40 protein-coding genes (1 of these 40 cut by a window edge) are annotated in these 50860 nt (G+C 71.7%); 25 read left to right on the forward strand and 15 right to left on the reverse strand.

Features of this window, described 5'->3' with window-relative positions:
- The 3 genes in view from ACFYPN_RS21720 to ACFYPN_RS21730 are tightly spaced (at most 41 nt apart) and all read right to left on the reverse strand, a layout consistent with a single transcriptional unit that may run on beyond the window.
- Nucleotides 1–737 carry the 5' portion of an aminoglycoside phosphotransferase family protein gene (locus ACFYPN_RS21720; protein WP_358756737.1) on the reverse strand. 181 nt of this gene lie to the left of the window's left edge, so 737 of the gene's 918 nt are visible here — the first part of the coding sequence; the start codon lies at nt 735–737; the stop codon falls past the left edge of the window.
- 41 nt (nt 738–778) lie between these two features.
- Complete coding sequence (locus ACFYPN_RS21725; protein ID WP_358756739.1) at nt 779–1261, reverse strand: ferritin-like domain-containing protein; 483 nt, start codon at nt 1259–1261, stop codon at nt 779–781.
- Nucleotides 1258–1863 carry a hypothetical protein gene (locus ACFYPN_RS21730; protein WP_358756741.1) on the reverse strand — a complete coding sequence of 202 codons (606 nt, stop codon included), beginning with the start codon at nt 1861–1863 and terminating at the stop codon, nt 1258–1260. Before ACFYPN_RS21730 ends, ACFYPN_RS21725 begins: the two co-directional genes overlap by 4 nt.
- Before the next feature lie 176 nt (nt 1864–2039).
- Between ACFYPN_RS21730 and rimP the strand changes: the two genes are divergently transcribed.
- The 9 genes from rimP to ACFYPN_RS21775 all read left to right on the forward strand — a co-directional run bounded on the left by rimP (nt 2040) and on the right by ACFYPN_RS21775 (nt 14093).
- Nucleotides 2040–2546, forward strand: a complete 507-nt coding sequence (gene rimP / locus ACFYPN_RS21735) for a ribosome maturation factor RimP (protein WP_358756743.1) — start codon at nt 2040–2042, stop codon at nt 2544–2546.
- Between the two features lie 2 nt (nt 2547–2548).
- Nucleotides 2549–3589, forward strand: coding sequence for a transcription termination factor NusA (nusA, locus tag ACFYPN_RS21740; protein WP_358756745.1), 1041 nt, complete (start codon nt 2549–2551; stop codon nt 3587–3589).
- 223 nt (nt 3590–3812) lie between these two features.
- Nucleotides 3813–4100 (forward strand): YlxR family protein, encoded by a 288-nt coding sequence (locus ACFYPN_RS21745; RefSeq protein ID WP_358756747.1) that lies wholly within the window; start codon nt 3813–3815, stop codon nt 4098–4100.
- 146 nt (nt 4101–4246) lie between these two features.
- Complete coding sequence (gene infB, locus ACFYPN_RS21750) at nt 4247–7378, forward strand: translation initiation factor IF-2 (RefSeq protein WP_389300215.1); 3132 nt, start codon at nt 4247–4249, stop codon at nt 7376–7378.
- Between the two features lie 137 nt (nt 7379–7515).
- Entirely contained in the window at nt 7516–7812 is a 297-nt protein-coding gene (locus ACFYPN_RS21755) for a DUF503 domain-containing protein (protein WP_266709805.1), read from the forward strand.
- 23 nt (nt 7813–7835) lie between these two features.
- Nucleotides 7836–8279 (forward strand): 30S ribosome-binding factor RbfA, encoded by a 444-nt coding sequence (rbfA, locus tag ACFYPN_RS21760; protein WP_358756751.1) that lies wholly within the window; start codon nt 7836–7838, stop codon nt 8277–8279.
- A complete protein-coding gene (gene truB / locus ACFYPN_RS21765) occupies nt 8276–9175 on the forward strand; it encodes a tRNA pseudouridine(55) synthase TruB (protein WP_358756753.1) in 900 nt (299 codons plus the stop codon). The genes rbfA and truB overlap by 4 nt, the downstream gene beginning before the upstream one ends.
- Before the next feature lie 291 nt (nt 9176–9466).
- Nucleotides 9467–13087: a trypsin-like peptidase domain-containing protein gene (locus ACFYPN_RS21770; protein WP_389300219.1), complete on the forward strand. Its 3621-nt coding sequence runs from the start codon at nt 9467–9469 to the stop codon at nt 13085–13087.
- 43 nt (nt 13088–13130) lie between these two features.
- Nucleotides 13131–14093 carry a bifunctional riboflavin kinase/FAD synthetase gene (locus tag ACFYPN_RS21775; protein WP_358756757.1) on the forward strand — a complete coding sequence of 321 codons (963 nt, stop codon included), beginning with the start codon at nt 13131–13133 and terminating at the stop codon, nt 14091–14093.
- Nucleotides 14094–14126: 33 nt separating this feature from the next.
- Here ACFYPN_RS21775 and ACFYPN_RS21780 read toward each other — a convergent pair whose 3' ends face one another.
- From ACFYPN_RS21780 to eccE, 9 genes are all read right to left on the reverse strand, one after another.
- Nucleotides 14127–15164: an ABC transporter ATP-binding protein gene (locus ACFYPN_RS21780; protein WP_358756759.1), complete on the reverse strand. Its 1038-nt coding sequence runs from the start codon at nt 15162–15164 to the stop codon at nt 14127–14129.
- The gene (locus ACFYPN_RS21785; protein WP_389300222.1) at nt 15161–16432 is read right to left on the reverse strand and encodes an ABC transporter ATP-binding protein; all 1272 of its coding nucleotides are present in this window, start codon (nt 16430–16432) and stop codon (nt 15161–15163) included. The genes ACFYPN_RS21780 and ACFYPN_RS21785 overlap by 4 nt, the downstream gene beginning before the upstream one ends.
- Nucleotides 16321–17244, reverse strand: coding sequence for an ABC transporter permease (locus ACFYPN_RS21790; RefSeq protein ID WP_358756763.1), 924 nt, complete (start codon nt 17242–17244; stop codon nt 16321–16323). The genes ACFYPN_RS21785 and ACFYPN_RS21790 overlap by 112 nt, the downstream gene beginning before the upstream one ends.
- Entirely contained in the window at nt 17241–18332 is a 1092-nt protein-coding gene (locus tag ACFYPN_RS21795; RefSeq protein ID WP_358756765.1) for an ABC transporter permease, read from the reverse strand. Before ACFYPN_RS21795 ends, ACFYPN_RS21790 begins: the two co-directional genes overlap by 4 nt.
- A gap of 3 nt (nt 18333–18335) precedes the next feature.
- The gene (locus tag ACFYPN_RS21800) at nt 18336–20204 is read right to left on the reverse strand and encodes an ABC transporter substrate-binding protein (RefSeq protein ID WP_358756767.1); all 1869 of its coding nucleotides are present in this window, start codon (nt 20202–20204) and stop codon (nt 18336–18338) included.
- A gap of 198 nt (nt 20205–20402) precedes the next feature.
- Nucleotides 20403–23516, reverse strand: coding sequence for an SCO5717 family growth-regulating ATPase (locus tag ACFYPN_RS21805; RefSeq protein WP_389300224.1), 3114 nt, complete (start codon nt 23514–23516; stop codon nt 20403–20405).
- A gap of 332 nt (nt 23517–23848) precedes the next feature.
- On the reverse strand, nt 23849–24082 hold the full coding sequence (locus ACFYPN_RS21810; RefSeq protein ID WP_358756771.1) for a DUF397 domain-containing protein: 234 nt from the start codon (nt 24080–24082) through the stop codon (nt 23849–23851).
- 83 nt (nt 24083–24165) lie between these two features.
- Nucleotides 24166–24861 carry a hypothetical protein gene (locus ACFYPN_RS21815; RefSeq protein WP_358756817.1) on the reverse strand — a complete coding sequence of 232 codons (696 nt, stop codon included), beginning with the start codon at nt 24859–24861 and terminating at the stop codon, nt 24166–24168.
- An 8-nt stretch (nt 24862–24869) separates the two neighbouring features.
- Nucleotides 24870–26207, reverse strand: a complete 1338-nt coding sequence (eccE, locus tag ACFYPN_RS21820) for a type VII secretion protein EccE (RefSeq protein WP_358756773.1) — start codon at nt 26205–26207, stop codon at nt 24870–24872.
- 345 nt (nt 26208–26552) lie between these two features.
- Here eccE and eccB point away from each other — a divergent pair, with 345 nt between their 5' ends.
- From eccB to ACFYPN_RS21855, 7 genes are all read left to right on the forward strand, one after another.
- Nucleotides 26553–28082, forward strand: a complete 1530-nt coding sequence (gene eccB, locus ACFYPN_RS21825) for a type VII secretion protein EccB (protein ID WP_389300228.1) — start codon at nt 26553–26555, stop codon at nt 28080–28082.
- 19 nt (nt 28083–28101) lie between these two features.
- Nucleotides 28102–29370: a type VII secretion-associated serine protease mycosin gene (gene mycP, locus ACFYPN_RS21830; RefSeq protein WP_358756777.1), complete on the forward strand. Its 1269-nt coding sequence runs from the start codon at nt 28102–28104 to the stop codon at nt 29368–29370.
- Nucleotides 29371–29694: 324 nt separating this feature from the next.
- Complete coding sequence (locus ACFYPN_RS21835; protein WP_389300231.1) at nt 29695–30051, forward strand: hypothetical protein; 357 nt, start codon at nt 29695–29697, stop codon at nt 30049–30051.
- Nucleotides 30048–31730, forward strand: coding sequence for a hypothetical protein (locus tag ACFYPN_RS21840; RefSeq protein WP_389300234.1), 1683 nt, complete (start codon nt 30048–30050; stop codon nt 31728–31730). The genes ACFYPN_RS21835 and ACFYPN_RS21840 overlap by 4 nt, the downstream gene beginning before the upstream one ends.
- Nucleotides 31731–31755: 25 nt before the next feature.
- Entirely contained in the window at nt 31756–33048 is a 1293-nt protein-coding gene (locus ACFYPN_RS21845) for a S8 family serine peptidase (protein WP_389300237.1), read from the forward strand.
- Nucleotides 33049–33167: 119 nt separating this feature from the next.
- A complete protein-coding gene (locus ACFYPN_RS21850) occupies nt 33168–33530 on the forward strand; it encodes a WXG100 family type VII secretion target (protein ID WP_389300239.1) in 363 nt (120 codons plus the stop codon).
- Between the two features lie 62 nt (nt 33531–33592).
- Nucleotides 33593–33892, forward strand: coding sequence for a WXG100 family type VII secretion target (locus ACFYPN_RS21855; protein ID WP_358756786.1), 300 nt, complete (start codon nt 33593–33595; stop codon nt 33890–33892).
- Nucleotides 33893–34220: 328 nt separating this feature from the next.
- On the opposite strand, the gene eccCa is transcribed toward ACFYPN_RS21855, so the two are convergent.
- Nucleotides 34221–38192: a type VII secretion protein EccCa gene (gene eccCa / locus ACFYPN_RS21860; RefSeq protein ID WP_389300243.1), complete on the reverse strand. Its 3972-nt coding sequence runs from the start codon at nt 38190–38192 to the stop codon at nt 34221–34223.
- A gap of 272 nt (nt 38193–38464) precedes the next feature.
- Here eccCa and eccD point away from each other — a divergent pair, with 272 nt between their 5' ends.
- The 6 genes from eccD to ACFYPN_RS21890 all read left to right on the forward strand — a co-directional run bounded on the left by eccD (nt 38465) and on the right by ACFYPN_RS21890 (nt 45696).
- Complete coding sequence (gene eccD, locus ACFYPN_RS21865; RefSeq protein WP_358756819.1) at nt 38465–39973, forward strand: type VII secretion integral membrane protein EccD; 1509 nt, start codon at nt 38465–38467, stop codon at nt 39971–39973.
- Nucleotides 39974–40191: 218 nt separating this feature from the next.
- Nucleotides 40192–40482 (forward strand): 30S ribosomal protein S15, encoded by a 291-nt coding sequence (gene rpsO, locus ACFYPN_RS21870; RefSeq protein ID WP_003965855.1) that lies wholly within the window; start codon nt 40192–40194, stop codon nt 40480–40482.
- 342 nt (nt 40483–40824) lie between these two features.
- Nucleotides 40825–43035: a polyribonucleotide nucleotidyltransferase gene (locus ACFYPN_RS21875; protein ID WP_358756821.1), complete on the forward strand. Its 2211-nt coding sequence runs from the start codon at nt 40825–40827 to the stop codon at nt 43033–43035.
- Complete coding sequence (locus ACFYPN_RS21880; RefSeq protein ID WP_389300245.1) at nt 43032–44411, forward strand: M16 family metallopeptidase; 1380 nt, start codon at nt 43032–43034, stop codon at nt 44409–44411. Before ACFYPN_RS21875 ends, ACFYPN_RS21880 begins: the two co-directional genes overlap by 4 nt.
- A 65-nt stretch (nt 44412–44476) precedes the next feature.
- Entirely contained in the window at nt 44477–45229 is a 753-nt protein-coding gene (gene dapB, locus ACFYPN_RS21885; RefSeq protein WP_358756791.1) for a 4-hydroxy-tetrahydrodipicolinate reductase, read from the forward strand.
- An 11-nt stretch (nt 45230–45240) separates the two neighbouring features.
- Complete coding sequence (locus ACFYPN_RS21890) at nt 45241–45696, forward strand: hypothetical protein (protein ID WP_358756793.1); 456 nt, start codon at nt 45241–45243, stop codon at nt 45694–45696.
- A gap of 135 nt (nt 45697–45831) precedes the next feature.
- Here the strand turns inward: ACFYPN_RS21890 and ACFYPN_RS21895 are convergent, their stop codons facing one another.
- Both ACFYPN_RS21895 and ACFYPN_RS21900 read right to left on the reverse strand, forming a co-directional pair.
- Nucleotides 45832–46380, reverse strand: coding sequence for a hypothetical protein (locus ACFYPN_RS21895; protein ID WP_358756795.1), 549 nt, complete (start codon nt 46378–46380; stop codon nt 45832–45834).
- A 94-nt stretch (nt 46381–46474) separates the two neighbouring features.
- The gene (locus ACFYPN_RS21900) at nt 46475–46714 is read right to left on the reverse strand and encodes a hypothetical protein (protein ID WP_358756797.1); all 240 of its coding nucleotides are present in this window, start codon (nt 46712–46714) and stop codon (nt 46475–46477) included.
- A 187-nt stretch (nt 46715–46901) separates the two neighbouring features.
- Here ACFYPN_RS21900 and thyX point away from each other — a divergent pair, with 187 nt between their 5' ends.
- From thyX to ACFYPN_RS21915, 3 genes are all read left to right on the forward strand, one after another.
- Complete coding sequence (gene thyX / locus ACFYPN_RS21905; protein WP_389300250.1) at nt 46902–47639, forward strand: FAD-dependent thymidylate synthase; 738 nt, start codon at nt 46902–46904, stop codon at nt 47637–47639.
- 152 nt (nt 47640–47791) lie between these two features.
- A complete protein-coding gene (gene dapA, locus ACFYPN_RS21910) occupies nt 47792–48691 on the forward strand; it encodes a 4-hydroxy-tetrahydrodipicolinate synthase (RefSeq protein ID WP_358756801.1) in 900 nt (299 codons plus the stop codon).
- A 129-nt stretch (nt 48692–48820) separates the two neighbouring features.
- Nucleotides 48821–50506 (forward strand): ribonuclease J, encoded by a 1686-nt coding sequence (locus ACFYPN_RS21915; RefSeq protein WP_358756803.1) that lies wholly within the window; start codon nt 48821–48823, stop codon nt 50504–50506.
- The last annotated feature ends 354 nt before the right edge of the window (nt 50507–50860 follow it).

The raw sequence follows: 50860 nt of genomic DNA on the forward strand, positions 1-50860 counted from the left end.
GAGGCGATCAGGTCCTCCACCCGGTCGCGCACCAGCCGTGCCAGGTCGTAGGCGCGCTCGCCCACCAACGGCTCCGGCCCGACCGTCAGCCAGGGTGCCCGCTCCCCCGACAGCACCTTGCTCTGCCGGAAGTTGCCGTGCAGCAGTACCTCCTCGGCGGGGTCCGCGACCAGTTCCTCGCGGACCGTCAGCGCCGCTTCCACCAGGGGAGCCAGCTCCGGGTCCCCGGCGGCGAACGCACGCATCGCGCCGGTCCGCCGCCCGGTCCGCTCCGCGACGCTCTCGAACGCGTGCCCCTCCGGCGGCGCCACCCAGAGCCTGCGGAGCGTGCCCGCCGCCTCCAGCAGTGCCTTGGCCTCCGGCAGCGAACGCAGCGACACCTCCGGATGGAGGCGTTCCAGCAGCATTCCGCCGTCGGGCGCCGCGTCGGGCGGCGACAGCAGACGTACCGAACCCCAGCCGTTCCAGTGGGCCAGCGCGGCCCGCTCGGCCTCCGGCGCCGCCCCGGGCGGGGCGATCTTCAGTGCGGCCGGGGTGCCGTCCGCCCGGCGCACCAGCAGGACCACGCTGGTACGCCCACCCGGGGCGGCCACCCGGTCGACGGAGAGGTCCCGGCCGCCCGCGGACAGCTCCGCCTCCACCCGTGCGCCGAGGGAGCCCAGCCACGCGTCGGCCCCGGCCTTCCCGTACTGCTCGTCCAGCGCTCGCACCAGACGTTGCGGCGGTTCGAAACCCATACCTGACCTGTACCTTTCCGAGGCCGGTCCAGCGACCCGTCTCAATGCGTCCCGGCGGCGCCCGCGGCCTGTGGGGGAGAGGGGGATCCGGTCCCCGCCCGGCCTGCCCGCTCCGCGAGCCCCGGGAAGGCCGTGCCGGAGCCCAGCCAGTGGGCCGCGCGCACGGCGGCCTCCCGCAGGGCGAGCGCGGCGTCCCGCCGTGCCGTCCCCTCCGTGGCCCGTACCAGATCGGCGCAGGCGCCCGCGACGCCGTCCTCCAGGACGGCCGCCAGCCGGAGCGCCGCCGCACCGTCACGCACCGGGAACGGCAGAGCGTACGCGGCGTCCGCCGCCACCGGGACACCGCCCAGGTCCCGCACCGCCCGTGCCAGGTCGTCGCGGCGGGCCCGGTGCGCGTGGTACGCCCCGGTGGCCTGGGAGCGGCGGCTGCCGGAGACACGCGCCCCGACCACGCCGTAGCCGTACACGGCCGCGTGCTCGGCCGCCAGGGCGGCCTGCGCCGCCTTCAGTGCCTGGGCCGTCATGATGCCGGGGTCTCCTTGGCCAGTTCGGTGAGCAGATACGCGTGCACGCCGCAGGCGGCGGCGACGGAAGCCAGCAGCCGGGACAGCTCCGGTTCCGCCTCCAGCAGCGCCGCGGTGTGCGCGTCACCCGCCCGCCGTGCCGCGGCCGCCAGCTCCTTCAGCGCCGTCCGCGTGTCACCGGCCGGGGCCGTGGAGCCGGTGGGGTCCGCGGTGCTGCCGACCGCCTCCGTCGTGGCGGCGGTGCTTGCCGACGGCTGGGGCGCCGGACTCGTCGGGGCCGGCCCGGACGGGCTCGGCGACGCCGTCGCGGTGCCCTCGGCGAGCGCCTCGGTGTGCTGCCGCACGGCGGCCCGCAGCGGGGCCAGCCCGGCTGCCGTGACGGGGTGGGCGGCGGCGACCTCGTCGTACCGCGCCAGCAGAGCCGCGCTGGTCCGCGCACCGGCCGTCCGCAGTCGCTGTTCCGGGCTCAGCCGGACGCCACGGCCGGTCCCGGTCCGCCCGGCCGCCGGTTCCTCGGTGTCGCAGCCCGCCAGTACCGATCCCGCAGCGAGCGCCCCGGCGGCGGTGAGCGCCCCCCTGCGCGTCGTCCCCGTGCGCCGCACTTTTCTCCTTCGGGCTTGAACAAGTCCTGACAGGATCTGTCCTGAAGTGATCACCGCAGGCGAGCGTACCCGCGCGAGGGCGGCCCGAGGACGGCAACACCCCCCGCGACCGGATACCCTTTGTCCTGACGCACGATGATCCCCACAACAGCAGACGCGGCCGAGGAGTCACCCGGATGAGCACCAACCAGAGCGAGAGGCTGCGCGGACTGCTCGAACCGCTCGTGGCCTCGTCGCACCTCGACCTCGAAGAGATCGAGGTGTCCCGGGCCGGTCGCCGCCGCGTGCTGCGGATCGTCGTCGATTCGGACGACGGCGTCGAACTCGACACCTGCGCGGAGCTCAGCCGCTCCCTCTCCGAGAAGCTCGACGAGACCGACGCGATGGGCGAGGACGAGTACGTCCTGGAAGTGAGCTCGCCGGGCGCCGACCGCCCGTTGACCGAGCACCGCCATTACGTCCGCGCCACCGGCCGCCTGGTCAAGTTCCGGCTGTCCGCCGAGGCGGGCGCCGATGAGCTGATCGCGCGCATCCTGGAGGTCGACGACGAGGGCCTCGATCTGGAGGTTCCGGGCGTCAAGGGCCGAAAGCCCACCTCGCGCCGGATCGCCTTCGCCGAGATCGACAAGGCACGCGTGGAGATCGAATTCAACCGCAAGGACAAGAAGGAAGAGGAGGCGTAGCCGTGGACATCGATGTGAAGCTTCTGAAGGGCTTGGCGCAGGACAAGGGAATCCCGTTCGACGTGCTCGTCGGGGCGATCGAGTCGGCCCTCCTCATCGCGTACCACCGCACGGACGGCAGCTTCCGCCGGGCGCGCGTGGAGCTGGACCCCAAGGGTCACGTCACCGTCTGGGCGACGGAGGACCCGGCCGACCTGGAAGAGGGTCAGGAGGCCAAGGAGTTCGACGACACCCCGTCCGGCTTCGGCCGCATCGCGGCGACCACGGCCAAGCAGGTCATCCTGCAGCGGCTGCGCGACGCCGAGGACGACCGGACCTTCGGCGAGTACGCGGGCCACGAGGGTGACGTCGTCACCGGTGTGGTCCAGCAGGGCAAGGACCCCCGCAACGTCCTCGTCGACATCGGCAAGCTCGAAGCCATCCTGCCGGTGCAGGAGCAGGTGCCGGGCGAGGAGTACACCCACGGTCTGCGGCTGCGCACCTACGTCGTCCGGGTGGCCAAGGGTGTCCGCGGCCCGTCCGTGACGCTGTCGCGCACCCACCCCAACCTGGTGAAGAAGCTCTTCGCGCTGGAGGTCCCGGAGATCGCCGACGGTTCCGTCGAGATCTGCGCCATCGCCCGCGAGGCCGGCCACCGCACCAAGATCGCGGTCCGCTCCACCCGGTCCGGCATCAACCCCAAGGGCGCCTGCATCGGCCCGATGGGCGGCCGTGTCCGCAACGTCATGGCCGAGCTGCACGGCGAGAAGATCGACATCGTCGACTGGTCCGACGACCCGGCCGAGATGGTCGCCAACGCGCTGTCCCCCGCACGGGTGAGCAAGGTCGAGGTCGTTGACCTCGGTGCCCGCTCCGCCCGGGTGACCGTGCCCGACTACCAGCTCTCCCTGGCGATCGGCAAGGAGGGGCAGAACGCCCGTCTGGCCGCCCGCCTCACCGGCTGGCGCATCGACATCCGCCCGGACACCGAGACGGACGAGGAGCGCGACGTCGCCGACCGCGAGCGGGCCGAGCGGGCCCGGGAGCGTTCGGAGCGCGGCTGACCACCGCCCGCTCACGGCTGCCGGGAACCGTACTTCCCTCCGGGGGCCCGGCAGCCGCACCCCCGCAAGCGGTGTCGCCATCTCGGTGCGCACCCCGGGGAACCAGGGCCCGGCGGGGCCCACGAGGAATAGATCGAGGCGGGAATCCGCTGAAGATCACAACAACATCCGTTCGATTTCTGCCCCGTGGGGGTGAGGTCGGCGCGGGGAGGTAGACTTAGCCGTGTCTGGCCGGACGCAAGCCCGCGCTTGTCCCGAACGCACCTGTGTGGGATGCCGGGAGCGAGCGGCCAAGAGTGCGTTGCTGCGTATCGCGGTGGACGAGGGCGCCTGTGCGCCCGATCCACGCGGTACGCTGCCCGGCCGGGGTGCATATCTGCACCCGGCATCTGTCTGTCTCGACCTGGCGGTCCGCCGCCGGGCATTCCCCCGGGCCTTCAAGGCCAAGGGGCCGTTCGACGTCTCCGCGTTGCAGCGGTTCGTCGAGCGGGTGACACCGCAGGACAAGTGAAAGTGAACGGCACGGGTCCCCGTGCGGTCAGGTACCTCGCGAGTTGGAAGTAGGTCGAGATTGCGATGAGCACTCGATGAGTACGCGATGAGTACGCCCATGAAGTAGCGACGGTCCGGCGGTAACCCGGACCTAAAAGGAGCAATGTGGCTAAGGTCCGGGTTTACGAACTCGCCAAGGAGTTCGGCGTCGAGAGCAAGGTCGTCATGGCCAAGCTCCAAGAACTTGGTGAATTCGTCCGTTCGGCGTCCTCGACGATCGAGGCGCCGGTTGTACGCAAGCTGACTGACGCACTGCAGGGGCCCGGCGGCAACGCCGGCAAGTCCGCTGCCAAGCCGGGAGCGCCTCGCAAGGCTGCCCCCGCCAAGCCCGCGGCGCCCTCCCCGGCCGCTGCGGCACGCCCCGTCGGCCCCAAGCCCGGCGCACCGGCTCCCAAGCCGGCCGCCGCGCCCGAGGCAAGCACCCCGGCGGCTCCGGCCGCCCCGTCGGCCGGTCCCCGTCCGGGTCCGCGTCCGGCTCCCCGGCCCGCCCCGGTGACCCCGGTCCCCGTCGCCGAGTTCTCGGCGCCGGAGCCGGCCCAGCCGGCCGCGCCCCAGCAGTCCCAGGCCCCGCGTCCCGCGGGTGCCACCCCGGGTCCGCGTCCCGCCCGTCCGGCCCCGGCCGGCGGTCAGCGTGACGCCGGCCCGCGCGACAGCCGTGACGGCGGTCAGCGCGACAACCGCGGCGAGCGTGGCGGCGACCGCCCCGCGCGTCCTGCCGGTCAGGGCGCCCCGCGTCCCGGCGGCACCCGTCCGGCCGGTCCCCGTCCGGGCAACAACCCCTTCACCTCCGGCGGTACCACCGGCATGGCGCGCCCCCAGGCGCCCCGTCCGGCTGGTGCGCCGCGCCCCGGTGGTCAGGAGCGCCCCGGCGCCCCGCGCCCCCAGGGCAACACCGGTGGTCCCGGCGGCGCCCCGCGTCCGCAGGGTGCCCAGGGCGGTGCCCGTCCGAGCCCGGGCGGCATGCCCCGCCCGCAGGCTCCGCGTCCCGGCGCTCCCGCCGGTAACCGTCCGAACCCCGGCATGATGCCGCAGCGTCCCGCTGCGGGTCCGCGTCCCGGCGGTGGCCCCGGCGGTGGCCGTGGTCCCGGCACCGGCGGTGCGGGTCGTCCCGGCGGCGCCGGCGGTGCCGGTCGTCCCGGCGGCGGCGGCGGCTTCGCGGGTCGTCCCGGTGGCGGCGGCGGTGGCGGCTTCGCCGGCCGTCCGGCCGGTCCCGGTGGCGGCGGCGGTGCCGGTCGTCCCGGCGGCGGCGGCGGCTTCGGCGGTCGTCCCGGCTTCGGTGGACGTCCCGGCGGCCCCGGTGCCCGTGGTGGCACACAGGGTGCGTTCGGCCGTCCCGGCGGTCCGGCGCGTCGTGGTCGCAAGTCGAAGCGGCAGAGGCGCCAGGAGTACGAGGCCATGCAGGCCCCGTCGGTCGGCGGCGTCATGCTCCCTCGCGGCAACGGACAGGCCGTCCGTCTGTCGCGCGGTGCCTCCCTCACCGACTTCGCCGAGAAGATCGGCGCCAACCCGGCGTCGCTCGTCGGCGTGATGATGAACCTCGGCGAGATGGTCACCGCCACGCAGTCCGTCTCCGACGAGACGCTGCGACTCCTCGCGGACGAGATGAACTTCGTCCTCGAGATCGTCAGCCCCGAGGAGGAGGACCGCGAGCTGCTCGAGTCCTTCGACATCGAGTTCGGCGAGGACGAGGGTGGCGAGGAAGCACTCATCGCCCGTCCGCCGGTCGTGACCGTCATGGGTCACGTCGACCACGGTAAGACCCGACTGCTGGACGCGATCCGCAAGACGAACGTCGTTGCGGGCGAGGCCGGCGGCATCACGCAGCACATCGGTGCCTACCAGGTCTCCGCCGAGGTCAACGGCGAGGACCGGAAGATCACCTTCATCGACACCCCGGGTCACGAGGCGTTCACCGCCATGCGTGCACGTGGTGCGAAGTCGACCGACATCGCGATCCTCGTGGTGGCGGCCAACGACGGTGTGATGCCCCAGACGATCGAGGCGCTGAACCACGCCAAGGCGGCCGACGTGCCGATCGTGGTCGCGGTCAACAAGATCGACGTCGAGGGTGCCGACCCGGTCAAGGTGCGCGGTCAGCTCACCGAGTTCGGGCTGGTGGCCGAGGAGTACGGCGGCGACACCATGTTCGTCGACATCTCCGCCAAGCAGGGTCTCAACATCGAGTCGCTGCTGGAGGCCGTCGTCCTCACTGCCGACGCCTCGCTCGACCTGCGGGCCAACCCGGAGCAGGACGCGCAGGGTATTGCGATCGAGTCCCACCTCGACCGCGGTCGCGGTGCCGTCGCCACCGTCCTGGTGCAGCGAGGCACGCTGCGGGTCGGCGACACGATGGTCGTGGGCGACGCCTACGGCCGAGTCCGCGCCATGCTCGACGACAAGGGCGAGAACGTCGAGGAAGCGGGTCCCTCGACCCCCGTCCTCGTCCTCGGTCTCACCAACGTCCCGGGTGCCGGCGACAACTTCCTGGTCGTCGACGAAGACCGTACGGCCCGGCAGATCGCCGAGAAGCGTGCGGCCCGTGAGCGCAACGCCAACTTCGCCCGCAAGGGTGTCCGGTTCTCCCTGGAGAACCTCGACGAGGCGCTCAAGGCCGGTCTGGTCCAGGAACTCAACCTCATCATCAAGGGCGACGCGTCCGGTTCGGTGGAGGCTCTCGAGTCCTCGCTGCTCCAGCTCGACGTCGGCGACGAGGTCGACATCCGGATCCTGCACCGCGGTGTGGGTGCGGTCACCGAGTCGGACATCAACCTGGCGACCGGCTCCGACGCCATCGTGATCGGCTTCAACGTGCGGGCCGCAGGGCGCGCGCAGCAGATGGCCGAGCGCGAAGGCGTGGACGTCCGGTACTACTCGGTCATCTACCAGGCGATCGAAGAGATCGAAGCGGCCCTCAAGGGCATGCTCAAGCCGGAGTACGAAGAGGTCGAGCTCGGTACGGCGGAGATCCGCGAGGTCTTCCGCTCGTCCAAGCTGGGCAACATCGCCGGTGTCCTGGTCCGGTCCGGCGAGGTCAAGCGCAACACCAAGGCGCGCCTGCTCCGCGACGGCAAGGTCATTGCGGAGAGCCTCAACATCTCCGGTCTGCGCCGCTTCAAGGACGACGTCACCGAGATCCGCGAAGGCTTCGAGGGCGGTATCAACCTCGGAAACTTCAACGACATCAAGATCGACGACGTCATCGCGACGTACGAGATGCGCGAGAAGCCGCGAGGCTGACCCGTACCTCAACAGTCGGGGCCGGTCGGCGGGTGAGAATTCCCGTCGACCGGCCCCGGCCGTTCCGGTACGGTTCTGGTGTTCCTGCCGAGCGTGAGCAGGACGCGAACCCGAACCGGCGGGACATCCGGGCATCCATGTATGTGGGGACTCTGTCCTTCGATCTCCTCCTCGGCGACGTACGGTCGTTGAAGGAGAAGCGTTCCATCGTCCGGCCGATCGTCGCCGAGCTCCAGCGCAGATTCGCGGTGAGCGTGGCGGAGACGGGCGATCAAGATCTCCATCGCAGGGCCGAAATCGGCCTCGCCGTGGTCTCCGGGGAAACCCGGCACCTCACAGACGTTCTGGACCGGTGCGAGCGACTCGTCGCCGGCCGGCCGGAAGTGGAGCTGCTGTCCGTACGGCGGCGGCTGCACAGCGACGAAGACGATTGAGCAAGGCAGAAGGAGACGGACCAGTGGCCGACAACGCGCGGGCGAAGAAGCTGGCGGACCTCATCCAGCAGGTGGTCGCCGAGAAACTGCAGCGCGGGATCAAGGACCCCCGGCTGGGTACCCACGTGACGATCACGGACACCCGCGTCACCGGTGACCTGCGGGAGGCCACGGTCTTCTACACGGTCTACGGCGACGACGAGGAGCGGGCCGGCGCTGCGGCGGGCCTGGAGAGCGCCAAGGGCGTGCTCCGGTCGGCGGTAGGGGCGGCGGCGGGGACGAAGTTCACCCCCACCCTCGCCTTCGTGGCGGACGCCCTGCCGGAGAACGCCAAGGCGATCGAGGACCTCCTCGACCAGGTGCGGGCCTCGGACGCCAAGGTGCGCGAGGCGTCCTCGGGCGCCACGTACGCCGGTGGCGCCGACCCGTACCGCAAGCCGGAGGACGAGGACGACACCTCCGCATGACAGAGCAGATCAAAACGCCGGACGGCCTTGTCATCGTCGACAAGCCGTCCGGCTTCACTTCGCACGACGTCGTCGCCAAGATGCGCGGCATCGCCCGCACCCGCCGCGTCGGCCACGCCGGCACGCTGGACCCGATGGCGACCGGGGTGCTGGTGCTCGGCGTGGAGCGGGCCACCAAGCTGCTCGGCCACCTCGCGCTCACCGAGAAGGAGTACCTCGGTACGATCCGGCTCGGCCAGGACACCGTCACCGACGACGCCGAGGGCGAGATCACCTCGTCCACCGACGCCTCCGCGGTCACCCGTGAGGGCATCGACGCCGGGGTCGCCGCGCTGAGCGGACCGATCATGCAGGTCCCGTCCAAGGTCAGCGCCATCAAGATCGACGGCAAGCGGTCCTACGCGCGCGTGCGCGGCGGCGAGGAGTTCGAGATCCCGGCCCGTCCGGTGACGGTCTCCTCGTTCCGCGTCTACGACGTCCGCGAGGCGGTCGCGGAGGACGGCACCCCGGTCATGGACCTGGTCGTCTCCGTCGTCTGCTCGTCGGGGACGTACATCCGGGCCCTGGCCCGGGACCTCGGCGCCGGGCTCGGTGTCGGCGGTCACCTCACCGCGCTGCGGCGCACCCGGGTCGGCCCGTACGGCATCGACGCGGCCCGGACGCTCGACCAGCACCAGCAGGAGCTGACCGTGATGCCGGTGGCCGAGGCGGCCGCGTCGGCGTTCCCCCGCTGGGACGTGGACGAGAAGCGCGCCAAGCTGCTGCTCAACGGCGTCCGGCTGGACATGCCGGCGTACCCGCCCGGTCCGGTCGCCGTCTTCGGGCCGGACGGCACCTTCCTCGTGCTGGTGGAGGAGGAGAAGGGCAAGGCCAAGAGCCTCGCCGTCTTCGCCTGAGCGGTCTCCGCCGAGGCGTCCCCGCCGGAGCCGTCTCCGCTCCGGCCGTGCTCCCGTACGGCTCTCTTCGCGTGGCCTGTTTCCCGCCCGGTGTCCACCGGACGGGAAACAGGCCGCTGTCGTGGAGCAGGCCCCCCGCTCTCCACGAACCCCCTCCGCCGAGCACTCTGTCCATGGAGACCCCCGAACTCACCCCAATGGACGGGCGCTCGGAGTGAATCAGGGGCGCGAAGGGGCGCATTCACCCGTTCTGGCCTAGAGGTCCGGCTCGGCCCGCCTACCTTCGGAACCATGGGTAGCGGGGACCGTACGACGCTGGTGAGGATCTGCGACCAGGCCGGCCGGCCCCGGGGCACCGGGTTCCTGGCCGACGACCGGGGCACCGTGGTGACCAGTCACCAGGTCCTCGACTGCGTTCCCGGCGGCGGGCCACTCGTCCTGCACGGGCCGGGCGGTGTCACCCGCCCGGTGGATCCCGGCGACATCCTCCCGCTGCCCGCCCTCGGCCTCGCTCTGCTGCACACCGGGGACACCGTCGCGCTCGGCCTGGAACCCCTGCCCATCGCGGCGCCCGAACGCGCGGAGCCGGGAGCGTACGTCCACATCGCCGCGCACGGCATCCGTCAGGCCCGCGTACTCGGCACCACCCCGGCCACCTACACCACCCGCGACGGCCGCGGGCACCGGGTGGCCGCCGCGCTGGAGCTCGCCGTCGGCACGGACGGCCGGGACGCGCTGCGCTCCGGCGGCGCCGCGATCGGCGGCCCCGTCACCGACCCGCGCACCGGAGCGGTCCTCGGCGTTCTCTGTCCGGCGCTGCGCGCCGGACACGAGGCGGCGGGACTCGCCGTGCTGCTGCACCCCGGCGACGGCGGCCCGCTCGACGAGCTGCTGGGACGGAACACCCTCACCGTTCCCGGCTACGGCCCCGACCTCAACCTGGGGGGCGCCCTCCAGCTCACCGCCACCTCCGTCTCCGCCGCCACCTCCGTCGGCACGGTCCGTGCCGCCGAGCGGGGGCCGGCACCCGTGGAGCGCGAGGACGTCGCCGCGGAGCTCGACGCCTTCGGGAGCGGTACGGCCGCCGTTCTCGGTCTCGTCGGCGCCCCCGGCACCGGCCGCACCACCGAGCTCGCCGCCCTCGCCGCCCGCCGCGCGGAGGCGGACGTCCGCGCACCCACCCTCTGGCTGCGCGGCGCCGATCTGCGGGCCGACGACCGTTCGGTGGCCGATGCCGTCGCCCGGACACTGGACCGGGCGGCCCGCGTCGTGGGCGCGGCGGACGGGCCGGCCGTCCCGGACGGGACGGCCGCAGCCACCCCCGAACGGATCGCCGCCCTCGCCGCCTCCGCCGGGCGGCCGTTGCTCGTCCTGCTGGACGGGCCCGAGGAGATGCCGCCCGTCCTCGCCCATCGGCTCACCGCATGGACCTCCGCCACCGCCGGCTGGCTCCGCGCGCACGAGGTCCGCATGGTGGTCGCCTGCCGCCCCGAGCACTGGGAGACGGCGGGGCCACTCCACCCGCCGGGCGTCCTGCACCACCCCGCACACCCCGCCGTCGGCCTGCCTCCCGCCCTGCCGCTGACCGATCTCGACCAGGCCCGGGCAGCCCTGGCCAGGGAGCGGTACGGCATCCCGGACGGTGCTGTCGCCGCGGGCCACGACCACCACCCGCTGACCCTGCGGCTCCTCGCCGAGGTCCGTGCGGTGCTGCCGCCCGACGTACCGGGCTGCCCGGACACCGAGGACGTCTTCGCCGCCCACCTCGACCTGACCTGTGCCCGGGTGGCCTTGCGGATCGCGGCGCCCGCCGATCCGCCCATGGGCGGCACCGCCGTACGCAGGCTCGCCGCGCGGGTGGCGGGCCAGGTGCACGAGGCGGCCCGCCGGTGCCTGGGGACGGGCCAGGGGGAGCTGGACCGGGATGCCTTCGAGGAACTCTTCCCCCGGCGCACCGGCTGGGCCTCCGCCGTCCTGACCGAGGGACTCCTCGTGCCGGCCGGGCAGGGCTACCGCTTCGCCCACGAGGAGGTCGGCGACTGGGTGCAGGGCGCCCACCTCGACCTGGACGCGGCCCTCGACTTCCTGGTGCACCGCCGGCACGCCGACGACCGGCCCGCCGCCGGGGCGGCCGGCGGGTCGGCACCTTCGCCACACCTGCCCGTGCCCCGCCACCGCATCGGGCCGGTCGTCCAGGCGCTGCTGCTGGCCGGCCGGCGCCACGGCGACGCCGCGCTCGCGCACCGGATGGCCGATCTGATCGAGGCGCTGGACCGCCTCGGGGCCCGCGCCCCGGACGACGGACCCGCCCGCCCCGGCCTCATGGACGCCGCGTGGTGGGCCGCCCGCCTGCTGCGCGAGACGCTGCTCAAGGTCGTCGACGCCCGTCCGTACGCCGGGGTGCTACGGGTGCTCGCCGGGCGCATCACCCGGGCCGCCGCCCCGGGCGGAGCCGTACGCAGCGGGGCGTACGCCGCCTTCGACCCCTGGTTCTGGCAACTGCTGCGGCTGCCCGTGGAGGACCGGGTCGATCTGCTGCGGATGGTGATGCCCGCCGAAGGCACCGGGGGCCGCGACGGCCGGGAGAGCTACCTCGACGCGGTGGACCGCCTGCTGACGGACGACCCGGCGGTGGTGCGACGGCTGCTCTGCGGGTGGTTCATCGACGAGCGCCCGCTGTGCGCCGACGCCTCCGACGCCGTCGCGGACGACCCGCCGGACCGGCGGCCCACCGTCGCCACGGTCGCGCAGACGCTGCTGTTCGCGCGACGGGACCTCGCCCCGGACGACCTGCCCGAGGCCCTGGTGGACACCCCGCACCCGTGCGCCGCGGAGCTCCTCCTCGCCCTCGCCGAGGACGAGCCCGCCACGCTGAGCCGCGCCGTGGCCCGCTGGGCCCGGGACGACGAGCGGCCCGAGCGCCGGGCCGCCGCCGCGCGCTACGCCGGCGTCGTCCTCGGCCGGGCCGAGGACCCCGAGGACCGGGCGCTGCTCCGCGCCGCCGCCCTCGCCCTGCTGGGGCGGACGGAGGACACCCCGCTGCACGGCCCGGCGCTCGCACTGCTCGTGCGCGAGCCGGAGACCCGGGACCGGTGGCTGACCCAGGCACTGCGGGCCTACGCCGACGGCGCACCGGGCTTCCCGACCGCGCTCGTCGCCGAGGTGCTGCAGTGCTCCCCGCAACCCGCGCTGGCCGCCCTCCGCGACCGGCTGTCCCGACCGGGGGAGGAGGCGGGCAAGGCGCTCGCCGAGCTGGCCGCCCTGGACCTGCCGGCCCTCTCGCTGCACACCGCCGGACTCGTCCGCACCTACATCCAGCACTCCGGGGACGGCGAAGGCTCCGCCGGCGCGCGGGTCGCCGCCCTGGTGGACCGGCGGCTGGAGCAGGGCGCGGCGGCCCGCGCGCTGCTGCTCCCGCTGGTCGCCTCGCTGCTCCGGGACCCGCCCGTGCCGGCCCCGGTCCGCACGGCGCTGGTCCGGACGCTCGTCCCCGGGGGGAGCCCGGCGTCCCGGCCCGCCCGGGCCGAGCTGCTGGAGACGTTGATGGAGTACGAGCAGACCACCGGCCGTGACCCGGAGGTGCTGCTCGCCCTGCTCCGGGCGGCCGCGGCCGGTTCGGCGCGGCGCCCCGAGGCCCGTACCCGCGCCCTGGTGCACCGGACCGGGACGCTCCTCGTCCGGTCGGCCCGGGGCGCCGACCGGTTCGACCGCGAGCTGGTCGAACTCGCCACCGGTGCGCCGGGATTCGCCGCGATGGTCTGCCGTTGGCTGGCCGCCGCTCCCGAGGAGTGGGCGGCGGTCGTGGGCCCCGGGGCCCGGGCGGCCCTGGAGCACCTGACGGTCTCCCGCCGCACGATGAAGGTGCCGATGCAGTCGGCCGGGCACGAGCATGGCAGTCTTAGACCTGCGTAATCCACATACTCACGTACACAGGTTCGGGCGAGGAGCGGTCACGGTGCAGTGCTGGCGCGGCTTGGAGGACATCCCCGAGGACTGGGGACGCAGCGTCGTCACCATCGGGTCCTACGACGGGGTGCACCGAGGGCACCAGCTGATCATCGGCCGGGCGGTGGCACGCGCCCGTGAGCTGGGTGTCCCGTCCGTCGTGGTGACCTTCGACCCGCACCCCAGCGAGGTCGTCCGTCCGGGCAGCCACCCGCCGCTGCTCGCCCCGCACTTGCGCCGCGCCGAGCTGATGGCGGAGCTGGGCGTCGACGCGCTGCTCATCCTGCCGTTCACCCTGGAGTTCTCGAAGCTGGCACCGGCCGACTTCATCGTGAAGGTGCTGGTCGACCGGCTGCACGCGCGGACCGTCATCGAGGGCCCGAACTTCCGGTTCGGCCACAAGGCGGCGGGCAACGTCGAGCTCCTCGCCGAACTGGGCGCCACCTACGACTACGCCGTCGAGGTGATCGACCTGTTCGTCAGCGGAGAGGCGGGCGACGGACTGCCGTTCTCCTCCACGCTCACCCGTCGGCTGATCGCCGAGGGCGACGTCTCCGGGGCAGCCGAGATCCTCGGCCGCCCGCACCGGGTCGAGGGCATCGTGGTGCGCGGCGCGCAGCGCGGCCGCGACCTGGGCTTCCCCACCGCCAACGTCGAGACCGTCCCGCACAGCGCGATCCCCGCCGACGGCGTGTACGCGGGCTGGCTCAATGTGGCCGGCGAGTGCATGCCCGCCGCGATCTCGGTCGGCACCAACCCGCAGTTCGACGGTGTCGAGCGGACCGTGGAGGCGTACGCCATCGGCCGGATCGGGCTCGACCTGTACGGCATGCACGCGGCGGTGGACTTCCTCGCCTACGTGCGCGGAATGCTGAAGTTCGACTCCGTCGACGACCTGCTGGTGGCGATGGCCGCCGACGTCGAGCGGTGCTCCGAGCTGATCGCCGCGTACGAGGCCGAGCGCGGCGCCTGACGCCGCACCCGGCCCTCCCGCTGCCCGCCCCGACTACGCCGGAGCCGCGGCCGGCTCCTCACCGGCGGTCGCTCGGGCCCAGTGACAGGCGACCTGTCCCTCGCCCCCGCCGCCGAGCAACGGCAGATCCTCCGTCCGGCAGGCGTCCGCCACCCCCGCCCGCTCGGCCTCGCCCGAGGCGAACACCTGGCAGCGGACGTGGAACCGGCATCCCCCCGGCACGTTCGAGGGGTCCGGTGCCTCGCCGGCCAGCACCACCGGCTCGCCCGGCGCCTCCGGCAGCACCGACAGCAGCGCCTGGGTGTAGGGATGCCGGGGGGCCGTCAGGATCTGTTCGACCGCTCCGGTCTCCACGATCCGCCCCAGGTACATCACCGCCACCCGGTCCGCGATGTTCCACGCGAGCCCGAGATCGTGGGTCACGATCAGTGCCGAGAGGCCGAGTTCGTCCCTCAGCCGCAGCAGCAGCGCCAGGATCTCCCCGCGCACCGAGGCGTCCAGCGAGGCCACCGGCTCGTCGGCGACGAGGAGTTCGGGCTCCAGCACCAGCGCCCCGGCGATCACGACGCGCTGGCGCTGGCCGCCCGAGAGCTCGTGCGGATAGCGCAGGAAGAACCGCTCCGGGGGCCGCAGTCCGGCCCGGGAGAGCGCCCCGGCCACCGCCGCGGTCTCGTCGCCCCGGTGGCCGTGGATGCGCAGCCCCTCCGCCACCGCGTCGTACACCGTGTGGCGGGGGTTGAGGGAACCGCTGGGGTCCTGGAGCACCAGCTGGGCGCGCTTGCGGTACGCCTTCATGGCACGGGCGGAGAGGTCCAGCGGCCGTCCCTCGAAGGTGATCCGGCCCGAGGTCGGTGCCACCAGGCCCAGCAGCGAGCGGGCGAGCGTCGTCTTGCCGCACCCCGACTCGCCGACCAGGGCCACGATCTCGCCGGGCCGGATGTCGAGCGCCACCCCGTCCACGGCCCGCGCGGGCGCGGCGCCCCGGCGGCCGGGGAAGGTGACCTCCAGCGCTTCGGCGCTCAGCAGGGGCGTGGCCGCCGTGGGGACGGGCGTCGCCGGAGTGGTCGTCATGGGGCGCTCCTCGCTTCCTCTGCTCCTGGTTCGCTCGTGCCCGTGGCCGTACCGGTGCCCTCGGCGGGTTCCACGCGTGCCACCCCCACGTCCGGCGCTTGCGCGGCGGGTTCTTCGGCGGGGGCGGGGGCGGGGGCCGTGGCGGGTGCGGTGGCCGGGCCCACCAGGACGCAGGCGGCGCGCCGCCCAGGCCCCGCGTCCCGGAGCCACTGGTCCTCCTCGGCGCAGGAGTCGAGCGCCGCCGAGCAGCGGGGGTGGAAGGCACAGCCGGAGGGGAGCGCCGCCGGGTCCGGGGGATCGCCGGGCAGCCCGCGCGGTGCGTGGCGCGAGGCGGGGTCGCCGATGCGCGGGAAGGCGGCGGAGAGCGCGGCCCCGTACGGGTGCCGGGCGTGCCGGTACACCTCCTGGGCCGGGCCCTCCTCCACGACCCGGCCCGCGTACATCACCGCGAGCCGGTCGCAGGTGTCGGAGAGCACCGCCAGGTCGTGGCTGATCATGATGAGCCCGAGGTCCTGGTCGGCGACGAGCTGTTCGATCAGCCGGAGGATCTGGGCCTGGATCATCACGTCGAGGGCGGTGGTCGGTTCGTCCGCGACGATCAGCCGGGGGGAGCAGGCGAGCGCCATGGCGATCATGACGCGCTGCCGCTGGCCGCCGGAGAGCTCGTGCGGGTAGGCAGTCGCCCGGGTCGCCGGCAGACCCACCTGTTCCAGCAGCTCACCGGCGCGGGTACGGGCGGCGGCCGGGGTCGCCCGTTGGTGCAGCAGGATCGGTTCGGCGATCTGGTCGCCGACCCGGTGTACCGCGTTGAGGGAGTGCATCGCCCCCTGGAAGACGATGGACGCCCCCGCCCAGCGGACCGCCCGCAGCCGGCCCCACTTCATCGTCAGGACGTCCTCGCCGTCCAGCAGGATCTCGCCGCTCAGGGTGGCCGAGGCGGGCAGCAGCCGCAGCAGCGCGAGCGCCAGCGTCGACTTCCCGCACCCCGACTCCCCGGCGATGCCGAGCTTCTGCCCGGCGTCGACCCGCAGGTCCACGCCGCGTACGGCGGGCACGGCCGGCGCCCCGGAGCCGTAGGTGACACGCAGGTCGCGTACCTCCAGCAGGGGCCCGCCGGACACCGTGGCTGTCATGCTGGTCCGTTCCTCGGGGGCGCTCAACGCGGTACCCCCAGTTTGGGGTTGAGCACGGACTCGATGGTCCGGCCGCACAGGGTGAAGGCGAGCGCGACGAGCGCGATGGCGAGTCCGGGCGGGGCGAGGTACCACCAGTCGCCCGAGCTGACGGCCCCGGCCTCGCGGGCGTCCTGGAGCAGACCGCCCCAGGACACGATCGTCGGATCTCCGAGCCCCAGGAAGGCGAGTGTCGCCTCGGTGAGGATGGCGGTCGAGATCGCCAGGGTGGCCTGGGCGAGGACCATCGGCATCACGTTGGGCAGCACATGGCGGCTCATGATGTGACCGTGTCCGCCGCCGAGCGCCCGGGAGCGCTCGATGTAGGGGCGGGATTCCACCGAGAGCGTCTGGGCGCGCACCAGCCGGGCGGTGGTGGGCCAGGTCGTCACGCCGATCGCCAGCACCGTCGTCCACAGCGACCGCGACAGCACGGTGGCCAGGGCGATGGCGAGCACCAGGGTCGGCATCACCAGGAACCAGTCGGTGACCCGCATGGCCACCGCCCCGTACCAGCCCTTGAAATGACCCGCGGTGACGCCCACCAGGGTGCCGATGGCCACCGAGAGGAAGGCCGCGAGCAGTCCCACCGTGAGCGAGACCCGGGCGCCCCAGAGCAGCAGCGCCAGCAGGTTCCGGCCGAACTGGTCGGTGCCGAGGGGGAACTCCGCGCTCGGCGGTTCCATCGGCCCGCCGGGAGCCTGGGTGACGCTCTTCGAGTCGGCCCCCACCAGCAGCGGCGCGGCCACCGCCAGTACGGCGATGACCACCAGCACGGCGAGCCCCGCCATCCCGGCCCGGTGCGTCCGGTACTGCGCCCAGAAGCGGGCCGCGGCCCGCCGCCTGCGGGTCCACGCCAGTGCGCGCGGGCCGCTGCCCGGGCCCAGCGCGTCCGTCGAGGTCGTCATCGGCCCACCCGGGGATCGAAGAGCGGATAGAGCACGTCGGCGAGGGTGTTCATCAGGATCACCGCAGCGGCGAAGACGAAGAACAGCGCCTGCACCAACGGCAGGTCGGGCACGCTCAGTGCCTGGTAGAAGAGACCGCCGAGTCCCGGCCAGGAGAACACGGTCTCCACCAGGATGGCACCGGCGACGGTGTTGCCGAGGTTGACGAAGAGCAGCGTCACCGTCGGCAGCATCGCGTTCGGTACCGCGTGCCGGCGGCGGACCTGGTCGTCCCGCAGCCCCTTGGCGCGGGCCGTCGTCAGGTAGTCGCCGCCCATCTCGTCCAGCAGCGAGGACCGCATCACCAGCAGGGTGCGGGCGTACTCCACGGCCACCAGGGTGAGGACGGGCAGCACCAGGTGGTGGGCGACGTCCAGGACGTAGCCGAAGCCGGACGAGTCGCCGGACTCCATACCGCCGGTCGGGAAGAGCCCGGGGATCGGGCCGATGCCGACCGAGAGCGTGACGATCAGCAGCAGACCGAGCCAGAACGACGGCACGGAGTAGAGGGTCAGCGCGAACGCGGTGTGGAAGCGGTCCCCGAAGGAACCGTTGCGCCAGGCGGAGCGGGAGCCCAGCCAGATGCCGATCACGGTGTAGATCACGAACGCGGTGCCGGTGAGCAGCAGCGTCGCGGGGAGCGCCTCGGTGATCTTGTCGATGACCGGGGCGCGGAACTGGTACGACGTGCCGAAGTCGCCGGTGAGGGCGTTGCCGCAGTACTGCGTGAACTGCTGCCAGAGCGGCAGGTCGAGCCCGAACTCCCGCCGCATGGCGGCGATCTGCTCGGTGGTGACCTGGCGTCCGCCGGTCATCTGCTTGACCGGGTCGCCGGGGATCAGCCGGAAGAGGAAGAAGCTGGTGACGAGGACGGCGAAGAGCGAGACGGCCGCGCCGGCCAGCTTGCCCGCCGCGTAGCGGAGGTAGGCGGTGGTGGACCGGGCGTGCGGAGCGCGGACCGCCGGCCCGGCCTGAGCCGGACCGGCGGTTCCCGCACCTTCCACGCCCGCCGGACCGAAGCCCGGCAGGGGAGTGCTGTCAGTACTCATCGGTTATTCACGGTCCTCCGCGGTGGAACGGCGGCGCCGGGCGAACAGCAGTCCGCCGGCGGCCAGGACGACGGCGGCGATGCCGACGCCGACGAGCACCCCGGTGGACGAGCCCGAGTCCGAGGAGCCGCTCGCCGAGGCGGCCGGCACGGCGGACCACCAGCTCCAGTAGCCGTCCTGGCCGTAGATGTTGCCCGCGTCCGAGGGCATGGTGGTGATGGAGGCGATCTGGTCGGTGCGGTACGCCTCCACGGCGTTCGGGTACGCCATGACGTTCATGTACCCGGTGTCGTACAGCCGCGACTGCATGTCCTTGACGAGCGTCGCGCGGGCGGCGGGGTCGTACTCAGCCAGCTGCTTCGCGTAGAGGTCGTCGAACTGCGGATCGCAGATGAAGTTGTCCGTCGCGGCCGACTCCTTGGCCTTGGCGGGCAGGGCGCCGCAGGTGTGGATGGAGAGGACGAAGTCCGGGTCCGGGTTGACCGACCAGCCGTCGAAGGCGAGGTCGTACTCCCCGGCGTACCAGGGGTCCGAGACGTTGTCGAGGCAGTCGACCTTCAGCCCGACGCCCAGATCGCCCCACCACTCCTGGAGGTACTTGCCGACCGCCTTGTCGTTCGGGTCGGTGGCGTGGCACAGGATGCGCAGGTCCAGCGGCTTGCCGTCCTTGCCGACCCGGTGGCCGTCGCTGTTCTTCCGGTACCCGGCCTGGTCGAGGAGGGAGGCGGCGCGGGCGGGGTCGTAACCCAGCTGCTGCCCGGCCGCGGGCTGCCACTGGTAGGCGGAGAAGCGCGGCGGGATGTATCCCGCGCCCTCCACCGCGTGGCCCTGGAAGACCTTGTCGATGATGGTCTTCCGGTCGACCGCGAGGAAGAGCGCCTGACGGACCTTCTGGTCGAGCAGCGCGGGGTTGCCGTCGCCGAACTTCTGGCCGTCCTTGGTACGCGCCCCGGGGTTGGTGGCCAGCGCGTAGAAACGCCGGCCGGGGCCCTCGTTCACCTTGATGTCCGGGGCGGTCTTGAGCGAGGCCGCCTGAGCGGGCGTCAGGCTCGGGCTGCCCGCGACGAAGGAGACCTCACCCTTGCGCAGGGCGGCGACGGCCGCGTCCTGGTCCTTGTAGTACCGGAAGACGATCTCGTCGAACTTCGGCGCCCCGCGCCAGAAGTCCTTGTTGGCCTTGAGCTTGACGTAGCTGTCGACCTTGTAGTCGGTCAGGACGAACGGCCCGTCACCGACGATGGGGAACTTCGTGTCGTTGTTGAACTTCGAGAAGTCGGTGACGTTCTTCCAGACGTGCTCGGGGACGATCGGCACGTCGAGCGCGGCCATCGTGGCCTGCGGCTTCTTCAGGGTGATGACGAGCTTGTCGGGGCTGGGAGCGGTCACCTTGTCGAAGTTGGTGACGAAGGAACCGTTGGCGGTGGCCGCGCCCTCGTCCTTCATCATCGTGTTGAAGGTCCACGCCGCGTCCTCGGCGGTGACCTTCTCGCCGTCCGACCACTTCGCGTCGGACCGTATGGTGTACGTCCACGTCAGCTTGTCCGGGGACGGTTCCCACTTGGTGGCGAGACCCGGGACGGCGTGACTGTCCTTCGGGTCATAGTTCGTCAGGTAGTCGTACATGAGCCGCAGCACGCTGGTGCTCAGCAGTCGCTGGGCCAGGAACGGGCTCAGCGAGTCCACGCTCTGCGCGACCGCGACCGTGAGGGTCGTCCTGCCGTCGTCGGCGTGGGCGGGCGAGACGGCGAGCGGAGAGGGGGCGCCCGGTACGAGCGACCCGGCGGCGAGCGCCAGCGCGGCGGCCCCCGAGGCGGTGAGGAGGCGCAGACGATGGCCTGGCCGGGCGGAGCGGACGGGACTTCTGGTGACCATGGGACGTCGACCTCGCGTCATGACTCGCTGGTGGGGCGGCGGGTTGAGCAGTGGTTCGCCAACTGGTGAAGCGAAGGTTTATCAGCGGCGGCCAACTGGAGTCAACGGTCGCCGAAACGGCGTGTGGGCTGCGGGAATACGCAAAGGGCCCGCACCGTGACAACGGTGCGGGCCCTCATTGGTCTGAACCTCTCGGCGCTACTGGTGGGGCGGCGCGGACGGCGGTTGCTGCCACCCCGGCGCGGGCCAGGGGCCGTCCGGACCCGGCCGTCCGGGCTGTCCTGCCTGGCCAGCCTGCCCCTCCTGGGACGGCTGTCCCCCGTACGGCTGTGCGGGCGGAGGCGGTGCCTGCTGCCAGCCGCTGCCCTGCTGCGGAGGGTAGGACTGCGGCGGGTACGGCTGCTGGGGCGGCTGCTGTCCCCCGTACGGCTGCTGCCCTCCGTACGGCTGCTGGGCCGGCTGCTGTCCCCCGTACGGCTGCTGCGGATACGGCTGTTGGGGGTGCGCCTGCGGCGGGTACTGCTGGTGCCCGGGCATCGGCGGCGCGTACTGCGGCGGCGGGTTCTGGCCGTCGGAGGTCCACAGGCCCTGCTGCTGCTGGGCCCGCGCGAAGTCCTCCGCGACGAGCGCGGAGAGGTGGAAGTACGCCTCGCGGGTCTTCGGCCGCATCATGTCGAGGTCGACCTCCGCCCCCGCCGCGAGGTGCTCGTCGAACGGGACGACCACGACGCCCCGGCACCGTGTCTGGAAGTGCTGGACGATGTCGTCCACCTTGATCATCTTGCCGGTCTCGCGGACCCCGGAGATGACCGTCAGGGAACGCTGCACCAGGTCGGCGTACCCGTGCGCGGAGAGCCAGTCCAGAGTGGTGGAGGCGCTGGACGCGCCGTCCACCGAGGGCGTCGAGATGATGATCAGCTGGTCCGCGAGGTCGAGCACCCCGCGCATCGCGCTGTAGAGCAGACCGGTACCCGAGTCGGTGAGGATGATCGGGTACTGCTTGCCCAGTACCTCGATCGCCCGGCGGTAGTCCTCGTCGTTGAAGGTCGTGGAGACCGCGGGGTCCACGTCGTTGGCGATGATCTCCAGCCCGGAGGGCGCCTGCGAGGTGAAGCGGCGGATGTCCATGTAGGAGTTGAGGTACGGGATCGCCTGGACCAGGTCGCGGATGGTCGCCCCGGTCTCCCGGCGCACTCGGCGGCCGAGCGTCCCGGCGTCCGGGTTGGCGTCGATGGCGAGGATCTTGTCCTGCCGCTCGGTGGCCAGCGTCGAGCCCAGCGCCGTGGTCGTCGTGGTCTTGCCCACGCCGCCCTTGAGGCTGATCACGGCGATGCGGTAGCAGGAGAGCACGGGCGTCCGGATCAGTTCGAGCTTGCGCTGCCGGTCCGCCTCCTCCTTCTTGCCGCCCAGTTTGAAACGGGAGGCCGACGAGGGGTTGCGGCTGCTCTTCGCCTTCTGCTTGCCCCGCACCAGCCGGTCCGAGGAGAGCTCCACGGCGGCGGTGTACCCGAGCGGGGCGCCCGGCACCGAGCGCTCACGCTGGTCGTGCGTGACCGGGGTCGGCCAGGCGGTCCCACTCCGGGGATCGACCGGCTGCTGCGCGGGCCCCTGCTGCGGGAGCTCCTGCGGAGAGGGCGGCTGCGGAGCGGGGACGCCCTGCGCGGGGAACGGGGTGTGCTCCTGCGGGGACTGGGGGAGGTGCGGGGACTGCGGGAGTTGCGAGGGCTGCGGGGACCAGCCCTGCTGCTGGGGCACCTGGCCCTGCTGCGGCACGTGCCCCCGGGGCGCGTACGGCTGGTGGGGCGGCGGGGGCCCCTGCGGGTAGCCGTAGCCGGCCTGCGCGTCGGGAATCTGCGGCGGGGGGAGGGGGACCGGCGCCTGAGAGGGCAGGGGCTGCGGGGGCAGGGGCGGCTGGGGGAACCCGTAGCCGGCCTGCGGCGTTACCTGCGGGGGCAGTTGACCGCTCTGCGGCGGGTACGGCCGGTACGGCTGCTGCCCTTCCGGGAAGCCGTAACCGCCCTGCCCGTACGGCGCGTGGGGCCCAGGCGCCTGCGGCGGCTGGGGGACCGGTGGCTGGGGTGCCTGGGGCGCTTGAGGCGCCTGAGGCGCTTGGGGGGAGCCGTAGCCTCCGGCCGGACGGTCGGGGGAGGCGGGCCACTGGGGTACCGGCTCCGGGGCGCCGGGCTGAGGCCCGGCCGGGTGGAAGGCGGGCGGCAGCGGGGGCAGCGCGTTCGGCGCCTGAGCTGCCGGGAGAGCGGGAGACCAGGGCACCGGGACGGCCCGGTCCGCCGGGTTCTGCTGCTCCGGCGGGCGGGCCTCACCGGCGACCGGGGCGGCGGCGTCCCACGGGGTGGCCGACTCGTCCGCAGAGGAGGAAGCGGCGGAGATGGCCGGGGTGGCCGGAGCGCCCGCGGTCTCCGGAGCGGACACGTCCGTGGGTGCGACGTCCGAGGGGGTGGGCTCCTGGTCTTCCGGGGTGGGGTCCGTCGGGCTCCCGTCGCCGGGGCTCTCGGCCGCTTCCGAAGCGGCCACCGCGTCGGTGGCACCGGCCGCTTCGGTGGTGGCACTGGCGTCGGTGGTGTCGGTGGTGTCGGTGGCGTCGGTGGTGTCGGTGGTGTCAGCCGGGGTGCCGGCTTCCGCACGGGAGACGTCATCCGGAGCCCCGTCCGGACGGGCCGCATCGTCCCGGGCGGGTGCGTCGGCGTCGGAGGCATCGGCAGGGGAGTGCACCTCCGCATCGGGGGCGGAGCTCTCCGGCGCGAGTGCGGGTGCAGGGGGGACGGCGGGCGGTGCGGAGGCGGGCGCCTCGCCCGTACCCGTGCCCGTGCCCGTGCCCGTACCGGCGGCTGCCGCGGCCGCGGCCTCGGCGTCGCGGGCGGCGAACTCCCGCTTCAGCGCCGCCGCCGAGAAGCGCATGGTGGCCCCGCTCTCCACGTCACCGCCTCCGAACGGAGCCGCGGGCGGCCCCTGTTCGCCCTGCTGGGCCGAGTGCTGCACCGGGATCGCGGGCTGCGCGGGAATGGCGGGCGGCGCGGGCTGTACCGGCGGCGTGGGAGCCGCAGCCGTCCAGGCGCGCTCGTACCCGCCCTGGGACGGCAGTCCCGGCACCGAGAGCGGGGGCCCGTTCGGGGGCGGCGGAGTGGGAGGGGTACCGGATGCGCCCGAGGAGTCGCCCACGGCGTTCTGCGTGTACCAGGCGGGCGGGGTGTAGTCGATGGTGAACTCACCCGTCATCTCGGCGGGATCGGCGTCGGACGACTCGTCGCCGGGTGTGTTCCATCCCTCGCGCATCTCGTCCCGATCGCTGTTCACTGTGCCTCCTGGTGTGGTCGAGCACCCTGGTGCCGTGGTGGGTAGGGGCGACCGTCTCCCCGTTGTCCGATACGCCCGGCTCTCCCACCGGGCCGCGCGCCGCACGCCCGAAGGTACCGCGACACGCCCACACCCCACCCTAATCGCCATCGCCCCCCCTTCGTCAGGCCGTAGCGGGGGCAGTGGGCGGTCCGTTCCGTCACATCCGCCCGCACCGAGCCGAGTCGACCCGCGCGGGCCCGCCGGCGGCGGCCACGACGGCCGGTCCGACGTGTGCGTACGCGAAAGGGGCGGCAGTCCGGCCGGACCACCGCCCCGACCCTCCGCGAGGGCTACTTGAGGTCGAACTCCCCGTCCCGGGCGCCGAGTACGAAGGCCCGCCACTCCGCCTCGGTGTAGCGCAGCACCGTCTCCGGGTCCAGCGAGGAACGCATCGCGACCGCACCCTCCGGCAGGTGCGCGATCTCGACCCGCTCCTCCTCGTCCTCGGTACCGGGGGCGCTCAGCCACACGGCGTCCGTGATGTCGAGCGCGTAGAGCTCGTCCTTCTCCTGCTGGGTGCCCATTGCGGCGCCCCTTTCGATCGAACGGTGACGTGGGGTTCCATCGTCCACGGAACGGGCCCGCCCGGGGGCGGAACCGGACGGATTCAGTCCATCCTGCGGGCCGTGCCCAGCAGACCGGTCTCCGCGTCCGTCGCGTTCGTCATCACCCAGTGGTGCTCACGCCCCGACACCCAGAGGGTGACGCCGTCCGCCAGCGTCGGCAGCGCCTCGCTCTCGACGCGGGAGAGACCGAGGATGCGGCCGATCTGGTCCGCCTCGGCGGGCGAGACCCGCTGCACCCCCACCAGTGAGGAGGACCGCATCAACCGCGGTGCCACCGGGCTCAGATAGGGGAGCAGCGTCAGTACGGACTGCCACGGCGACGAGACGACCCGGCCGCGGGGAGGCCGCATCCCGCAGTCCCGTACGACGACCACCGGACTGCCCACCGTCGCGCCCGTGGGGGGCACCCGGCCCACCTCGTGGAGGGAGACGCATTCGAGTCCGGCGCCCGCCGCCTGCGCCAGCGTGGTCCAAGCCTGGGTGCGGCCCGTCTCCACCGCGACCCGCGCCCCCGTGCCCGCCGCGCGCAGCGCCAGCACCTGAGCCGTCCACAGGCCGCCGATGAGCAGCACGTCGTACGGGGCGGGGCGGTGGAACCCGATGATCTGCGGGCGGTTCTCCGCGTCGTTGCCGATCACCACACCGTCGTCGCCGACCGGCAGCGACAGCGCGCCCAGGTGGTCCGCCGCGATGGTGTGGCCCGCGTGACGCGGACCCCGCAACCCGTGCCGCGACATGATCCGGCTCACTGCGCGCCTCCCAGCGGAAGAGTGGCGAGCACACCGGGCAGCTGCTCGCGGTCCAGCCGTACGAGACCGACCTTGGCCACCCGGGCCGCCTGCACCAACGTCCTGCGCACGCTCACCAGTTCCGTGTCCGAACCGCCGGTGATCCGTACGTGCCCGGCCACCGACACCGCGCCCTGGTGCGCGCCGCGCCGCACGGTGAGGCTGAACGTCGTGGCGTACGCCGGTACCGAGGTCAGCAGCGCCACCAGCTTGGGCAGCGGCGTCGCGCCGCGGCCCAACTCGGGCCAGCGGTCGACGGCGTACGTCGTGTGCCACCGGTCGTCGCACCGCCACACCCGCGACGTCTCCTTCGTCCGCCGCTGCGCCGCCGCTTCCAGGCGCACGGCACGGGCCGACTGGATCGGGTTCGCGCAGGCCGAGGTGGCCACGGCCGCGTTCAGCTCCTCCTGGTCGAGCACCGTCGCCCGGAACCCCGCCCCGGTGAGCCGGCTCGCCACGTGGTCCGCCATCCGCACCAGGCAGCGCTGGGCACCGGCGACCCCGCCCCCGCGCGCCTCCACCGCCTCACGGCAGAGTTCCGGGTCGAGCTTCACCGCCACCCACGTCATCCGCAGCGCCGGAGCCCCGGTCTGCTCCTGCAGAGGGGCGTACGAGAGACGGGCCACCGACCGCTCCGGGAGGTGCGGCGCCGGGGCGCAGCGGACCTGCTGCACCAACTGCGCCGACTCCAGCACGATGTCGTCCACCTCGAGGGCCTCGCCGAGCAGCGTCAGCGGAAGCGCCCGGGCGCCGAACGCCGGGCGGAGCGCCTCGCCGCTCGCCTCGACCCGCACCACGGCGGTGAGGAAGGTGCCGTCGCCGAGCATCCCGACCGTACGGCGCTCCCGGTCGATGTAGACGAAGGGGGCGAAACCCGGCACGTTCTCCGCGATCGGCCCCAACGACGCTTCTGCGTCGGGCTGGTGGCTCAGTGGCATCCGCTGCCGGGCCCGCAGGGCGAACGCCGTCGACAGCCAGTCCTGCAGAGCGGTGCCGCGCCGCCGGATGACCGCGATCACGACCAGGACGCCGGCGACCGCCATGCCGGGAACCATCCACATCCCGCCGAGCGCGGCCCCCACCGCCGCCGCGCCCAACGCCACCTCGACCAGCACCAGTTGCCGGAGCAGAGGGCTGACCCGGCTGGTCCGCGCGGCCGGTCGCAGTACCGCCGCGGCGGGAGCGGAGGAAGCGGCCGGTTCGGTCCCGGGCCGTCGGCCGCGGCGCTGCCGCCGGGAAGTGCCGGACGCGTCCGCGGTCCCCCGGCCCGTACGCTCGCGCGTCGCAGTGCCCATCGCCGTGTTGCCCCCTCGTGTCCCTGTTCAAGGACTGTCCCGCACTTCAAGGCGGGTGCGCGACGACAGCTACGGCACCTCGCCGCGTTGTCGGAACGGCCGCGTACATCCCGTACGTGGCCGTCCCTCCGCCTTGCGATGCACCGCATCCGACGCCGCGCGCCGATCCACCACGAAGTGCGGGACGGCCCTCAGCTTTTCCCGCGGGTGTTGACGGGGCGATCACCCTACCTGAGGGGTGTCCGCGCACCGTCAACAGGCATAGTAGGGGCGCCGGTGCGACGACTGAATCCGCCAACGGATGTGGTTATCTGGTCGCCCGTCGGGGAGAAGGGGCAGCGGATCATGGCATCAAGGCGGGACGAACTCAACGCCTACACCTTCGCGAAGCGGAGGTTGATCGCGCAGTTCGTGCAACCCCACCCGAGCGGCTCCGAGGAGGGCGCACCACGCCCCCTGCGCGCGGTGGTCCCCGGGACCGTCGCCGGCGTCGTGATCCTCGCGGTCTTCGGCGCCTGGGGCATGTTCAAGCCCGTGGCGCCCACCGGCTGGGACACCCCCAACGAGAACGTCATCATCGCCAGCAAGTCGACGACGCGCTACGTCGTCCTCAAGACCAACGGCAAGACCCAGCTCCACCCGGTCCTCAACATGTCCTCCGCGAAACTGCTGCTCGACCCGGACAAGGGGAAGGTCGTCAACGTCGCCGAGTCCGAACTCGACAGCGGCCGGATTCCGCACGGCGCGACCCTGGGCATTCCCTACGCCCCCGACCGGCTGCCCGGCACCGGCGACGCGGGCGCCGCCAAGCGGTGGGCGGTCTGCGAGCGCCCCGGCGAGGGCGGCCGGGCGATCCAGAAGGCCGCCTTCGTCTTCGCCCAGCGGGAGGAGAAGAAGACCGAGGGCACCCAACGCCTCACCGCAGGGGAGCTGATGTACGTCGAAGACCCGGACGGCGCCCGCCACGTCGTGGACGCCCAGGGCCGCGCGTACACCGTCGACAAGAAGGACGAACTGCTGCTGCGCACCCTCGTCGGCGAGCGCCGCACTCCGCAACGGGTCTCCTCCGCCTGGCTGGCGACCCTGCACACCGGCGACCCCATCACCTTCCCGGTCGTCCCCGGTACGCCAGGCGAGGACGCCGGGGTGGGCGGCGACCTGGACCCCGCCCTCGACAAGGTCGGCATGGTCCTCGAAGCGACCTCGGGCACCTCGACCCAGAAGTACGTGGTCCTGCGGGGGCGGGTGGCGCCGGTGTCCGAGTTCACCGCCAAGCTGCTCCTCAGCAGCCGTGACCTCATCGGCCTCGGCCAGGCGGGTGCCGCGAAGGCGGTCAGCGCCGCCGCCATCGCGCCGGGCCAGTCCTTCGGCGGCGACAAGAAATGGCCGAAGGACGCCCCTCGCGCCGTCAACTCCGCGAGTACGGCGAGCGGTAGCCGCAACACCGTGTGCAGCGTGCTGCGCGAGGTGAACGGTGACACCGGCGCCACCACCCTCTCCACCTGGGCGGGCACCGGTTTCCCCGCCACCCTGCCCACCGGATCCAGCAGCGCGTACGTCACCCCCGGCTCGGGTCAGCTCTTCCGCCAGTTCAAGGGCTCGGACACCTCCACCGGGTATCTGTTCCTGGTCACCGACACCGGGCTGCGGTACGCGATGCAGTCCAACGGCGACAGCGCCGAGAGCGATTCCGGGATCGGTGAATCCGGTTCGGCCAAGGAGAAGGCCGAGCGGCTGGCCGAGGCGCAGCAGGCCCAGAACCGGCTCGGGTACGGCAAGGTCACCCCGGCCCCGGTCCCGGCGGCCTGGTCCGAGTTCCTGCCGACCGGTCCCCGACTGTCGACCGCGGCTGCCCGTCAGCCGCAGGGCTCCTGAGAAGGGCGGCGGACAGCCCATGACCCCCTTGAACTTTGCTACTCCCGCACGGCCACGGAAGCGGCGTGCCCTGACGGTCGCCGCGGCGACCGCCGTCACCCTGGTCTCCGTGCCGGTCGCCCCCGCGGTCGCCGACGACTTCACCCAGTGCACCTTCCCCTCGAAGCCGTACGCGGGCCGCCCCTGGTCGCTCCAGCGGGTACTGCTCGACGAACTCTGGAGCCGCTCCACCGGGAAGGGCGTCCGGGTCGCGGTGATCGACACCGGGGTCGACACGGTGAACCCGCAGCTGAAGAAGGCCGTCGATGCCTCGGCGGGGATCAACCTGATGGCCAAGGGCATCAAGGACGAGAACGGCGAGCCCCTGCCGCGCGGCAAGGAGAACGGCACGACGGACACCGTCGGTCACGGCACCAAGGTCGCCGGCATCATCGCCGCACGGGAGGCGAAGAACACCGGCTTCGTGGGCCTCGCCCCCGGCGCCACGATCATCCCGATCCAGCAGAACGACGCGCAGGGACACGGCACGGCGAAGAGCCTCGCCGCCGCCATCGTCTACGCCGTCGACACCGCCCACGCCGACGTCATCAACATCTCCCAGGACACGGCCAACGCGGTGGAACCCGAAGCCGCGCTCAAGGAGGCCGTCGACCACGCGCTCGCCGCGGAGGTCGTCGTGGTCGCCTCGGCGGGCAACGACGGACTCGAGGCGACCGACAAGAGGACCTACCCCGCTTCGTACCCGGGGGTGTTGGCGGTGGCCGCCTCGGACCGCAACAACGAGCGCGCCGGCTTCTCCCAGCCCGGCCCCTGGGTGGGCGTCGCGGCCCCCGGCGTGGACATGATCTCCACCGTGCCCGCCGGAGGGCACTGCGCCGACAACGGCACCAGCTTCTCCGCCCCTTACGTGGCGGGGGTCGCCGCCCTGATCAAGTCCCGGCACCCCACGTGGGAGCAGGAGGAGATCGTCGCCCAGATCGAGCAGACCGCCGAGCGGTCCGTCGCAGGGCACGACCGCCTGGTCGGCTGGGGAGTCGTCGATCCGGTACGCGCCCTCACGGAGGACGACAAGCCGGTCAAGGAACCGACCGCACGTGAAGGAATGAGCGGCGCCGAGGCCCCCACCCCGGCCGAACTCACCCTGGGGGAGACGCCCGAGGAGCGCAACACCCGCCTCGCGACGTACGTCGTGGTGGGCGCTGGCGTGCTGGTCGCCGCGATAGCGGGGGTCGCCGTGGCGCTGCGCGACGCGCGTCGGCGCCGGTTCTCCGGGGCGCCCGGCGCATGAACCCTGCGCTCTTGCCGTCCCCACCACCGTTCGCACGGTGGTCGGTTGGCAAGAAGATGCCGGTACGGGCCGTTCCTGCGAACTGTCCATCTGTAAGTCACAAGGCTGACAACACAGTTGGACCCGCAAGAGGCTGTGGATAGAGTATGGGGTGTGTGATCGCCGTGGGGCGTCCCGATGCGATCGCAACGCAGGACGGCTTGTGCAAACCAGAACAACGGGGGAAAGGCAATCACCGTGCTCGCAGATGGCGGAGGAAGCTCTACCGGCGGTAAAGCCGACCTTGAGCATGGCGTAGGCGCGCTGGAGCGGTTCAAGAAGAGAGTGGACGCACTCCTCGCCGACCTGGAGAGCTCGGCGGCCGGCCGTACCAAGATCGGGGCCCACGAGATCTCGCGCACCTCGTTCAGCGGGGGGAACGCCGGTTTCGCCGAGGCGGACGCCCTCTACTCCCAGTACACCCGCGTCCACGAGTCGCTCACCTCGCTCTCCAAGACGCTCGGTGACCAGATCGAATACCTCAGCCTCGGCGTCCACGCCGCCGCCGTCGGCATGGACAACACCGAGGACGAGGTGCGGCGCCGGTTCTACGTGATCCAGGCCCGTCTGGACAAGGAGCACCAGCAGAACCGGAAGCAGAACCAGGACGGCACGGTCGACTCAGGGTGGGCAGCCGAATGACCGAGAACCAGCCGGAGCTGACCCCGGCCGAGCAGCAGACGTACGACCACAGCCGGGTCGCGGCGCAGATCGTCGGTACGGACATCACCGAGCGGGTCCGCGAGGTGGCGGGCTCTTTCTTCGGCGGCTCGGGCCGCCCGGCAGGCCGTACCTCCTTCGAGGGCCACGACCTCAACGCGATGATCGACCTGGTCGAGAACTCCAACCCGGCGGACCTGGAAGCCGCCGGGCAGGCGCTCTACAAGGCCCGGGACGCGATCAGGGAAGCCGCGAAGGAACTCGGCGACCACATCGCCGTCGTGGACTGGAAGGGCGAGGCCAACATCGCGTTCCGCGACTGGGGAGCGGGCCTGGTGGCCCACGCGACCCGGCTCAGCGAGTTCGCGGACTCGGCCGCCACCCAGATCACCGTCGCCGGCACCGGGCTGGCCTCGGTCAAGAGCTCCCTGCCCCCGCGCGACGGCCGCGCGATCCGCAAGGACGTCAAGGACATCCCCGCCCCGGAGCGCATCGAGAGCAACCCGGAGTACACGGCTGCCGTGCGGGTCGAGCAACACCGGCAGGAGGCCATCAACCAGGCGAACCGGCTGGCCTCCTACTACTCCGTCACCTCGGAGGTGCTGGCCACGCAGGAGGCGCCGCGGTTCGACATGAAGCTGTCGGTGGACATGCCGCGCCCGAAGGGCTTCTACAAAGAGCCGGTTACCCCTGTCGGATCTTCCGGACATACAGGCGGCAGCCTTCCCAAGCACTCCACCAGTTCCGGCACGGTGAAGTCGGTGACCGGCGAGGTGAGCAGCCCCCAGGCGCACCACACCGCCGACGATCTGGGCACCACCACCAAGCCCGTCCTGGACGGCGGCACGCGCACCGAGATCGACAGCGTCACCACGCCCTCCGCACCCCCCACCGCGACGACCGGCCCGCCGACCGTGCCCGCTGCCACGGGTTCGTCACCGGGGCCCAGCAGCACGCTGTTCCCCACGACGGGTCCGCTCGGCACCTCGGTGCGGGGCGGCAGCGTGAAGCCGGCTTCCGGCACCACCGGCACCCCGAAGGGTTCCACGCGGGCAGGGCTCTCGGGCGGAAGCACCTCGGCAGCTCAGCGGACGGCCACCGGAAACGCGGGGCGGTCCAGTGGTTCCCAGGCTGTCGGGCGTTCCGCCGGCACTGGAGGCACGTCGTCCGCCACCGGCCGGTCCGGTGTGTCGGGCGGACGCCCGGTGGCGGGCCAGAGTGGTTCGGGCACGGGCTCCACCCCTCGGGCCGGACGCGGCGGCATCACGGGCGGAACTCCCCAGCAGAAGGGTTCTGCCTCCGGCGCCTCGGGCGCGCGGGCGGGCGGACGCGGCACGGTGATCGGCGGTCAGAACACGGGGCAGGGCGGCACGTCCGCGAGGAGCGCGGGCCAGCGTGGAGTTGTCGGCAACGGCTCCTCCGCGGGCCGGCCGACCGGCCGGGGAACTCCGGGTTCGAAGGGCGTCGTCGGCACTCCGCGCGGCCGTTCGGGCGGCAAGGGCTTCACCTCGGGAGGGGTAGGTCTGGTACGCCCCGGAGGGCGGCAGGAGCGCGAGGAAGAGGAAGAGAACAACGCGTCGACGCGGCCCGACTACCTGACGGAAGACGAAGAGACCTGGACGGCCGGACGGCCCGAGGCCGCACCCCCGGTGATCGAGTAGGCACGTGGAAGGTTCGGAAGTCAGGATGAGCGCAGAAATGAGCCATGCCCCGACGCGCCGCGTGTCCCGTGGCGCGCGCCGACGAATGATCGGCGCGCTCGCCGCGACCGCAGCGTGGAGTGCCTGCTTCGCCGGGCTGGCTCCGTCCGCAGTGGCGGTGGACGTGCAGGCGGAGCAGTGGTACCTCAAGGCCATGCAGGCCGAGGAGATGTGGAAGGTCTCCACGGGCAAGGGCATCACGGTCGCGGTCATCGACACGGGCGTGAACGCCGATACGGCGTCGCTCCGGGGTCAGGTCCTCAAGGGCTGGGACGCCACCGAGGCGGACGGTGACGAGAACGACGACTACACCGGACACGGAACCAGCATGGCCGAACTCATTGCCGGCACGGGCGTTAAGGGTGGGTTGAAGGGGCTGGCACCGGACGCGAAGATCATTCCGTACCGCATCTCCGACACCGAGTTCCAGAACAACAACCACGTCAACGCCCACGACAGCGAAGACGCCATCCGAGCCGCTGCCGACAGCGACGCGCGGATCATCAGCATGTCCTTCGGTAGCGACTTTCCTGCGGACGAGGAGCGTGAGGCGGCGAAGTACGCCCTGTCCAAGGGCAAGTTGCTCTTTGCCGCCGTGGGAAACGAAGGCAACGGGGTCAACGACGCGGAGTATCCCGCGGCGTACGAGGAGGTTGTCGGTATCTCCTCGGCTGACCAGAAGGGAACGGTGGCCAAGACGTCCCAGCATGGTGGCTTCGTTGACCTGGCCGCCCCCGGAACCAACGTCCCCATGTGGTGCGACCAGGCGCTCCAGTCCTACTGCAATGGCAGCGGAACCAGTGCGGCCACCGCCGTCGCTTCCGCCTCCGCCGCCCTGGTCTGGTCCGCCCACCCCGACTGGACCGCCAATCAGGTCCTCCGGGTCCTCTTCGACACGGCCGCCAGAGACTGGGCCGACGACGAGACCAGCGCATACCTCGGTCACGGTCTGATCCGCCCGTCGATGAGCCTCCTCAAGCACAAGGGCACCCCCGGCGACCCGGACGTCAGCCCGCTCACCGGGAAGAGCACGAGCGTGTCGGGCTCCGGGTCCACCGCCTCGCCGGCCCCCGCCGGCTCGGCTGCCCCGTCCGCCTCTGCTTCAGCTTCGTCACAGCCCTCCCAGGGCAAATCCGGTGACGACCAGGTTGTGGCAGGCTCCAGCGAGCCGACGGACAACGGCAGCAACCTCGGCCTGATCGCAGGCGGGGTGGTAGCCGTGGTCGTTCTCGGCGGGGGCGCCCTCTACTTCCTCCGCAGGCGCCGCGGCGCCGTCTGACCGGCCGGACCGGCGACGGCCCCGGCCCCGGCCGCGTCTGTACGGGCGGTCGGCCCACCCACGAACTTCCGGCGAGAATCTGCCGGTCCGTAGAGAGAACCCGAAAGGAAGCCAGGTCCATGGCAGATCAGAAGGTCACAGAACACAGTCTCCTTCAGCTGGAGAACGAACTCTCGACGCGGTTCGACTCCGTCAAGGGGCAGTTGAAGACGCTCCAGGCGACGATCGACAGCCTGGAAGGCGCCTGGAAGGGCATCGGCGCCAACGCCTTCAACGAGAAGCAGCGGCAGATCAACGACAACATGGTGTCGATCGGCAACCGGCTGCAGAACTTCCAGGAGGCCATCAAGGCCGCCCGCACCATCTCCGGGAACACCGAGGACGAGGTCGAGGCCGCGCTCCGCGGCATCGACGTGGTGCCGGGTTACACGGGCGGCGACTCGGGCTCTTCCGCGCCCACGTCGAGCCTCAGCAGCTTCTGACCCCCGCGACTGACCGCGCCGAGCGGCAGTCGTTCCGTATCCACTCCGAATCGGAGGACCACATGTCGGCCAACGACGGTACGACCGTTGTCACATACGCCAGCCTGGACGCAGCCGCTGCTTCCATCGAGCGGCAGGGCAAGCAGCTCGACGAGGACCTCGCGGCGATCAAGAGCCGGGTCGCCTCCGTGGCCGAGCTCTGGCAGGGCGAGGCCAAGGGCGCGTACGACACCGCCCAGGCCGGCTGGGACAAGGACGCCCGGGCGATCCACGAGTCGCTGCTGCAGATCTCCCGCTCCGTGCGCGAGGCCGCGTCCGCGTACCAGGGTGGCGACAAGAAGGCCGCGCAGAACTTCATGTAGCGGCCGCTGACGCTCCCGGGGTGAGCGCGGCACGAGGAGGCGGTGTGTGGGCATGCGCGGGAGGTGCCCACACCCCGCCCGGCCGCTCCGGCACGCGCGTGGGGACGTCCGGCACCCGCGGACGAACGACGGCACGAACGACGGCGCCCCTTCCGAGACCGGAAGGGGCGCCGAGCCGTTGCCGGGACGAGGCGCTGCCCGCAGCGGTGGTGACGCGCCACGCGGGAGAGGAAGGGCGGGAACTCCGCCGGGGCCTTCACGGCGTCGGGCCGGGCCCCCGGAAAGGCGGACCCGGCCCGGCATCGAAGCGCGCGGCGGAAGGAGGTGGCTACCGCTCGCCGTCCACCAGCCCCGTCTGCACCAGCGGGTTGCCCCGGCGGCGGGAGACGAACACGCCCCGGCCGGCGGGCATCGGACGCGGGCGGACGTTGCCCATGATGTCGCCCTCGTTCGGATCGCCGGAGAGCAGCAGTCCCTGGGCGCCCAGTTCCGTCATCCGCTGGATGAACGGTTCGTACGCGGCCCGTCCCGCGCCCGCGGTGTTGCGGGCGATGATGAAGCGCACCCCCACGTCCCGCGCGAACGGCAGCAGTTCGGTGAGCCTGCTCAGCGGGTTGCCGCTCGACGTGGAGACCAGGTCGTAGTCGTCGACGACCACGTAGACCGTCGGGCCCCGCCACCAGCTGCGCTCCCGCAGCTCCTGCGCCGTGACCGTCGCCGACGGGGTACGCCGCTGCATGAGGTCGTAGAGCGCCTCCATGTGGTGCTCCATGTTGTTGGACATGGGCACGTACTCCGCCAGGTGCGACGGCGGGGTGACGTCCAGCAGGGAGCGCCGGTTGTCGATGACGAAGAGCTTGCAACTGCTGCCGTCATAGCGCTCCGCCAGCTGCTTGATGATCAGGCGCAGCAGGTTGGACTTCCCGGACTCGCTCTCCCCGAACACCATGAGGAACGGGTCGTGCTCGAAGTCGAGGAAGACCGGCTCCAGGTTGTTCTCGTCGATGCCGAACGCGATGCCGCGTTCCGGGTGCGCGTGGCCCGGCGGCAGCGCCGACGCGGGCAGCTCGCGCGGCAGGAGGCGTACGGCCGGGGCCGGGGACGCCGTCCAGTGGCGGGCGACCTCCTGGTTCATCGCGGCGGTCGCCTCGGAGAGGTCGCTGTCGGAGTTGATGCTGTCGATGCGTGGCACCGCCGCCATGAAGTGCAGCTTCTCCGGCGTCAGACCCCGGCCCGGCACCCCGGCCGGCACGTTGACGGCCGACTTGCGGTCCAGCTCGGAGTCCATGACGTCACCGAGCCGCAGCTCCAGCCGGTTCATCAGGTGGTCCTTGAGGTTGGCCCGCACCTCCATGGACCGCGAGGCGGTGACGACCAGGTGGATGCCGTACCCGAGCCCGCGTCCCGCGATGTCGAGGACGGCCCCCTCCAGCCCCTCGTAGTCGCTGCGGAAGTTGCCCCAGCCGTCGATGATCAGGAAGACGTCGCCCCACGGCTGGTCCTCCACCGACACCTGGCCGCGCTCCCGCATCCTGCGGAAGGTGGCGATCGAGTCGATGCCCGCGCTGCGGAAGTACTCCTCGCGCCGGGTCAGGATGCCGTACACCTCGGCGACCGTACGCCGCACCCGCTCGGGGTCGAGACGCGAGGCGATCCCGCCGACGTGCGGGAGACCGCTGACCGACGCCATGCCGCCGCCGCCGAAGTCCAGTCCGTAGATCTGCACCTCGTGCGGGGTGTGGGTGAGGGCGAACCCCGCGATGAGCGTCCGCAGCAGCGTCGACTTGCCCGACTGCGGACCGCCGGTGATCTGCATGTGGCCGGCGGCACCGGAGAAGTCCCGGTACAGCGTGTCGCGCCGCTGCTCGAACGGCTTGTCGACCACGCCGAGCGGGACGACCAGGCGTCCCGCGCCCTCGAACCCCGGCTGTGTCAGGCCGCGTCCCTGTACCGGAGCGAGGCCCGGCAGCAGCTCGTCCAGCGACGGCGGGTTGTCCAGCGGCGGCAACCACACCTGGTGGGCCGAGGCGCCGCGCCCCTCCAGCCGGCGCACGATCACGTCCAGCACGGTGTCCGCGAGGGCGTCGTCCTCACTCTTGCGGGCCTCCGGCACGTCCGGCTGCGGCTCCGGCTCCACGTACCGCACCGGCACCGGCGCCGCCGTGAACGCGACCGGCCTGCGGTCCACCGGCAGCGGCCCGCCGGGCGTCGACGCCCGCTCCGCGCCCGTGCGGTAGACCCCGGAGACGTACGCCGCCTTGAAACGGACCATCTCGTCGGTGCCGTACTTCAGATAGCCGGAACCCGGCACGTTCGGCAGGTGGTAGGCGTCCGGCACACCGAGCGCCGCACGGGACTCGCCCGCCGAGAAGGTCCGCAGACCGATCCGGTACGACAGGTACGTCTCCAGTCCGCGGAGCCGGCCCTCCTCCAGGCGCTGCGAGGCGAGCAGCAGGTGCACGCCGAGGGACCGGCCGATACGGCCGATCTGCACGAACATCTCGATGAAGTCCGGCTTCGCGGTGAGCAATTCGCTGAACTCGTCGATCACCAGCACCAGCGAGGGGATCGGCAGCAGCGGGGCACCGGCGGCGCGCGCCTTCTCGTAGTCGTGGATGTTGGCGTAGTTGCCCGCGTCGCGGAGCATCTCCTGGCGCCGGTTCAGCTCACCGCGGATGGAGTCGCCCATGCGGTCCACCAGCGTCAGATCGTCCGCGAGGTTGGTGATCACGGCGGCGACGTGCGGCATCTGCGCCATTCCCGCGAAGGTGGCACCGCCCTTGAAGTCGGCGAGGACGAAGTTCAGCGTCTCCGACGAGTGCGTGACGGCGAGCCCCAGCACCAGCGTGCGCAGCAGCTCCGACTTGCCGGAACCCGTCGCGCCCACGCACAGGCCGTGCGGGCCCATGCCTTCCTGCGCGGCCTCCTTGAGGTCGAGCATCACCGGGCCGCCGTCCTCGCCGACACCGATCGGGACGCGCAGCCGCTCCGCCTGCGAGCGGGGGCGCCAGGTCCTGGAGACGTCCACCGACGAGGCGTCCCCGAGGTTCAGCAGATCGGTGAACTCCAGGTTGGCCAGCAGGGGTTCGTCGTCATCGCCGCCCGCCGCCACGTTCAGCGGTGCCAGTTGGCGGGCCAGCGCCTCCGCGGCCTCGTAACTCAGCAGGTCCGGCAGGCCCTCGTAGACCAGCCCGTGGCCCGACTCCAGCTGGAGCGAGTGCGGGTGGACCACCACGGAGAGCCCGCCGCGGCCACCGGTCACCTCTCCCGGCACGACCTCGATGACCGTGACGCCCTGTACGCCCTCGGGGGAGGCCAGCACCGACATCGGCGGAACCGACTCCCCGTCGAGCACCACCACGATGTGCGGCTGGTCCATCAGCGGCTGCCCGCCCGCCTGGAAGCGGGGGCGGCCTTCGAGACGGGCCCCCAGCAGCTCCTCCAGCTCCGTGGAGCTCGTCGAGATGAGCCGCCGGCTGCCCGCCCCGTCCGTGGAGCCGTGCAGCTGGACGTGCGGGAGCCACTTCGCCCACTCCCAGTGCGGCGACGACCGCCGGTCCGCGGCGATCGCCACGACCAGGTCCTCGGGGGAGTGGAGCGAGGCGAGCGAACCGATGAGCGCGCGGGCGGAGGAACGTACGGAGTCGGGGTCGCCGCTGACCGTCACGTGGTAGAAGGCGCGGAGCGAGACGGCCATCGGCAGCCCGTCCAACGACGAGTGGGTGTTGAGGAACTGCTGCATCGCCCCGGCGGTCAGCGGTTCCAGCTCGTCCACCGGCGCGGTCTGCGGCGGAACGAGCGGGGTGGCCAGCTCCTGGTTGCCCAGGCCGATGCGGACCTGCCCGAAGTCGACGTCGGCGACCCGGCGCTCCCACACCCTGCTGCCCTCGGCGACCAGCGCCCACAGCTGCTCGGGGGAGGGGTGCAGATAGAACTGGGCGTCACGCTGGAGGCGGGCCGTCCGCAGAACCTCGCGGCGGGTCTGGGTGAGGTACTTCAGGTAGTCGCGCCGCATGTCGGCGAGCTGCCCCTGCGTACCGCGCCGGTGACGGACCAGCATCGAGATCGCCATGGCGACCGTCGACGCGATCATGATCATGCCCATGATCCGCATGATCGGGTTCGGCGTCATGAAGAAGAAGACCACCGAGCCGCCCATGCCGAGCATCGGCAGCAGCTGCATCATCGCGCCCTCCTGCTGCCCGCGCGGCAGCTCCGGAGGAGGTTGCAACTGCACCTCGGCGTCCGGCACTTCGGAGGGCAGCGCGCGCGGAGGGCGCTTGACCACGATGTGGCTCACAACTCACCAATTCCCTTGCCGGACAGATCTGTTCCTCTCGGCGCCCCCGTGGCGACGGGCTCCGCCCGGGCAAAGATCCTACTGACGGAGCAGCCGGACGGAGAGCGGTAGGGTAGCGCGACGCGTGTACGCACCCGCGAACTACCGCCAGAAAAACGGTCATTCGGGACGGGCTGCGAAGACTCACGCCTCAGCGGAGAGACATGGCAAGCGAGGTCTCGGCGGAGAGACGGCTCTCGGCGGAGACACATCGCGACGAGGGGGAGCGACAGGTGACCACGACGGCCCGAGCGGCGACCACCGGACCCGGCCGGACCGGCCCAGGGGTTCCGGCCGGCAACGGAACCGGATTCTGCAGGGTGACCGTCGTCGCCCCCGACGGCCGCGTCGACGTCGCCCTCCCCGAGGACGTCCCCCTCGCGGACCTCTACCCGGAGGTCCTCCGGCTCTCCGGGCAGAGCCCCGCCGAGGGGGCACCCGTCGGCTACCACCTCGTACGCCGCGACGGCACCGTCCTCGAGAGCGGACGAACCCTGTCCGCCCAGCGCATCCTCGACGGCGAGCTGCTCTCCCTGCGCCCCTTCTCCGAATCGCTGCCGCCCGCCGTGTTCGACGACGTCTCCGACGCCGTCGCCTCCGCCGTGGCCCGCGACCGCACCCTCTGGGGCGACGCGCTGATGCGCGGCTCCGGCCTCTTCGGCGGCTCGGTGCTGCTCGCCCTCCTCGGCTTCGTCCTGTGGACCGCCGACCCGCTGCACGACATGCACGGCCTCCCCGGCGTCATCGCCGCGGTCGCCGCCGTCCTGCTGCTCGCCCTCGCCGGAGTGCGCGCCCGGGTGTACGAGGACCGCGGCTCGGCCGTCGCCCTCGGCACAGGCGCCCTCGTCAACGGAGCCGTCGCCGGGTCCGGCCTGCTGCCGCTGGGCGCGGGCGAGGGGATCGGCCGCCTCCAGTTCCTGCTGGCCTGCGTCGCCGTCCTCGTCGTCTCGGTGATCCTGGTGATCGTCGCGCCCACCGGCGACGGGCCCTTCGTCGCGTTCGTCTTCGCCTCGGCCGTCGGCGTGCTGGTGACCTTCGCCGCGATCCTCACCGACCTCGAACCCACCGAGACCGCGGCCGTCTGCGCCCCGCTCTCCGTCGGAGCCCTCGGCTTCCTGCCCGGTCTCTCCACCCGCTTCGCCCGCCTGCCCATCGGCTTCGAGCCGCCCCGCACCACCAGTGGCGACTACGGCACCGCCGAACACGCCCCCCAGGGCCCGGTCGACGCGGTGAAGATCGCCGCCCAGGCCCGGCGCGGCCACGAACTGCTGCTCGGCCTCGCCGGCGGCTGCGCCATGGTCGCCGTCGCGGGCGCGGCCGTCCTCGGCTTCTCCGCGGACGTCTTCGGACAGCTGCTGGCCCTGGCCACCGGCTGCGCCATGCTGATGCGCGCCCACCTCTTCCGCTACACCGCACAGGTCGCCTGCGCGCTGGCCGCGGGCCTCGGCGCACTGGTGCTGCTCGGCCTCGGCCTCTGCCTGCGCCCCCCGGCGGGCATCATGATCGACGCCCTGCGGGGCGATACCGCGGCGCTCGACATCCGTACGATCTGGCTCACCGCGGCCGTCGCCGCGACCGCCGCGGTGATCACCGCCATAGGGCTCATCGTGCCCCGCAAGGGGGTCACCCCGTTCTGGGGCCGCTTCCTGGAGGTCGCCGAGGCGTTCGTCCTGCTGACGCTCCTGCCCCTGTGCCTCGCCGTCTTCGACGTCTACACCTCGATCAGGTCCCTCACCAGCTGATTCGCGCGTCCCCAGGGGGCCGCTCCCGCCTGCGCGGGGGTGGACGGCGGGGGCGCTGCCCGGCGGCTGGTAGTCTGTGCGGTGGCCGTTTGTGTACGCGTCCCCGGTTCCTTCTGGGGGCAGCGCCCATCGGACCTTCGCCTCCGAGTCACGGAAGCTCCCCTGAGATCAAGACCAGGGGCACTCGTGGGCGCATCGAACACCACAGAGGAGTACGCGTGCCGCTCGACGCCGCTACGAAGAAGCAGATCATGTCCGAGTTCGCCCAGAAGGAGGGTGACACCGGTTCCCCCGAGGTTCAGGTCGCCATGCTCTCCCGCCGGATCTCGGACCTGACGGAGCACCTCAAGACGCACAAGCACGACCACCACTCCCGTCGTGGTCTGCTGATCCTGGTCGGCCAGCGTCGCCGCCTCCTGCAGTACCTGGCCAAGAAGGACATCCAGCGCTTCCGCGCCCTCGTCGACCGCCTCGGCATCCGCCGCGGTGCCGCCGGCGGTGCCAAGTAAGCACGCTGTGAGAGGGAGCGGCGCCCACTTCCCGGGGGCCGCTCCCTTTGCCGTACGTGCGCTACCGGGGGCAACCTCAGTAACCTGGACGTGGGCACCACAGGCAGTACCGCACCACCCGTACCACCGCACCACCCGCACGACGCGACACAACTGAACGGCACGAGGAGAAGCGCACTCCCGCAGCCGCCGGTCCTCGGTAGTGGCACCCGGGAAAGAACGCCCGGGGGCTTCGATCGAAGACCGGCCCGCACACCAGGTGCGCTTCTCCACGCACCGTCCTCCGCCACACGGGCGGGAGGACGAAAGACGATGATGACGACGAGTATGGAGAAATCACTAGTGGAGAACGAGACCCACTACGCCGAAGCCGTGATCGACAACGGCACCTTCGGCACCCGCACCATCCGCTTCGAGACGGGCCGCCTGGCCAAGCAGGCCGCCGGCTCCGCCGTCGCGTACCTGGACGACGACACCATGGTGCTGTCGGCCACCACCGCTTCCAAGCGGCCCAAGGACCAGCTCGACTTCTTCCCCCTCACGGTGGACGTCGAGGAGCGGCAGTACGCCGCCGGCAAGATCCCCGGCTCCTTCTTCCGCCGCGAGGGACGCCCCTCCGAGGACGCGATCCTCACCTGCCGGCTGATCGACCGGCCGCTGCGCCCCTCCTTCAAGAAGGGCCTGCGCAACGAGATCCAGATCGTCGAGACGATCATGGCGCTCAACCCCGACCACCTGTACGACGTGGTCGCGATCAACGCCGCCTCGGCTTCCACGATCCTGGCGGGTCTGCCCTTCTCCGGCCCCATCGGCGCCACCCGCGTCGCCCTGATCAAGGGCCAGTGGGTCGCGTTCCCGACGCACACCGAGCTCGAGGACGCCGTCTTCGACATGGTCGTCGCGGGCCGTGTCCTGGAGGACGGCGACGTCGCGATCATGATGGTCGAGGCCGAGGCCACCGAGAAGACCTTCCAGCTCGTCAAGGACGGCGCCGAGGCCCCCACCGAGGAGGTCGTGGCAGCCGGTCTGGAAGCCGCGAAGCCCTTCATCAGGTCCCTCTGCAAGGCGCAGTCCGAGCTGGCCGCCAAGGCCGCCAAGCCGGTCGGCGACTTCCCGGTCTTCCTGGACTACCAGGACGACGTCCTCGAGGCCCTCGCCAAGGCCGTCTCCACCGAGCTCGCCAAGGCGCTCACCATCGCCGGCAAGCAGGACCGCGAGGCGGAGCTCGACCGCATCAAGGACATCGCGGCCGAGAAGCTCCTCCCGGCCTTCGAGGGCCGCGAGAAGGAGATCTCCGGTGCCTACCGCGCGCTGACCAAGAAGCTGGTCCGCGAGCGCGTCATCAAGGACAAGGTCCGCATCGACGGCCGCGGCGTCACGGACATCCGTACGCTCGCCGCCGAGGTCGAGGCCATCCCGCGCGTGCACGGCTCGGCGCTCTTCGAGCGTGGCGAGACCCAGATCCTGGGCGTCACCACCCTCAACATGCTCCGTATGGAGCAGCAGCTGGACACCCTCTCCCCGGTGACCCGCAAGCGCTACATGCACAACTACAACTTCCCGCCGTACTCGGTGGGCGAGACCGGCCGCGTGGGCTCGCCCAAGCGCCGCGAGATCGGCCACGGAGCGCTCGCCGAGCGCGCCATCGTCCCGGTCCTGCCGTCGCGTGAGGAGTTCCCCTACGCGATCCGCCAGGTCTCCGAGGCGCTGGGCTCCAACGGCTCGACGTCCATGGGCTCGGTCTGCGCCTCGACCATGTCGCTGCTGAACGCCGGTGTGCCCCTCAAGGCCGCCGTCGCCGGTATCGCCATGGGCCTCATCTCCCAGGAGATCGACGGCAAGACCCACTACGTCGCCCTCACCGACATCCTCGGTGCGGAGGACGCCTTCGGCGACATGGACTTCAAGGTCGCCGGCACCAAGCAGTTCGTGACCGCGCTCCAGCTCGACACCAAGCTCGACGGCATCCCCGCCTCGGTCCTGGCCGCCGCGCTGAAGCAGGCCCGTGACGCGCGTCTGCACATCCTGGACGTCATGAACGAGGCCATCGACGTCCCGGACGAGATGTCCCCGAACGCCCCGCGGATCATCACCGTCAAGATCCCGGTGGACAAGATCGGTGAGGTCATCGGCCCGAAGGGCAAGATGATCAACCAGATCCAGGAGGACACCGGCGCCGACATCACGATCGAGGACGACGGCACCATCTACATCGGTGCCCAGCAGGGCTCGCAGGCCGAGGCCGCCCGCGCTACGATCAACGCGATCGCCAACCCGACCATGCCGGAGGTCGGCGAGCGCTACCTGGGTACGGTCGTCAAGACCACCACCTTCGGTGCCTTCGTCTCCCTCATGCCCGGCAAGGACGGTCTGCTGCACATCTCGCAGATCCGCAAGCTCGCCGGTGGCAAGCGCGTGGAGAACGTCGAGGACGTGCTGGCCGTCGGCTCCAAGGTGCAGGTCGAGATCGCCGAGATCGACTCCCGCGGCAAGCTCTCCCTGATCCCGGTCGTCGAGGGTGAAGAAGACGAGAAGGACGACGCCTCCAAGTGACGTCCCGTAGTTCCGTGACGACGGCCCGCGCCTCCTCGAAGGCGCGGGCCGTCGCCCGTACCCAAACGCTTCTCAAGGGCACCAACGGCATCGGTACGGTCCGCCGTACGGTGCTCCCCGGCGGTCTCCGTGTCGTCACCGAGACCCTGCCCTCCGTACGCTCCGCCACCTTCGGGATCTGGGTCAACGTCGGCTCGCGCGACGAGACTCCGGTCCTGAACGGCGCGACCCACTACCTCGAACACCTCCTCTTCAAGGGCACCGGCAGGCGCAGCGCCCTGGACATCTCCTCCTCGATCGACGCGGTCGGCGGCGAGATGAACGCCTTCACGGCGAAGGAGTACACCTGTTACTACGCGCGGGTCCTCGACACCGACCTGCCGCTCGCCATCGACGTCGTCTGCGACATGCTGACCGGCTCGCTGATCAGGGCCGAGGACGTCGACGCCGAGCGCGGAGTCATCCTCGAAGAGATCGCGATGACCGAGGACGACCCGGGCGACTGCGTGCACGACCTGTTCGCGCACACGATGTTCGGCGACACCCCCCTCGGCCGCCCGGTGCTCGGTACCGTCGACACGATCAACGCGCTGGACCGGGGCCGGATCGCCCGCTTCTACAAGAAGCACTACGACCCCACCCACCTGGTCGTCGCCGCAGCCGGCAACGTCGACCACGCCACGGTCGTGCGCCAGGTCCGCAAGGCATTCGACCGGGCCGGCGCGCTCTCGCGCACCGACGCCGTGCCGATGGTCCCGCGCGACGGCTCCCGCGTCCTGCGCACCGCCGGCAAGGTCGAGGTCGTGGGCCGCAAGACCGAGCAGGCGCACGTCGTCCTCGGTATGCCCGGCCTCGCCCGTACCGACGAACGCCGCTGGGCGCTGGGCGTGCTCAGCACCGCTCTCGGGGGCGGCATGAGCTCGCGCCTCTTCCAGGAGGTCCGCGAGAAGCGCGGCCTGGCCTACAGCGTGTACGCGTACACCTCGGGCTTCGCCGACTGCGGCCTCTTCGGCGTGTACGCGGGCTGCCGCCCGAGCCAGGTCCACGACGTCCTCAAGATCTGCCGCGACGAACTCGACAAGGTCGCGGCCGAGGGCCTGCCCGACGACGAGATCGCCCGCGCCATCGGGCAGCTCTCCGGTTCCACCGTCCTCGGCCTGGAGGACACCGGCGCCCTGATGAACCGCATCGGCAAGAGCGAGCTCTGCTGGGGCGAGCAGATGTCGGTCGACGCGATGCTGGCGGAGATCGCGGCGGTCACGCCCGACGACGTCCGCGCGGTCGCCGCCGAACTGCTCGGACAGCGCCCCTCGCTCTCGGTCATCGGCCCGCTCAAGGACAAGCAGGCGGACCGCCTCCACACAGCGGTCTCCTAGGCCGTGCTGTCAGGCGGGCTTCGACGACCCGTAACCCTCTCCCTTCGATCAAGGAAGCAGAGCACATGAGCAAGCTGCGTGTGGCCGTCATCGGCGCCAAGGGCCGCATCGGATCGGAAGCGGTACGGGCCGTCGAGGCCGCCGAGGACCTGGAGCTGGTGGCCGCTCTCGGCCGGGGCGACGCGCTGGAGGCCCTCACGGACGCCGGCGCCCAGGTCGCGGTGGAACTCACCCACCCCGACGCGGTGATGGACAACCTGGAGTTCTGCGTACGCAACGGCATCCACGCCGTCGTCGGCACCACCGGCTGGACCGACGAGCGCCTCGCACGCCTCACCGGCCTGCTGGACGAGTCCCCGGCGACCGGCGTGCTCATCGCGCCGAACTTCTCCGTCGGAGCCGTCCTCACCATGAAGTTCGCCCAGGCTGCCGCGCCCTGGTTCGAGTCGGTGGAGGTCATCGAACTCCACCACCCGAACAAGGCCGACGCGCCCTCCGGCACCGCGACCCGGACGGCCCAGCTCATCGCTGCCGCCCGCGCGAAGGCCGGACTCGCGCCCCAGCCGGACGCCACCGCGACCGGGCTGGAAGGCGCCCGGGGCGCGGACGTGGACGGCGTCCCGGTGCACTCCGTACGGCTGCGCGGGCTCCTCGCGCACCAGGAGGTGCTGCTGGGCGGCGAGGGCGAGACCTTCACCCTGCGCCACGACTCCCTGCACCACAGCAGCTTCATGCCCGGCATCCTGCTGGGAGTCCGCCGCGTGGTCACCACTCCCGGCCTCACCTTCGGGCTGGAACACTTCCTCGATCTGAACTGACGGTCCCCGCCATGCGCGCAAAGATCTCGTACTTCGTCACCGCCGCCGTCCTGGTCTTCTACTTCGTCCTGGCCGGCAGCAGGGGTCTGCTCCTCATCCGGCACGGCACCCTGATCACGGTCACCTTCGGGGTGGCGGTGCTCATCCTGCCGGTGATCGGCGTCTGGTTCCTCTGGAAGAACACCCAGTTCGTGGCGAGAGCCAACGCGCTCGCGGCCGAGCTGGAGGCGGAGGGCGGGCTGCCCGTCGACGAGCTCGTGCGGACCCCGTCCGGCCGGATCGACCGGGATTCCGCCGACGCGGTCTTCGCCCGCCGCCGGGAGGAGACCGAGGACGCGCCGGACGACTGGCGCTGCTGGTTCCGGCTGGCCGTCGCTTATCAGGACGCCCGCGACACGCCCAGGGCACGCAAGGCGATGCAGCGCGCCATCGCCCTGCACGCCGACAAGCCGGTACGCGCCGCCTAAAGGCCGTGGCCGATCATTCCCGTCGGGCGGGCGAATGATCGGCCACGGCCCGGCGGTGCCGTACCGGCTTGTCACCCCGGATCACCGGGGGTCGCGCGGGAACGTCTCGAACGGGGAGCGAACGGGAGCGGCGCCTCAGCGCCGGTACTCGTCCGCCCACGCCTCGATGGAATCCGTGGCGCGGTCGAACGCCTCGGACCGGGACAGGAAGTCCGCGTCGTGGTCCGTCATCAGCGGCGGCAGCGAGCCGTCGCCCCGACGGGCCACGATCAGGGCCTGTCCCTGCACGGTCCGGGGAAGACCGAGCCATTTCACCGGCTGCTGGACCGTACGGACCGTTCCGGTCCGGCTCCATGCCACCGTGGTGGTGCGGAAGAAACCGACCCGGCGTACGCCGTGCCGGCTCACCCAGGCGCCGACGCGCAGCAGCCGCAGCGCGCAGGCGATCACCACCGCGGCGAGCGTCATGCAGAGCAGTGCGCCCGAAGGCTCACCGGCCACACCGATGATCATCGCCGCGAAGAGGACGAACGACGCCAGCAGCAGCAGCCCCGCCGCCGCCGAGACCCGCCAGGGCCCGGGACGGTAGGGGCGCCGCCAGCTGTCGTGATCGTCGAACGGCAGCGCGACGTCCTCCGCACCCGCGTCGAACGCGCGGTCGGCCGTCAGGAAGGGCAGGGGCACGACTGATCCTCACTCACAAGCACGCTCGATATTGCTGTGCCCGGTGAGGCTACCGACGGCCTCCCGCTCCGACCACCCCAGGGGGCCGTACGAGTCAGCGATCCTGGGACGCTTCGGACTTCTGGTGGTGTGCGGGTGCCTGGTCGGGATCGAGCGCGGGCAGCCCGAAGAGGAGCGAGCCCACGAGACCCGCCACCACGACGAGCCCCACGAGGGAGCGGCCCGCCAGCTCGGAGACGCTGGCGCGTTCCCGGGGCGGCGGAGTGACATTGCTGCGGAACCGCTCGGCCTCGGCTACGAATGAGAACGGGACGGATTCACGCCGGCGGAACATGAGGAAAATCTCCTTGGGGCTGAGCGAAGAGAGCTGTGGTGAACGTGCTGCTGCAGTGTCAGACGCGCGGAACGCCGAATCGGTGCCCCATCTGCCGGTCCGTTCGGAGTTTTCCCCGGACCGGGCGCGGTACGCGGCCCCGTAGAGTGGACGCCGCCCGAGCGAAGCAAATGGAAGGACCCCGCCGGTGACCGACACCCCCGAGCCCGCGAAGCCCAGTTTCCGCAGCGATGTCACCGTCGAACTGGTGAAACACGCCGCGGGCGATGCCGACGTCCTGTTCGCCGCCCGCGTGTCGACCGCGGGGGAGCAGTCGCTGGAGGAGGTCACCAAGGATCCGGAGCGTTCCAAGGGTCTCATCAATTATCTGATGCGCGACCGTCACGGCAGCCCTTTCGAGCACAACTCGATGACGTTCTTCATCAGCGCCCCGATCTTCGTGTTCCGCGAGTTCATGCGGCACCGAGTCGGCTGGTCGTACAACGAGGAATCGGGCCGTTACCGGGAGCTCCAGCCCGTCTTCTACGTCCCCGGCGAGTCGCGCAAGCTGGTCCAGCAGGGCCGCCCCGGCAAGTACGAGTTCGTCGACGGCACCGAGGCGCAGGCGGACCTCACGGGACGCGTCATGGAGGACTCGTACCGCCAGGCGTACGACGCCTACCAGGAGATGCTCGCCGCCGGTGTCGCCCGTGAGGTGGCCCGGGCCGTCCTGCCCGTCGGCCTCTTCTCGTCGATGTACGCCACCTGCAACGCGCGCTCGCTGATGCACTTCCTCGGCCTGCGCACCCAGCACGAACTGGCGACGGTTCCGTCCTTCCCGCAGCGCGAGATCGAGATGGTCGGTGAGCGGATGGAGGAGCGTTGGGCGCGTCTCATGCCCCTCACTCATGCCGCCTTCAACAAAAACGGACGGGTAGCCCCGTAGGCGGTGTCCGTATTGCGGCGTTTCATGAAGTTCATCTAGGCTGATCAAACGGACCCGGCACTGCTTGAACCCCCGAGCAGGCAGTGCCGGGTTCCACGATCGACGTTCCCCTGGGGGACATCCCGGGCCGAGCAACGAGTAGCGTGTTCCCCATGGCTCCGATCTCCACTCCGCAGACCCCCTTCGGGCGGGTCCTCACCGCTATGGTCACGCCCTTCACGGCGGACGGCGCACTCGACCTCGACGGCGCCCAGCGGCTCGCGACCCACCTGGTGGACGCCGGAAACGACGGCCTCGTCGTCAACGGCACCACCGGCGAGTCGCCCACCACCAGCGACGCGGAGAAAGACCAGCTCGTACGAGCCGTACGCGAAGCGGTCGGTGACCGCGCCCACGTCGTCGCGGGCATCGGCACCAACGACACCCGCCACAGCGTCGAGCTCGCCCGCGCCGCCGAGCGAGCGGGAGCCCACGGCCTCCTCGCGGTGACCCCGTACTACAACAAGCCGCCGCAGGAGGGCCTGCACCGGCACTTCACCGCGATCGCCGACTCCACCGGCCTGCCGGTCATGCTGTACGACATCCCCGGGCGCAGCGGCGTACCGATCGAGACCGAGACCCTGGTCCGGCTCGCGGAGCACCCGCGGATCGTGGCCAACAAGGACGCCAAGGGCGACCTCGGCCGGGCCGGCTGGGCCATCGCGCGCTCCGGCCTCGCCTGGTACTCCGGCGACGACATGCTCAGCCTCCCGCTGCTCTCGGTGGGCGCGGTGGGCGTCGTCTCCGTCGTCGGCCACTTCGTGACCCCGGACATGCGGGCGCTGATCGAGGCGTACCTCGGCGGCGACGTGCAGAAGGCCATCGAGATCCACCAGAAGCTGCTCCCCGTCTTCACCGGGGTGTTCCGCACACAGGGCGTCATCACCACGAAGGCCGCCCTGACCCTCCAGGGCCTCCCGGCCGGCCCGCTGCGCCTCCCGCTGGTGGAACTCACCGCACAGGAGACGGCACAGCTCAAGGTCGACCTGGCCGCCGGTGGGGTAGAGCTGTAACCACGGACTTCACAACTGAATACGCGAGGAAAGCTCGCACGCGTTCATCCCCTGACAAGAGCAAGTGCACGAATGACACACGCGCCACGTGCCCAAGCGGTACGTGGCGTGCGTGGTAAGGAGAGTCTTTTGAGTCATCCGCATCCCGAACTCGGTACGCCGCCGAAGCTGCCGAAGGGCGCCCTGAGGGTCACCCCTCTCGGCGGCCTCGGCGAGATCGGCCGCAACATGACGGTCTTCGAGTACGGCGGCCGCCTGCTCATCGTCGACTGCGGCGTCCTCTTCCCCGAAGAGGAGCAGCCGGGCATCGACCTGATCCTGCCGGACTTCACCACGATCCGGGACCGCCTGGACGACGTGGAGGGCATCGTCCTCACGCACGGCCACGAGGACCACATCGGTGGCGTGCCGTACCTGCTGCGCCTGAAGCCCGACATCCCGCTGATCGGTTCCAAGCTCACGCTCGCGCTGATCGAGGCGAAGCTCCAGGAGCACCGCATCCGCCCGTACACCCTCGAGGTCATCGAGGGACAGCGGGAGCGCATCGGTGTCTTCGACTGCGAGTTCATCGCGGTCAACCACTCCATCCCGGACGCCCTCGCGGTCGCCATCCGCACTCCTGCGGGCATGGCGGTGGCCACCGGCGACTTCAAGATGGACCAGCTCCCGCTGGACGGCCGGCTCACCGACCTGCACGCGTTCGCGCGGCTCAGCGAGGAGGGCATCGACCTGCTCCTCGCCGACTCGACGAACGCCGAGGTCCCGGGCTTCGTCCCGCCGGAGAAGGACATCTCCAACGTCCTGCGCACGGTCTTCGCCAACGCGCAGAAGCGGATCATCGTGGCGAGCTTCGCCAGCCACGTCCACCGCATCCAGCAGATCCTGGACGCGGCCCACGAGTACGGTCGCCGGGTCGCCTTCGTCGGCCGCTCGATGGTCCGCAACATGGGCATCGCCCGTGACCTGGGGTACCTCAAGGTACCGGCCGGGCTCGTCGTCGACGTCAAGACGCTCGACGACCTCCCGGACGACGAGGTGGTCCTCGTCTGCACGGGTTCGCAGGGGGAGCCCATGGCCGCGCTGTCGCGCATGGCCAACCGCGACCACCAGATCCGGATCGTCCAGGGAGACACGGTCATCCTGGCGTCGTCGCTCATCCCGGGCAACGAGAACGCGGTGTACCGCGTGATCAACGGCCTGACCCGCTGGGGCGCCAACGTCGTCCACAAGGGCAACGCCAAGGTGCACGTCTCGGGCCACGCCTCGGCCGGCGAGCTGCTGTACTTCTACAACATCTGCAAGCCGAAGAACCTGATGCCGGTACACGGCGAATGGCGCCACCTGCGGGCCAACGCCGAGCTCGGCGCGCTGACGGGTGTCCCCAAGGACCACATCGTCATCGCGGAGGACGGCGTGGTCGTCGACCTCATCGACGGCAAGGCGAAGATCGTCGGCAAGGTCCAGGCCGGCTACGTCTACGTGGACGGGCTCTCCGTCGGCGACGTCACCGAGACCTCCCTCAAGGACCGCCGCATCCTCGGTGACGAGGGGATCATCTCGGTCTTCATCGTGGTCGACACCAACTCCGGCAAGATCGTGGGTGGCCCCCACATCCAGGCGCGGGGCTCCGGCATCGAGGACGCGGCGTTCACCGCCGTCGTGCCGAAGATCGAGGAGGCATTCAACAAGTCGGCCCAGGACGGCGTCATGGAGCCGCACCAGCTCCAGCAGCTGATCCGTCGCTCGGTGGGCAAGTGGGTCTCCGACACCTACCGCCGGCGCCCGATGATCCTCCCGGTCGTCGTAGAGGTCTGATCTCACCGGCAGCCCCCCTGGAGCGGGGTGCCTCGATTTGCATCGAGGCACCCCGCTCCAGTACGTTTGGATCTCCTCCGAGCGGGAAGCAGGTCGCGCACTCGTGCGCGGAAGCAGGCCCGGGTCGGGTCGGATCGGAAATTCCGACTCAGAATCTCTGATAACGTCGGACCCGCCGAAAGGCAAAGGCCTCCGACAGGCCGCCGGAATTACTTTCGGACCGGAAACGGAACGGAAACAAGTCTGGTAAGGTCGGACTCGCCGGAAAGGGAAACGCGAAAGCGAAGAACTGGAAAGCGAAAACCGCTTGACCCGCTTCGACCGGGAATCGGACATGAAAGTGTCTGATAGAGT

The sequence above is a fragment of the Streptomyces sp. NPDC005576 genome, from assembly GCF_042871745.1.
Lineage (GTDB): Bacteria > Actinomycetota > Actinomycetes > Streptomycetales > Streptomycetaceae > Streptomyces.

Bases quoted from the DNA above. Each gene is read 5' to 3' on its own strand.
- ACFYPN_RS21810 (WP_358756771.1), bottom strand. From the start codon at position 24,082: ATGGGCACCCAGCAGGAGAAGGACGAGCTCTACGCGCTCGACATCACG.
- eccB (WP_389300228.1), top strand. From the start codon at position 26,553: ATGGCATCAAGGCGGGACGAACTCAACGCCTACACCTTCGCGAAGCGG.
- ACFYPN_RS21890 (WP_358756793.1), top strand. From the start codon at position 45,241: ATGCGCGCAAAGATCTCGTACTTCGTCACCGCCGCCGTCCTGGTCTTC.
- mycP (WP_358756777.1), top strand. From the start codon at position 28,102: ATGACCCCCTTGAACTTTGCTACTCCCGCACGGCCACGGAAGCGGCGT.
- ACFYPN_RS21795 (WP_358756765.1), bottom strand. From the start codon at position 18,332: ATGAGTACTGACAGCACTCCCCTGCCGGGCTTCGGTCCGGCGGGCGTG.
- ACFYPN_RS21770 (WP_389300219.1), top strand. From the start codon at position 9,467: ATGGGTAGCGGGGACCGTACGACGCTGGTGAGGATCTGCGACCAGGCC.
- ACFYPN_RS21790 (WP_358756763.1), bottom strand. From the start codon at position 17,244: ATGACGACCTCGACGGACGCGCTGGGCCCGGGCAGCGGCCCGCGCGCA.
- dapB (WP_358756791.1), top strand. From the start codon at position 44,477: ATGAGCAAGCTGCGTGTGGCCGTCATCGGCGCCAAGGGCCGCATCGGA.
- rimP (WP_358756743.1), top strand. From the start codon at position 2,040: ATGAGCACCAACCAGAGCGAGAGGCTGCGCGGACTGCTCGAACCGCTC.
- ACFYPN_RS21855 (WP_358756786.1), top strand. From the start codon at position 33,593: ATGTCGGCCAACGACGGTACGACCGTTGTCACATACGCCAGCCTGGAC.
- ACFYPN_RS21800 (WP_358756767.1), bottom strand. From the start codon at position 20,204: ATGGTCACCAGAAGTCCCGTCCGCTCCGCCCGGCCAGGCCATCGTCTG.
- ACFYPN_RS21780 (WP_358756759.1), bottom strand. From the start codon at position 15,164: ATGACGACCACTCCGGCGACGCCCGTCCCCACGGCGGCCACGCCCCTG.
- ACFYPN_RS21840 (WP_389300234.1), top strand. From the start codon at position 30,048: ATGACCGAGAACCAGCCGGAGCTGACCCCGGCCGAGCAGCAGACGTAC.
- ACFYPN_RS21900 (WP_358756797.1), bottom strand. From the start codon at position 46,714: ATGTTCCGCCGGCGTGAATCCGTCCCGTTCTCATTCGTAGCCGAGGCC.
- dapA (WP_358756801.1), top strand. From the start codon at position 47,792: ATGGCTCCGATCTCCACTCCGCAGACCCCCTTCGGGCGGGTCCTCACC.
- ACFYPN_RS21815 (WP_358756817.1), bottom strand. From the start codon at position 24,861: ATGTCGCGGCACGGGTTGCGGGGTCCGCGTCACGCGGGCCACACCATC.
- ACFYPN_RS21725 (WP_358756739.1), bottom strand. From the start codon at position 1,261: ATGACGGCCCAGGCACTGAAGGCGGCGCAGGCCGCCCTGGCGGCCGAG.
- ACFYPN_RS21755 (WP_266709805.1), top strand. From the start codon at position 7,516: ATGTATGTGGGGACTCTGTCCTTCGATCTCCTCCTCGGCGACGTACGG.
- ACFYPN_RS21845 (WP_389300237.1), top strand. From the start codon at position 31,756: ATGAGCGCAGAAATGAGCCATGCCCCGACGCGCCGCGTGTCCCGTGGC.
- ACFYPN_RS21850 (WP_389300239.1), top strand. From the start codon at position 33,168: ATGGCAGATCAGAAGGTCACAGAACACAGTCTCCTTCAGCTGGAGAAC.
- eccE (WP_358756773.1), bottom strand. From the start codon at position 26,207: ATGGGCACTGCGACGCGCGAGCGTACGGGCCGGGGGACCGCGGACGCG.
- truB (WP_358756753.1), top strand. From the start codon at position 8,276: ATGACAGAGCAGATCAAAACGCCGGACGGCCTTGTCATCGTCGACAAG.